The sequence below is a fragment of the Coraliomargarita parva genome, from assembly GCF_027257905.1.
Classification (GTDB): Bacteria; Verrucomicrobiota; Verrucomicrobiia; order Opitutales; family Coraliomargaritaceae; genus Coraliomargarita_A; species Coraliomargarita_A parva.
Genome location: NZ_JAPZEI010000004.1, coordinates 56,732 through 114,402, shown reverse-complemented (window position 1 = coordinate 114,402; position 57,671 = coordinate 56,732). Strand labels below are relative to the sequence as shown.

General features: G+C 55.9%; 47 protein-coding genes (2 of these 47 running past the window's edge). 27 read left to right on the top strand and 20 right to left on the bottom strand.

Features of this window, described 5'->3' with window-relative positions; genetic code table 11:
* From O2597_RS06985 to O2597_RS06965, 5 genes are all read right to left on the bottom strand, one after another.
* Positions 1-62, bottom strand: the beginning of a protein-coding gene (locus tag O2597_RS06985; protein ID WP_269523570.1) for a cold-shock protein. The gene continues 142 nt to the left of window position 1, outside the view; 62 of the gene's 204 nt are visible here — the first part of the coding sequence; it begins with the start codon at positions 60-62; its stop codon lies beyond the left edge, outside the window.
* Positions 63-532: 470 nt separating this feature from the next.
* The gene (locus tag O2597_RS06980; protein ID WP_269523569.1) at positions 533-1,447 is read right to left on the bottom strand and encodes a transposase; all 915 of its coding nucleotides are present in this window, start codon (positions 1,445-1,447) and stop codon (positions 533-535) included.
* A gap of 46 nt (positions 1,448-1,493) precedes the next feature.
* Complete coding sequence (locus O2597_RS06975) at positions 1,494-1,658, bottom strand: hypothetical protein (protein ID WP_269523567.1); 165 nt, start codon at positions 1,656-1,658, stop codon at positions 1,494-1,496.
* Positions 1,659-1,702: 44 nt separating this feature from the next.
* Positions 1,703-1,891 (bottom strand): hypothetical protein, encoded by a 189-nt coding sequence (locus O2597_RS06970; RefSeq protein WP_269523566.1) that lies wholly within the window; start codon positions 1,889-1,891, stop codon positions 1,703-1,705.
* An 87-nt stretch (positions 1,892-1,978) separates the two neighbouring features.
* Positions 1,979-2,497, bottom strand: coding sequence for a hypothetical protein (locus O2597_RS06965; protein WP_269523565.1), 519 nt, complete (start codon positions 2,495-2,497; stop codon positions 1,979-1,981).
* 433 nt (positions 2,498-2,930) lie between these two features.
* On the opposite strand from O2597_RS06965, the gene O2597_RS06960 reads away from it, so the two are divergent.
* Positions 2,931-3,572, top strand: a complete 642-nt coding sequence (locus tag O2597_RS06960; RefSeq protein ID WP_269523563.1) for a hypothetical protein — start codon at positions 2,931-2,933, stop codon at positions 3,570-3,572.
* 486 nt (positions 3,573-4,058) lie between these two features.
* Here the strand turns inward: O2597_RS06960 and O2597_RS06955 are convergent, their stop codons facing one another.
* From O2597_RS06955 to O2597_RS06935, 5 genes are all read right to left on the bottom strand, one after another.
* Entirely contained in the window at positions 4,059-6,968 is a 2,910-nt protein-coding gene (locus O2597_RS06955; protein ID WP_269523562.1) for a vitamin B12-dependent ribonucleotide reductase, read from the bottom strand.
* 1,135 nt (positions 6,969-8,103) lie between these two features.
* Positions 8,104-8,913, bottom strand: coding sequence for a TerC family protein (locus O2597_RS06950; RefSeq protein WP_269523561.1), 810 nt, complete (start codon positions 8,911-8,913; stop codon positions 8,104-8,106).
* Positions 8,914-9,714: 801 nt separating this feature from the next.
* The gene (lpdA, locus tag O2597_RS06945; protein WP_269523560.1) at positions 9,715-11,118 is read right to left on the bottom strand and encodes a dihydrolipoyl dehydrogenase; all 1,404 of its coding nucleotides are present in this window, start codon (positions 11,116-11,118) and stop codon (positions 9,715-9,717) included.
* A gap of 108 nt (positions 11,119-11,226) precedes the next feature.
* Positions 11,227-12,468, bottom strand: a complete 1,242-nt coding sequence (odhB, locus tag O2597_RS06940) for a 2-oxoglutarate dehydrogenase complex dihydrolipoyllysine-residue succinyltransferase (RefSeq protein ID WP_269523559.1) — start codon at positions 12,466-12,468, stop codon at positions 11,227-11,229.
* Between the two features lie 98 nt (positions 12,469-12,566).
* Positions 12,567-15,305 carry a 2-oxoglutarate dehydrogenase E1 component gene (locus tag O2597_RS06935; RefSeq protein WP_269523558.1) on the bottom strand — a complete coding sequence of 913 codons (2,739 nt, stop codon included), beginning with the start codon at positions 15,303-15,305 and terminating at the stop codon, positions 12,567-12,569.
* A gap of 162 nt (positions 15,306-15,467) precedes the next feature.
* On the opposite strand from O2597_RS06935, the gene O2597_RS06930 reads away from it, so the two are divergent.
* Together O2597_RS06930 and O2597_RS06925 are read left to right on the top strand one after the other, a co-directional pair.
* The gene (locus tag O2597_RS06930; RefSeq protein WP_269523557.1) at positions 15,468-15,680 is read left to right on the top strand and encodes a hypothetical protein; all 213 of its coding nucleotides are present in this window, start codon (positions 15,468-15,470) and stop codon (positions 15,678-15,680) included.
* Complete coding sequence (locus O2597_RS06925) at positions 15,677-16,075, top strand: translation initiation factor (protein ID WP_269523556.1); 399 nt, start codon at positions 15,677-15,679, stop codon at positions 16,073-16,075. Before O2597_RS06930 ends, O2597_RS06925 begins: the two co-directional genes overlap by 4 nt.
* 468 nt (positions 16,076-16,543) lie before the next feature.
* Here O2597_RS06925 and O2597_RS06920 read toward each other — a convergent pair whose 3' ends face one another.
* The 3 genes from O2597_RS06920 to O2597_RS06910 form a co-directional block, all read right to left on the bottom strand.
* Positions 16,544-17,032: an anti-sigma factor family protein gene (locus O2597_RS06920; RefSeq protein WP_269523554.1), complete on the bottom strand. Its 489-nt coding sequence runs from the start codon at positions 17,030-17,032 to the stop codon at positions 16,544-16,546.
* 79 nt (positions 17,033-17,111) lie between these two features.
* Positions 17,112-17,615 carry a hypothetical protein gene (locus O2597_RS06915; RefSeq protein ID WP_269523553.1) on the bottom strand — a complete coding sequence of 168 codons (504 nt, stop codon included), beginning with the start codon at positions 17,613-17,615 and terminating at the stop codon, positions 17,112-17,114.
* An 88-nt stretch (positions 17,616-17,703) separates the two neighbouring features.
* Positions 17,704-18,093 carry a hypothetical protein gene (locus O2597_RS06910; RefSeq protein ID WP_269523551.1) on the bottom strand — a complete coding sequence of 130 codons (390 nt, stop codon included), beginning with the start codon at positions 18,091-18,093 and terminating at the stop codon, positions 17,704-17,706.
* A 352-nt stretch (positions 18,094-18,445) separates the two neighbouring features.
* Between O2597_RS06910 and O2597_RS06905 the strand changes: the two genes are divergently transcribed.
* Positions 18,446-18,796 carry a YceH family protein gene (locus tag O2597_RS06905; protein WP_269523550.1) on the top strand — a complete coding sequence of 117 codons (351 nt, stop codon included), beginning with the start codon at positions 18,446-18,448 and terminating at the stop codon, positions 18,794-18,796.
* Positions 18,797-18,805: 9 nt separating this feature from the next.
* Here the strand turns inward: O2597_RS06905 and O2597_RS06900 are convergent, their stop codons facing one another.
* Complete coding sequence (locus O2597_RS06900; protein ID WP_269523548.1) at positions 18,806-19,297, bottom strand: hypothetical protein; 492 nt, start codon at positions 19,295-19,297, stop codon at positions 18,806-18,808.
* 100 nt (positions 19,298-19,397) lie between these two features.
* Between O2597_RS06900 and O2597_RS06895 the strand changes: the two genes are divergently transcribed.
* Complete coding sequence (locus O2597_RS06895; RefSeq protein ID WP_269523547.1) at positions 19,398-20,057, top strand: type II secretion system protein; 660 nt, start codon at positions 19,398-19,400, stop codon at positions 20,055-20,057.
* A gap of 22 nt (positions 20,058-20,079) precedes the next feature.
* Here the strand turns inward: O2597_RS06895 and O2597_RS06890 are convergent, their stop codons facing one another.
* Positions 20,080-22,053 carry a polysaccharide deacetylase family protein gene (locus O2597_RS06890; protein ID WP_269523546.1) on the bottom strand — a complete coding sequence of 658 codons (1,974 nt, stop codon included), beginning with the start codon at positions 22,051-22,053 and terminating at the stop codon, positions 20,080-20,082.
* A gap of 153 nt (positions 22,054-22,206) precedes the next feature.
* A complete protein-coding gene (locus O2597_RS06885) occupies positions 22,207-23,730 on the bottom strand; it encodes a sulfatase family protein (RefSeq protein WP_269523897.1) in 1,524 nt (507 codons plus the stop codon).
* Between the two features lie 333 nt (positions 23,731-24,063).
* On the opposite strand from O2597_RS06885, the gene O2597_RS06880 reads away from it, so the two are divergent.
* Together O2597_RS06880 and O2597_RS06875 are read left to right on the top strand one after the other, a co-directional pair.
* Entirely contained in the window at positions 24,064-24,909 is an 846-nt protein-coding gene (locus tag O2597_RS06880) for a hypothetical protein (RefSeq protein WP_269523545.1), read from the top strand.
* A gap of 137 nt (positions 24,910-25,046) precedes the next feature.
* Positions 25,047-27,407, top strand: coding sequence for an endo-1,4-beta-xylanase (locus tag O2597_RS06875; RefSeq protein WP_269523544.1), 2,361 nt, complete (start codon positions 25,047-25,049; stop codon positions 27,405-27,407).
* On the opposite strand, the gene O2597_RS06870 is transcribed toward O2597_RS06875, so the two are convergent.
* Entirely contained in the window at positions 27,404-28,564 is a 1,161-nt protein-coding gene (locus tag O2597_RS06870) for a GntR family transcriptional regulator (protein ID WP_269523543.1), read from the bottom strand. The two genes, O2597_RS06875 and O2597_RS06870, sit on opposite strands and share 4 nt — an antisense overlap.
* 5 nt (positions 28,565-28,569) lie before the next feature.
* On the opposite strand from O2597_RS06870, the gene O2597_RS06865 reads away from it, so the two are divergent.
* The 19 genes from O2597_RS06865 to O2597_RS06775 all read left to right on the top strand — a co-directional run bounded on the left by O2597_RS06865 (position 28,570) and on the right by O2597_RS06775 (position 51,341).
* Positions 28,570-29,457: an alpha/beta hydrolase gene (locus O2597_RS06865; RefSeq protein ID WP_269523542.1), complete on the top strand. Its 888-nt coding sequence runs from the start codon at positions 28,570-28,572 to the stop codon at positions 29,455-29,457.
* A complete protein-coding gene (locus tag O2597_RS06860; RefSeq protein ID WP_269523541.1) occupies positions 29,441-30,886 on the top strand; it encodes a sulfatase family protein in 1,446 nt (481 codons plus the stop codon). Before O2597_RS06865 ends, O2597_RS06860 begins: the two co-directional genes overlap by 17 nt.
* Before the next feature lie 89 nt (positions 30,887-30,975).
* Positions 30,976-32,985, top strand: coding sequence for a heavy metal translocating P-type ATPase (locus O2597_RS06855; protein WP_269523540.1), 2,010 nt, complete (start codon positions 30,976-30,978; stop codon positions 32,983-32,985).
* A 479-nt stretch (positions 32,986-33,464) separates the two neighbouring features.
* Positions 33,465-34,118, top strand: coding sequence for a cytochrome c3 family protein (locus O2597_RS06850; protein WP_269523539.1), 654 nt, complete (start codon positions 33,465-33,467; stop codon positions 34,116-34,118).
* 18 nt (positions 34,119-34,136) lie between these two features.
* Positions 34,137-37,571 carry a TAT-variant-translocated molybdopterin oxidoreductase gene (locus O2597_RS06845; protein ID WP_269523537.1) on the top strand — a complete coding sequence of 1,145 codons (3,435 nt, stop codon included), beginning with the start codon at positions 34,137-34,139 and terminating at the stop codon, positions 37,569-37,571.
* A gap of 24 nt (positions 37,572-37,595) precedes the next feature.
* Positions 37,596-39,107, top strand: coding sequence for an NrfD/PsrC family molybdoenzyme membrane anchor subunit (gene nrfD / locus O2597_RS06840; RefSeq protein WP_269523535.1), 1,512 nt, complete (start codon positions 37,596-37,598; stop codon positions 39,105-39,107).
* Complete coding sequence (locus tag O2597_RS06835) at positions 39,107-39,637, top strand: DUF3341 domain-containing protein (RefSeq protein ID WP_269523533.1); 531 nt, start codon at positions 39,107-39,109, stop codon at positions 39,635-39,637. The genes nrfD and O2597_RS06835 overlap by 1 nt, the downstream gene beginning before the upstream one ends.
* Positions 39,638-39,643: 6 nt before the next feature.
* Positions 39,644-40,297 carry a c-type cytochrome gene (locus O2597_RS06830; protein ID WP_269523531.1) on the top strand — a complete coding sequence of 218 codons (654 nt, stop codon included), beginning with the start codon at positions 39,644-39,646 and terminating at the stop codon, positions 40,295-40,297.
* 2 nt (positions 40,298-40,299) lie between these two features.
* Positions 40,300-41,571, top strand: a complete 1,272-nt coding sequence (locus O2597_RS06825) for a hypothetical protein (RefSeq protein WP_269523529.1) — start codon at positions 40,300-40,302, stop codon at positions 41,569-41,571.
* Positions 41,572-41,575: 4 nt separating this feature from the next.
* Positions 41,576-41,869: a hypothetical protein gene (locus O2597_RS06820; protein WP_269523527.1), complete on the top strand. Its 294-nt coding sequence runs from the start codon at positions 41,576-41,578 to the stop codon at positions 41,867-41,869.
* A 6-nt stretch (positions 41,870-41,875) separates the two neighbouring features.
* Entirely contained in the window at positions 41,876-42,067 is a 192-nt protein-coding gene (locus O2597_RS06815) for a hypothetical protein (protein ID WP_269523525.1), read from the top strand.
* A 111-nt stretch (positions 42,068-42,178) separates the two neighbouring features.
* Positions 42,179-43,663, top strand: coding sequence for a cbb3-type cytochrome c oxidase subunit I (locus O2597_RS06810; RefSeq protein WP_269523524.1), 1,485 nt, complete (start codon positions 42,179-42,181; stop codon positions 43,661-43,663).
* A complete protein-coding gene (locus O2597_RS06805) occupies positions 43,663-44,337 on the top strand; it encodes a cbb3-type cytochrome c oxidase subunit II (RefSeq protein ID WP_269523522.1) in 675 nt (224 codons plus the stop codon). Before O2597_RS06810 ends, O2597_RS06805 begins: the two co-directional genes overlap by 1 nt.
* Entirely contained in the window at positions 44,337-45,101 is a 765-nt protein-coding gene (locus O2597_RS06800; RefSeq protein WP_269523520.1) for a c-type cytochrome, read from the top strand. The genes O2597_RS06805 and O2597_RS06800 overlap by 1 nt, the downstream gene beginning before the upstream one ends.
* A 104-nt stretch (positions 45,102-45,205) precedes the next feature.
* Positions 45,206-46,396: an aldose 1-epimerase family protein gene (locus tag O2597_RS06795; RefSeq protein WP_269523518.1), complete on the top strand. Its 1,191-nt coding sequence runs from the start codon at positions 45,206-45,208 to the stop codon at positions 46,394-46,396.
* Between the two features lie 165 nt (positions 46,397-46,561).
* Complete coding sequence (locus tag O2597_RS06790; protein ID WP_269523516.1) at positions 46,562-47,026, top strand: superoxide dismutase, Ni; 465 nt, start codon at positions 46,562-46,564, stop codon at positions 47,024-47,026.
* A gap of 93 nt (positions 47,027-47,119) precedes the next feature.
* Complete coding sequence (locus tag O2597_RS06785) at positions 47,120-49,264, top strand: carbohydrate binding family 9 domain-containing protein (RefSeq protein ID WP_269523514.1); 2,145 nt, start codon at positions 47,120-47,122, stop codon at positions 49,262-49,264.
* Between the two features lie 35 nt (positions 49,265-49,299).
* Positions 49,300-50,181 carry a polysaccharide pyruvyl transferase family protein gene (locus O2597_RS06780; RefSeq protein WP_269523512.1) on the top strand — a complete coding sequence of 294 codons (882 nt, stop codon included), beginning with the start codon at positions 49,300-49,302 and terminating at the stop codon, positions 50,179-50,181.
* A gap of 14 nt (positions 50,182-50,195) precedes the next feature.
* Positions 50,196-51,341, top strand: coding sequence for a glycosyltransferase family protein (locus O2597_RS06775; RefSeq protein WP_269523510.1), 1,146 nt, complete (start codon positions 50,196-50,198; stop codon positions 51,339-51,341).
* Here O2597_RS06775 and O2597_RS06770 read toward each other — a convergent pair.
* The 3 genes from O2597_RS06770 to O2597_RS06760 all read right to left on the bottom strand — a co-directional run bounded on the left by O2597_RS06770 (position 51,333) and on the right by O2597_RS06760 (position 57,078).
* Positions 51,333-52,574 carry a hypothetical protein gene (locus tag O2597_RS06770; RefSeq protein WP_269523508.1) on the bottom strand — a complete coding sequence of 414 codons (1,242 nt, stop codon included), beginning with the start codon at positions 52,572-52,574 and terminating at the stop codon, positions 51,333-51,335. The genes O2597_RS06775 and O2597_RS06770 overlap by 9 nt on opposite strands.
* Before the next feature lie 71 nt (positions 52,575-52,645).
* On the bottom strand, positions 52,646-54,403 hold the full coding sequence (locus O2597_RS06765) for an ABC transporter ATP-binding protein (RefSeq protein ID WP_269523506.1): 1,758 nt from the start codon (positions 54,401-54,403) through the stop codon (positions 52,646-52,648).
* 38 nt (positions 54,404-54,441) lie between these two features.
* Positions 54,442-57,078: a glycosyltransferase gene (locus tag O2597_RS06760; RefSeq protein ID WP_269523504.1), complete on the bottom strand. Its 2,637-nt coding sequence runs from the start codon at positions 57,076-57,078 to the stop codon at positions 54,442-54,444.
* Positions 57,079-57,364: 286 nt separating this feature from the next.
* Here O2597_RS06760 and O2597_RS06755 point away from each other — a divergent pair, with 286 nt between their 5' ends.
* A protein-coding gene (locus O2597_RS06755) for a glycosyltransferase (protein WP_269523502.1) crosses the window boundary here: on the top strand, positions 57,365-57,671 show its beginning. The gene runs 818 nt beyond the window's last position; 307 of the gene's 1,125 nt are visible here — the first part of the coding sequence; the start codon lies at positions 57,365-57,367; the stop codon falls past the right edge of the window.

Below are 57,671 nucleotides of genomic sequence, written 5' to 3'. Positions count from 1 at the left end.
TCCGGCTGGATGAATCCGAAGCCTTTCCCGGCGTCGAACCATTTTACTGTTCCTGTGCTCATATATGTATTTCTTATCTTGTATTACTGCAAAGGCCCGCCGTTTGCGGGCATTGCGGGAAGGGTTCTATCGAAGAAACCGCCACCTGTCGCTATAAATCGGCGACTGGGAGAATGCGCTAGCGATAGCTCCGCTTTTTCGGGCGCTTTAGCTTGTGGCCACGTAGCTCTGCACAATCAAAGGAGCAGAATTTCATGCCTGCGGATTCTACGATCAAATCCTTGTTCAGGACTTTAAGGTTTTTACCGCAATTGCAGCAGATGCGTGCGCCGGCGTCACTATTGGCTTCGTTCATTCGATTTGACCCTCTCTGGCATTGGTCGCAGGTTGCGCCTGAGATCGGATAGGAAATCGAGGTGTGCGTTGGGAATACCACTTGCGATCCCTAGGGGCTTCCGGGGTATCTGCAAGCCTTATACGACCGTGGGACGAGATCAGGGGGCAAACGTAGAATCTAGAATTCTACTCTACTTCAACTTTTCCGAATCAAGTTAGTGATACGAGAGGGGTGTCCCATATTCAGCTGTTTTGCGATCCAAGGGTTGCTGGCTGTCGTGGTCGCTCGAAGCGTTTTGGCGATTTGGACTTTCCACTCGGCACCTTTGACGTCCTTTGAGATGTCGCTAGAGCCCTTTTTCAGTCTTTGTAGTTCGCTGACTAGAACCGCTCCCCATTGCGCCTGTTTGAGTTCTTTGAGCTCGCAGCCTTCCCAGACGACGTCCGGATGTTTGGCATTCAGGTCCTTTGCCAAGGCTTTCTTGGCCTCTTTGTCTCCGATAAACCAACCGCGACAATATCGCTTCGTGAGTGCTTCCTTCTTCTCCGGGTCCTGCGCTTCGCTGAGCTCCAGATGCGTTGCGTAGCGCCGTATCCCCGATAAACTGTCAGGTAGGTCCAGAATGCCAAGGAAGTCGGTCCGGCAAAGTCCTTCGCGTGGCTTCTGCTTGAAATACTTAGGATAGCTGGAGAGGGTATAATCCTTGAGAGACTGGACCTGACACAAACCGGCCCGCACCGGATTCAGGTGAATATAGTCTACTAAACCCAGCAGTGAACGGTCCTCCCCGATGAGGATCGATTTGTAGCGCCCCTGGAAAACGTGGCCGCGTTCCTTGCGCAGGCGGTTGAATCGCGTCGCAAAGGTGCTCTGCAGCCACTTCATGCCATCCACCAGGTTCGGCTCGGGCGTTTCGACCGCTAGGTGGTAGTGATTGCTCATGATGACATAGGCGTGGAGTTTCCATCCACAACGCTCTGTTGCCTCAAAGATCGTGCGCTCAAAGGCCTTGCCTGTGTTTTCGGAGCGGAAAAGTTCCTTCCGGTAATTGCCGCGGCTGATTATGTGGTAAACTGCTCCCGGATACTCGATGCGCTGTTTGCGTGGCATGTCTGCACGTTAGGTGAGGCGGGGATTTGCTGGCAATGTTTAAATTCTACGTTTGACCCCTTTTAGCCCCCCAACGCTCTGCTGCCTCAAAGATCGTGCGCTCGAAGGCCTTGCCTGTATTTTCGGAGAGGAAAAGCTCCTTCCGGTAATTGCCGCGGCTGATGACGTGGTAAACCGCCCCCGGATACTCGATGCGCTGCTTGCGTGGCATAGAGACACGCTAGGAGGAGGGGATTTGCTGGCAATGTTTGAATTCTACGTTTGACCCCTATTGTCTGCCCCGTTGATCACGTTGGCCTGCCAGTGGGTCTCGAGGTAGTCCGGGGCTAGCACGCCGGTCGGTGCGTCCTCGAAATCATCGCTGAGAATCACCTCCACCCGCACGACGGAACAGAGAGCCAGGCTTACAAGTGCCAATGAGGTTAGGTGGTGTCGCGGAGGCATGTCGGGTGGGGTGTCGATTCACTAGTGTTGGTGAAAGCGGCCTGACTCCAATCTTTAAATTTTGCGTTCGATCCCTTTTAGTCCGCACTAAAGCCACGCCTCGTAACACGACGGGTGAGCTACTAGATACTCCAAGAGCTCAACAAATGTTTTACCGGTCTCCTCTACCGTGCAATTATCCACACATGCGTGAATGGGCGAATGTATCGTGCCACTGTGTTCAAAAAAATAAACCGGATCGTTAAAATTAGCGGCCTGATCCATAACAAAATTATTCCCATCATTTGAGTCGACTACGGCAAAAACACCATCCCTATAGAAATCCTGCATGCCATATTCTATCAACTCATAGATCAGATCAGGACCTAGCAAATAGCATTCGTTGGCATCATATACAAGTGGGCACTCGAATAATAAACCACTGATATCATACTCGCACGTAAGCTCTCGATACCACAGCGGGCAGTAAGCAGGTAAAACCTTATCGATGAGTTCCCAATATGCTCGAGCATGCTTAACGCCTTTTAATCGCGCATGTCTTGGTTTAGGCACTTGCTCAAGTTCATGACAAGCTGCCCTTAATCGCTCCATAGGATCTATACTCATAACTCAACTTATCAAAGCTAACTATATGAATAAAAGCAAAAAAAAATGGGCGAGGCTAAAAGGGTAGAACGCAAAATATTAATATTTTGCTGTCGGAGGAATAAAAAGATCACATGGGGAATAACAAAGGGTTAAACGTAGAATGTAGAATTGAGCCCGACTGTCCTGAATTCGAATCAAGTTGTTGATACGAGAGTGGGGGCATATTAAGCTGCTTCGCAATTCATAGCATTGAACACGTTTGGAGAAGGGGATTTCCAGACAATGTTTAAATTCTACGTTCGACCCCGTTTGAGCCCTTCCAAAGTTTAATGGAAACTTAACGATTGATTTTGACTATACTAGAGATTTCATCGGCCCACGGGTAAAACGATTGGGGTTCTCCTTGGGGAATCCTCTGAATACAATTGTCGGAAGCGGATTCTTCTAACTCATGAAAGTTTTTTTGAGAAAAATATTTTTGTGCCTGTTTGCTCTGTCATGCATTCAAATGACAGCATGCTCTCAAGCTATTGACTTCGATATTGGTTTTTTATACCGGCTGAAGTTAGGGGATTCTATTCGCGTGTATAAGGATGTCTTGGGTGCCCCTTATGAAAAGGCACAGCATCCTGGCTTTTATGCCTACGCCTGGGAGAATAAAAAATTATTCATACAGGCAATTGTTCGATCAAATCGAGTAGATGAAGTTCTCGTTCTGAAAGTTGATGGAAATCAATATCACCGTGAGTCATCGCGGGACATCCCGCCTTGGTTTACTTCCATACTGGCTGCAACGACATCTCTCGCAGGATCAGTATCAGGTTCCAGTTTTTCTGAAGCGTGGGAGGAATTAGTTTATTCTGAATATGGCATGGATGAACTCCCGTGGAGGGATGGGTATATTTCGGCTAAGTACAACTGCGTCGCTGTATGTTATTGGTTTAGCGATGTGAATACTAAAGAAAACTTGTATCTTGGTTTTATTTCTAAAATACCTGAAGATGTTGATGAAGACCAATTTGTTGAATCCTGGTTGAGGAGACTAGAAGTTTCTGTTGAATTGATGAAGGTGCGTCACAATACATCTTCTTAGATGGGGATTAGTCTTGGGATATAAAAGGAGGCGAACGCAAAATATAAAGATTTGATTGTCGGTTAGGCAAAAAAAGGGGCTCCGAATTGGAGCCCCTTTTGAAATGGCTTGGATATGGCGGCTGGGACTCCCGCCGCTACCTTTTAACTGAAACCGAGTGAGGTTCCACAGTTCAAGCAGCACGCACAGGTTCCAGTCACCTTCACCTTACCCGAACCACACTCGGGGCAGGTCAGGTTGCCTTCGCTCTGTGTGAGCAGCTCTAACTGCTGTTCATCGAGCTTGGGGACTTCCTTTTCGATGGTGGTGGCGTTGAGGTTCTTTTCCTCGAAGGAGTTCCCGCTGGTGCGGGACTTCGCGTTGCTCAGCGTCTAAAATGGGTTCGGGGTTCAGGCTTTGCTGTGCATTCATCAAAAAGGGGCTCCAGAGGGAGCCCCTTGTGAAATAGATTAGGCAATGGCGGCTGAGGACAGCCGCCGCTACCTTTTAACTGCAACCAAGTGAGGTTCCACAGTTCAAGCAGCACGCGCAAGTTCCCGTAACTTTAACTTTGCCGCTTCCACACTCCGGGCAGGTTAGGTTTCCTTCGCTCTGGGTGAGCAGCTCAAGCTGTTGCTCGTCGAGCTTAGGCACTTCCTTTTCGATGGTGGTGGCGTTGAGGTTCTTTTCCTCGAAGCTGTCATCCATCTGGGCGAGGGGGGACATCTTTTCCTTGTAGCCGGGGATGAACTCCATGCCGAGCTCGCGGGCGACGTAGTCGATGACGGACTTGGCGAAGGGAATGTGCGGGTTCTTGGTCATGCCTTCCGGTTCGAAGCGGACGTGGCTGAACTTCTTGACCAGGGTCTCGAGCGGCACGCCGTATTGGAGGCAGAGCGAGACGAGGGTGCCGACGCAGTCCATGAGGCCGTTGATGGTGGAGCCGGCCTTGGACATCTGGATGAAGACTTCGCCGGGTGTGCCGTCCTCGAACTTGCCGATGGTGATGTAGCCTTCGGAACCGCCGATGGAGAACTTGTGGGTGAGGGATTCACGGGTATCGGGCAGCTTGCGGCGGTAAGGCTCGGTCACGATCTGGACTTCCGGTGCGCCTTTCTTCTTGGGCTCATCCTTGGTGGTCTTGACCGGGGCGGAGCGCTTGGAGCCGTCGCGGTAGATGGCGATGCCCTTGATGCCTTTCTTCCAGGCGTGGATGTAGGTCTCGCGGATTTCCTTGACGGTGGCTTCCTCGGGCATGTTGACCGTCTTCGAGATGGCGCCGGAGAGGAAGGGTTGGACGGCCGACATCATGTCGATGTGAGCGGTGTAGGGCAGGTAGCGCTTGCCCATGCCGGACTTGAAGGCGGAGTCGAAGACGGGGATGTGCTCGTCCTTGATGCCGGACTCGCGGATCTTGTCACCCATCTTGATGTTTTCGACGGTGCCGTATTCCTTCACGTGGGCGCAGATCTTGTCGATCGTCGGCTGGTCGTAGCCGAGGGTCTCAAGTGCGAGCGGGATGGACTTGATCGGCAGGGTCATGAGGCCGCCGCCGGCGAGGGTCTTGTAGGCCACGAGTCCGATGGCGGGCTCGACGCCGGTGGTGTCGCAGTCCATGAGGAAACCGATGGTGCCGGTGGGGGCGAGCACGGTGACCTGGGCGTTACGGTAGCCGTAGCGCTTGCCGAGATCGGCAGCTTCCTTCCATGCTTGTTGAGCGAAACGCGCCAGGGGTTCGGCAGGCTCACCCCGGTTCACTTCCGTTGTCAGTGAATCCGCATGCGACTTGTGAAGGTCGATGACCTTCAGCATAGAATTGACGTTGTCGGCTTCCGGCGGGTTTTCCACGCCGAAGTGGCGAGCGTCACGGTAGCCGGGGAAGGGGCCCTTTAGGGCGGAAAGCTCGGCCGAGGTCTTGTAGGCGACACCGGTCATGGCGGCGGTGATGGCCTTGGCCAGACCGAGACCTTCGTCGGAGGCGTAGGCATAGCCGTAGGACATGAGCAGGGCGCCGAGGTTGGCGTAGCCCAGGCCGAGGGTGCGGAACCAGTGACTGTTGTAAGTGATGGCCTCGGTCGGATAGGAGGAACGGTCGACCACGATTTCCTGGGCGATGATGAGGATCTTGGCCGCAGCGGCGAAGCGCTCGATATCGAGGCCGTCCGGGGTGCGGAACTTCATCAGGTTGAGGGAGGCGAGGTTGCAGGCCGTGTTGTCGAGGAAGAGGTATTCGCTGCAGGGGTTGGTGCAGTTCTGGCGGCCGGATCCCTTACAGGTGTGCCATTTGTGGATGGTGTCGTCGAACTGCATGCCGGGGTCGCCGCAGACGTGGGTGCCTTCGGCGATCTTGTCGAGCAGGTAGGAGGCGTCCTTCTCCTCGCAGGGCTCGCCGTCGGTCACGCGGCGGGTGAAGAACTTCTGTCCGGTGGTGGCGGACTGCATGAAGTCGTCGGTCGCGCGGACGGAAAGGTTCTCGTTCTGGTATTTGATCGAGCCGTAGGCGTCGCCGTTGAAGGAGGGGTCGTAGCCTTCCTCGATCAGGGCCCAGGCCTTGCGCTCTTCGACCTGCTTGGCGTTGATGAATTCCTCGATGTCCGGGTGCCAGGCCTTGAGGGTGTTCATCTTGGCCGCGCGACGGGTCTTGCCGCCGCTCTTGACCACGCCGGCCACGGCGTCGTAAACGGAGAGGAAGGAGAGCGGGCCGGAGGGCTTGCCGCCGCCGGAGAGCTTTTCGCGGGTGGAGCGGATGCTGGACAGGTCGGTGCCGGAACCGGAGCCGAACTTGAAGAGCATGGCTTCGGCGCGGGCGAGCTCCATGATGGAGTCCATGTTGTCGTCCACATGCTGGATGAAGCAGGCGGAGCACTGCGGGTATTCATACTGGCTCTCGGCGCGCATCACGACCTCATGCTGCTGGTCCCAGAAGAAGTTGCCCTTGCAGGAGTCCTTGCCGACCTCGTATTTGTGAAAGAGGCCGAGGTTGAACCAGACGGGGGAATTGAAGGCGGCGTGTTGGTTCACCAGCAGCCATTTCAACTCTTCGTTGAAGACCTTGGCCTGGGCGGCATCGACAAAGTAGCCGTCCTCCAGGCCCCAGTCGGTGATGGTGTCGGCCACGCGGTCGACGAGCTGTTTGAAAGAAGATTCACGGCCTCCGGTGAAGGGGTCGTTGCCGTTGTCGATATCGCCGTAGAAATACTTCGAGGCGAGGATCTTGGTGGCGAGGTCGGACATGACGGCCGGGACCTCGATGTTTTCCTGTTTGAAGATCGCTTTGCCTTTCTCGTCAGTGATCTCAGCGGTACGGTATTCCCAGGTGATTTGGTCGTAGGGATGGACGTCGGCATCGGAAAAGCAACGGTCGATAGAGAGCGTATACTTGGGGGTTTTGTCGGTATTGGAGGAGTTATCTTTCATTGTGTATAAGATGTTAATAACTACTACATGTAGCTATATGTTTGGGGTGGGGGACTAGATGTAGGGTGTCGAGTAAAAGGGATCCGCACGAAAGTGCACGGAGAAAGTTTTTGGACGGATCCTTTTGAGGGGTGGTTTTTGTTGTTATTAGGAGGCCTAATGTGTCTTTCGGCGGAGATAAAAAAGGCCCGGAAAATTAGTCCTTGTGAGTGAATCTGTTACGCAGCTCTACGTGGTAGGCGGGGGTTCGAATCGGGCAAAGCGGGGAGCGGAAACTGGGGGGATTACGGGGGGGATTGAGAGCAGGGTGATTATGAACAGGATGATTCTTACAGCGCAGCTTTTTTGAACCGTTAATTCACGTTAATTTACGTGAATGGCTTACAACTGCGTGTTTGGAACAGGATGATTTTTGACAGGATGATTCTTGCTGCGGAGTGGTTTTCTTTGGGGGCGTACAACGCGGTATGTGGGAACCACGAATTAACACGGATGGGCACGGATGGCTTACAGCGTCGTGTTAGGAACAGAATGATTACGGACAGGATAATTCTTACAACGACGTGGATTTTTTAGGGGGCTTACAACGCTGCTTTGGGGAACCACGAATTAACACGAATGGGCACGAATGGCTGACAACGCTGCTTTTGAGAACAGGATGATTTTTGACAGGATAATACCTACAACGACGTGGATGTTTTAGGGGGCTTACAACGCTGTTTTTTTGAACCGTGAATTTACGTGAATGGCTTACAATGGCGTGTTTTTAACCGCAGAGAACGCGGAGGCTTACAACGCTGCTTTTTTGAACCGTTAATGGACGTTAATTTACGTGAATGGCTTACAGCGACGTGTTTTTTTAGGGGGCTTACAACGCTGCTCTTTTTGAACCGTGAATTTACGTGAATGGTGGTGGCTTATTCAGGCTTGAGCGAACCACCTCCCGGCTTTGCCGGACTCCTCCTTAAGCAAGGAGGAGAACATTGATGTGAGTGAGATTTTATCACACAGAGGCACAAAGCTTTGCAGCCCTCCAAAAAATTAATGTCAATTCACGTACATTAACGGTTCAAAAACCTCACGTTGTAAGCATTCCCAAAAAATCACGTTGTTGTAAGAATTATGCTGTCAAAAATTATTCTGTTTCTCTTGCCGGTGGTGCGGCTTTGAGGCGCTTGTTGCGGCTGTATCGCATTTGCAGGAGTTCGACGGCGAGGGCGAAGCCCATGGGCAGGTAGATGTAGGCCTTGGGGACATGTTTGTGGAAGGCTTCCATCATGATGGTGATGCCGATGGTGAGCAGAAAGCTGAGGGCGAGGATCTTGATCGCGGGGTGGGCGAGGATGAAGTCGCCGATCGGTTTGGCGAAGATGAGGACCACGACGAAGGCGAGGGTGACGGAGGTGATGATGACCCAGAGCACGTCGATCATGCCGACCGCTGTGATGACGGAGTCGAGGCTGAAGACGATGTCGAGCAGCACGATCTGGGTGACGATGGCGGTGAAGGTGTGTCCCTTGCCATGCGGGCCTTCGTGCTCGTCTTCCAGCTCGACCACGTGGTGGATTTCCTTGACCGCTTTGTAGATGAGGAAGAGTCCACCGGCGAGAAGCACAAGATCCTTGAGCGAGAGCGTGCTGAGTAGGGGAATCGCTTCGAGGGCAGGGACGGCTTCACCGATCGGGGTGGAGAGCCGGAGCAGCCAGGTGACGCCGAGGAGCAGGAAGATGCGGGCGACCAGCGCGAGGGCGAGACCGACGATACGGGCGGTGTTTTGCTGATCTTTGGGTAGACGGGCAACGAGGATGGAAATGACGAGGATATTATCGACCCCGAGGACCAGCTCGAGACCGAGTAGGAGCAGGAGCACGCCGACGATGTTGCCGATGCCCGACTGGGCGCCGGTGGTGAGTTCGGTAGCGGCGGAGGCGAGTAGGTCGAACATGCCGGAACGTTAACGTGGTGAGGCTTGAGGACGCCAGCATGGAATTGTTTGGAGGCTTGCAGCTTCGTGGTTCTTAACCGCCGAGAGCGCTGAGGACGTGGAGGCTTACAACGCTGATGGTAAACAGAATGATTAATGACAGGATAATTCTTACAGCGACGTGATTTTTGGGGGCTTACAACGCTGCTTTGGGAACCACGAATTAACACGAATGGGCACGAATGGCTTACAACGGCGTTTTTTTACCGCGGAGAACAGCGGAGGCTTACAACGCTTGATGTTTTGAACCGTTAATGGACGTTAATTTACGTGAATGGCTTACAGCGTTGTGTTTTTAACCGCAGAGAACGCTGAGGACGGGGAGGCTTACAACGTTGTGTTGGTTCACACGGAGGCACAAAGGCACAAAGCTTTGCAGCCCTCCCAAAAATTAACGTCAATTTACGTAAATTAACGGTTCAAAACCTCACGTTGTAAGTATCCCCAAGAAATCAACGGTGTTGTCAGAATTATGGTCCGGTCTTTCGCTTAGCGAAATCCGGTCTTGTCGTCGCATCCGCTCCTCGGAATTGTCAAAAATCATTCTGTTTACCACCAGCGTTGTATGGCCCTTTGTGCCTTCGTGCCTTTGTGTGAGTCTCCTGATGGCACTAGCGCCGTGTTGAGATTTTGGATACAGAAAAGCCGCAGCTTTCGCTGCGGCTTTGGAAATGGTTTCGATTATAGAGTGCTGGCAACGAATGCCTGCTGAACTCTCCGGCTGGTCGAAATCGCTGTCGCGCTTTCGCTACAGAGATTGGGTTAGACGCTGTGGATCGCGTTCTTGTCGACCGCGAGGGCGGCTTCTTTCATGGCTTCGCTTAGGGTCGGGTGGGCGTGGACGGTGCGGCCTAGGTCTTCGGCGCTGCCGCCGTACTCGATATGGGTGACCGCGGCGGCGATGAGCTCGGAAGCGTTCTTGCCGATGATCTGCACACCGAGGAGCTTGTCGGTTTCCTTGTCGGCGATGACCTTGACAAAGCCGTCGGTCGCGTCGGAGGCGATGGCCCGTCCGTTGGCGATGAAGTTGAACTTGCCGGTCTTGACCGCGATGCCCTTGTCCTTGGCGATGGTCTCGGTGATGCCGACACCGGCGATTTCCGGCTCGGTGTAGATCACGTTCGGAATGGCGTCGTAGTTGACGTGTCCGGCCTGGCCGACGATGCGCTCGACGCAGGCGACGCCTTCCTCTTCGGCCTTGTGCGCGAGCATGGGGCCGGGGATGACGTCACCGATGGCGTAGATGCCGGGGACGGCAGTCTTGAAATGTGCGTCGACTTCGATCTGGCCCTTCTGGTTCGGCGTGATGCCGACCTTGTCGAGGCCGAGGCCTTCGGTGAAAGGCTTGCGTCCGACGGCGACGAGTATCTTGTCGGCTTCGATCTCGATCGGATCTTCGCCCTTTTCGGCAGTGAGGAAGGTCTTGCCCTTTTCCTTTTTCACACCGGTGACCTTGGTGCCGAGGTAGAACTCGAGGCCCTGCTTCTTGAAGAGGCGCTCGGCCATCTTGGAAACATCCTTGTCGTAGTTCGGTGCGACGGCCGGAAGGAACTCGACCACGGTGACCTTGGAGCCGAGGCGGGCCCAGACGGAGCCGAGCTCGAGGCCGATGGCACCGGCGCCCACGACGGCGAGTTTTTCCGGCACCTTGTCGAAGGCGATGGCTTCGGTGCTGCCGACGACGGTTTCGCCGTCAAACTTGAGAAAGGGCAGCTCGATGACCGAAGAACCGGTGGCGATGATGATGTGCTTGGCTTCGAGGAGCTCGTCCTGTTCGCCGCTGACCCGGACCTTGCCTTCGCCTTCAAGCTGGCCGCTGCCGGCGAAGACCTTCACCTTGTTGGCCTTCATCAGGGCCTGGACGCCGCCACAGAGCTGGCTCACGGTCTTGTCCTTCTTGGCCATCATTTTTTCGACGCTGAAGGAGAGATTGGTCAGGTCGATGCCGTTCTCGGCCGCGCCGTGTCCGGCGAAGTGATACATCTCGGTCGAGTGGAGCAGTGCCTTGCTCGGGATGCAGCCGACGTTCAGGCAGGTGCCGCCGAGGGTCTTGCTCTTTTCGATGAGAGCGGTCTTGAGCCCGAGCTGCGCGCCGCGGATGGCCGCGACATAGCCGCCGGGCCCGGAGCCGATGACGATGAGATCGAAGGTGTTTTCTGGAGACATTTTTAAAATCAGTTATTCGGTTTTCAGTTTACCGGTTTTCAGTTTAAATGTGTTGTAACCGATAACTGGTAAACTGGTCACTGGTGAACTGCTCGTTTGTTGTGCGGCTTAGATGCCGAACAACAAACGGGCCGGATCTTCGATGGCTTCCTTGACTTTGACCAGGAAGGTAACCGCTTCCTTGCCGTCGATGAGACGGTGGTCGTAGCTGAGGGCGAGATACATCATCGGGCGGGCCACCACTTCACCGTTCACCACCATGGCGCGCTGCTGGATATTGTGCAGGCCGAGGATGGCGGGTTGCGGGTAGTTGATGATGGGCGTGCTGAGCATGGAGCCGTAGATGCCGCCGTTGGAGATGGTGAAGACACCGCCTTCGAGGTCGCTCATCTGGATCTTGCCGTCGCGGGCCGCCTTGGCGTAGGCGGCGATGTCCTGTTCGATCTCGGCGAAATTCTTCTGGTCGCAGTCACGGATGACCGGGACCATGAGTCCCTTGTCCGTGCCGACGGCCACGCCGACGTCGTAGTAGTGCTGGGTGACGATCTCGTTGCCCTCGATGCGGGCATTGACTTCCGGCACGGCCTGCAGGGCGTGGGTCACGGCCTTGGTAAAGAAGGACATGAAGCCCAGCTTGATCCCGTAGCGCGCGACGAAGGCGTCCTGGTGCTGCTTGCGCAGTTTCATGACCGCGCTCATGTCGACCTCGTTGAAAGTGGTGAGCAGGGCGGCTTCCTGGGTCGCGGCGACGAGGCGCTCGGCGATCTTGCGGCGCAGCGGGCTCATCTTCTTGCGGGTCTCGCGCTCACCGGCGGCGCGCGGAGCCGGTGCTGCCGGAGCCGGGGCGGGTGCAGCAGGCTTTGCTGCGGGGGCCGGTGCCTTGGCGGCTTCGAGAATGTCACCCTTGGTCACACGACCATCCTTGCCGGAACCATCGACCGCGTTGACGTCGACGCCGGTTTCTTCGGCGGCCTTGCGGGCGGCCGGGGAAAGTGTGGCCGCGGGATCGACCTTGGCTGTGGCGGGTTCCGGAGCCGTCGCGGCGGGCGCTTCTGCGGCCGGGGCTTCAGCCGGCGCGCTTTCCGTTTTCGCTGCGGCCGGTGCGCCGCCGCTGGCGGACTCGTCGATCGTGGCCACAACCTGGCCGATATCGACTTCCTCGTCCGCCTGGACGAGGATCTGGATCACGCCGGATACTTCCGCGTTCGCCTCGGAGGTGATCTTATCCGTCTCAAGCTCGTAGATCGCCTGATCTTTTTCGACGTAGTCGCCGTCTTTGACGTGCCAGGCAGCGAGGATACCGCTGCTGATGGATTCACCCATCGCGGGAACTTTTACTTCAGTAGCCATAAATTCTAAGAATTGGAAATGTTGTTCGGGATGCGGGATGCGGGATGCGGGATGCGGGATGCGGGATACGGGATGCGGGATACGGGATGCGGGATTGCTTACTCGACGCCGAAGGCGCGCTTGATGAGCTTGGCCTGTTCGTGCTTGTGGCGGGCGAGGGCACCGGTGGCCGGGCTGGCGGAGTCCTTGCGGCCGGCGTAGCGCGGCATCTTGCCGAGATTCTCCATCAGGCGCGGGGCCATGAAGGTCCAGCCGCCCATGTTCTTCGGTTCTTCCTGGCACCAGACGATCTCGGCATCCTTCGGGAACTTGTCCACGATGCGCTTCATCAGGTCGTGGTTCATCGGGTAGAACTGCTCGATGCGGACGATGGCGGCGTCCTTGACCTTGTTCTCTTCGCGGTAGGCCTTGAGGTCGTAGTACACCTTGCCGGAGCAGAAGATGATGCGCTTGACCGACTTTTTCGTCACCGTTGTGTCGTCGAGGATGGACCAGAATTCATTGTCGGTGAACTCCTCGATCTTGGAGACGCAGTCCTTGTGGCGGAGCAGGCTCTTCGGCGACATGATGATGAGCGGCTTCTTGAACTCGCGCTTCATCTGGCGTCGCAGCACGTGGAAGAGCTGGGCCGGGGTGGTCAGGTTACAGACCTGGATATTGTTTTCCGCGCAGGCCTGGAGGAAGCGTTCGAGGCGTGCCGAGGAATGCTCGGGGCCCTGGCCTTCGTAGCCGTGCGGCAGGAGCATGACGAGGCCGCTGAGGCGTCCCCACTTGGACTCGCTGCTGGTGATGAACTGGTCGATGATGACTTGGGCGCCGTTGACGAAGTCGCCGAACTGGGCCTCCCAGATGCAGAGCATTTGCGGGTAGTCGAGCGAGTAGCCGTAGTCGAAGCCGAGGACGGCCGCTTCGGAAAGCAGGGAGTTGTGCACGCAGAACTGGGCCTGCTCGTCGCTCAGGTTGAGCAGCGGTGAGTGACGCTCGCGGGTCTCAATGTCGTAGATGACCGCGTGGCGGTGGCTGAAGGTGCCGCGCTTGGAGTCCTGGCCGCTGATCCGGACGGGGGTGCCTTCCATCAGCAGGCTGCCGAAGGCGAGGGCCTCGCCGGTGCCCCAGTCCAGCCCGCTGTCTTCCTCGAAGGCCTTGAGCCGGGCGTCGAACTGACGCTTGATCTTGCGGTTCACGTTGAAGCCTTCCGGATATTCGGTGTAGGTCTTCGAGATGTGGTGTAGGGTTTCCTTGGATACGCGGGTATCGAAGCCCCTGAAATTGTAGGGCGGCTGCTTGATCGCGGTGGACTCCTCGAAAATGTCCGGTGACTCGTTTTCCTGGTCCTTGGCCTTGGCGGTCTCGAAGGCCTTTTCCAGCCGTGCGAGGTAGTCGTCCTTGATGGACTGGATCTCCTCCTGGGTGAACTCGCCGCTGGCGACGAGGCGTTCGGCAAAGGATTCGCCGACCGGCTTCATGCTGGAGATGGTCTTGTACAGGACCGGTTGGGTGAAGGCCGGCTCGTCGGACTCGTTGTGGCCGTGCTTACGCCAGCAGTACATGTCGATGACGACGTCGCTGCCGAAGGTCTGGCGGTAGTCGAAGGCTACCTCCATGGCCGCGATCACGGCCTGCGGGTCGTTGCCGTTGACATGGAAAATGGGCGCCTCGACGATCTTGGCGACGTCGGTGCAGTAGCGGCTGGAGCGGGCGTCGTCCGGGCTGGTGGTGAACCCGATCTGGTTGTTGATCACGATGTGGATCGTGCCGCCGGTGCGGTAGCCCTTGAGCTGGGAGAAATTGAAGACTTCGGCCACGATGCCCTGGCCGGCGATGGCGGCGTCTCCGTGGATCAGGATCGGCAGCACACGCTTGCGCTCGCTGTCCTCGATGATGCGCTGGCGGGCGCGGGCCTTGCCCTCGACGACCGGGTTGACCGCTTCGAGGTGGCTCGGGTTGGCGGCGAGGCGGATCTCGACCTCATGCCCGTCGACGGTCTTGCGCTTGGTCTCGTAGCCGAGGTGGTACTTCACGTCGCCGTCGCCGTAGATGGAGTCGGGCACGTAGTTCTCGGAGAATTCACGCAGGATATAGTCGAAGGACTTGCCGAGGAAATTGGCCAGCACGTTGAGGCGGCCGCGGTGGGCCATGCCCATGACGAGCTCGTCGACATCGTTCTTCTTGCAACGCTGCAGGATGCTGTCGAGCGCCGCGATGAGGGTCTCGCCGCCCTCGAGGGAGAAGCGCTTCTGGCCGACGTAACGGGTCTGCAGGAAGTTTTCGAAATGTTCGGCTTCGAGGATGTTTTGCACGATGCGCTTCTTCTCCTCCTTGCTGAAGCGGGGGATGAAGCACTCCGGCTCGATGCGTGCCTGGATCCAGCGGCGGCGGGGGGTCTCCTGGATGTGGAGGTACTCCGAACCGATGGTGTGGCAGTAGGTCTTTTCCATCCGGTCGATCAGCTCGCGGACGGTCATCTTGGTGCCGCCGAGGTAGTTGCCGGTGTCGAAAGCCTTGTCCATGTCTGCCTCGCTGAAGCCGAGGCGGTCCATCGTGAGCCGCGGGTTTACCGGCGGTTCCTTGATCAGCGGGTTGAACTTGGCGACGGTGTGGCCGATCGAGCGGTAGGCATAGATCAGGCCGATAAAGCGTGATTGTTTGGTGGTCTCGTCACTGGCGACCGGGGCGCCGCCGTTGGACGACGGGGTGTCCGGGCTGAGGGCCAGTTCAAAGCCTTCGAAGAAGGCGCGCCATTCGGGGTCCAGATTCTCGGGCTGGGAGATCCAGGTTTGGTAGTTCTGGTCGATCAAGTCCGCGTTCCAGCGACTCGCAATACTGAGGTGCTTCATGAGTTGTTTTTGGTCTACTCGATAAAGTAAAACACTACTATGCAGATGCTATTAGGTGTTCAAATCTTTAAGCAAAGATAATGATGATATTTGAAATGCTAATACTGGCAAAGGAGCTAAGGGCTTGCCTGAATGGCCGCGGCTCGCTTCAAAAGGGTGCTAATGAATAGGGAACAACTCAAAGCCGATTTGCAATTCATCGCGCAAGTTTCACCGCTGCCGGCGGGCGAAAGCATGATAAGCGTGCTGCAGCGACTGGACGCGGTCGCGGCGGAGCCGGGCATTCCCGAACGTTTGGAACACTACTTGAGCAAGCGCAGCTACCTGAAGGCGCTGGCCTGGTTGGATAACCCCGAACTGCCCCACGAAGTATGAGCCGGAAGCAAGACAAGAAGATCTCGACGGACGGCGGTTCTGAACTGGGAAGCAATCCCTTCGGCGGGCTCGATCTGGGCGGCTTGCCCAGTGGACCGGCGCAAAGCGAAGCGCAGCCATCGAAGCCGGCGGCGAAGGCGCCGCGCAAGCTGGGCCGGGTGGAAGTGCGTCGTGAAAAAGCGGGCCGCGGGGGCAAGACGGTCACGACGCTGAGCGCTTTTGCCACACACCTGCCGCTGGGGCAACTGGACGCGCTCTGTTTCGATTTGAAGAAGTCCTGCGCCTGCGGGGGCACCTTGAAGGGCCGCGTGATCGAGTTGCAGGGGGATGTCGTGCAACGGGTTCTGCCGCAACTGGAGGCCAAGGGCTACCAGCCTGTCCGGGCCGGCGGCTGAGGCTTTACAAGGGCGTGTGTGGAACCACGAATTCACACGAATGGGCACGAATGGCTGGCAGCGACGTGGACTTGTGAGGGGCTTACAGCGCTGCTTTGGGTGAACCGTTAATCCGTCTTCGTGCGACTACGCCGGGACAAGTGGACGTTAATGAACGTGAATGACCTACAAGGGCGAGTGTGGAACCACGAATTCACACGGATGTGCACGAATGGCTGGCAGCGACGTGGATTTGTGAGGGGCTTACAACGCTGTTTTTTTTTTTGAACCGTTAATTCACATTAATGAACGTGAATGACTGACAACGGCGAGTGTGGAACCACGAATTCACACGAATGGGCACGAATGGCTGGCAGCGTCGTGCGGGAACAGAATCATTCTGCCTAAATTTGCGGTGTTGTAGGAATCATCCTGTCCGTAATCATTCTGTTCTCACAACGCCACTGCCTTTTATCCCGGATCCCGCTCTCAAATCGCGGGGAGCTCGTCTTCGATTTCTTCGACCCAGACGACGGTCCAGCCGGACTCGTCGTCGACATAGACGATGGGGGCATAGGCGTGCTCCATGCTGGTATCGATGATCTCGATTTCGCCCGCGTAGCCGTTGGCTTGAGCGGTCTGGGGGATCGGGGCATGCTTGGAGAAGGCTAGCCAGGTTATGAGGCCGACGGCGAATGCGGCGGCGAGGCCGCCTGCGGCCATGAGCGGAAAGGGAATGAGCACTTTACGGGGATGCCCGTCGTCTTCCAGGCGTTGGGCCACCGCGTCCCATTCAGGGTCGAGCTCGGGGGCGGCCGATTCGGAGCCCTCGAGGAGCGTGCGCATCTGCTTGAGCAGCTCGAGGTAGGCACGGGCGGAGGGATCCTCTTCCAGGAGTGCTTCCACCGCCGCGACTTCGTCTTCGGGCAGCTGGCCGTCGTGGTAGGCGGCGATACGCATCTCTTGTTCCGTGTTCATGTCGTACAGTATGGTGGTAAAGGGACGGGTCGTCGAGACCCGTCCCTGATTATTTTCAACGCGGTGCTGGGTGGATCAACTAGTGGCGACCGTCGTAGGCATACTGTTCATGCCTGTCGTGACGATCCGAACCGTGGGAGACCCACACGCGCTTTTTCTCATATTCGTAGTAGCCGGGTTCCCAGCGCTTGATGCGGTTGCCGCAGCGGTCGCGCTCGTAGGTCCAGCATCCGGGGATCCAGACTTTGACCGTGACGACCTTGTAGTAGCCGCTGGGGCCGTATTCCGGGCAGCGGCGGTCGCAGTCGTGTTTCTTATGGCCGTGCCTGAAATATTTGTCGCGTCCCTTGTTGCAGCTCTTTTCGTGGTAACCATGTCCGCCGCAACAACTGTTGGTTTCGATGATGACGACCTCGTGGCTGCGGTGATGGTCCTTGTGATGATCGAAGACCTTGGTGGCGATGATGCCGCCGATGAAGCCGCCGATCGCGGCGACGGCCTCGTCGTCTCCGGCAGAGGCGCGGCCGGTGCCCAATGCGAGGCAGAGGGCGGGCAGGAGGATTAGTTTCTTGCTATGTTTCATGGCTGATGTGGGTGGATTTCAGTGGGTTGAACGTCGGCCACGCGCCGTTTATTCAATTTATTTTGGATTTATTTCCGGGGAGCGGGAATTAGTGCCGGCAGCTCGCGTAACGATTCCAGTGCTTCCAGTCCGGATACTGCTTGTGGGGGTGCTTCTTCGGCTTGTACTTGCCGTAGGCGTGCTTGCCGTGCTTGTGCTGCGGCTGCTTGTAGGCGTGCTTGTCGGGCGCATGCCGGTACTTGCCGTGGGCTTCCAGGGCGCAGCAGTCGCGCTTGCTGTGCGGGTCGTGACGGACTACCACATATTTGCGGTCTCGTCCCTGGTCGTGGTCATCGCGGTGCTTGACCGTGACGTTGTGGTCCCCCCGGCTGTGGCCGCGTTGGAAGTCGAAAGCCTTGTAGCTTTGGGCGGAGGCGAAACCCGCGCCAAGGACGAGGCAAAGGGCGGGGAGGAGTATGTGTTTCTTGGTTTGTATCATGGTATCTATGGGTTGGTTTTCGTCCGTTGAACGACCGCCCCCGGAGGTTTATTCGAATTTTCTGAATTTTTTTTCGGGGGTGGGGACCCCTCCGTCTGCGGCAAGCGCAGACACCTCCCCTGCTACCTGCAGAGGAGGAGCTATTTTATTTGAGTTGGGGACTGATTGGTTATTAGAGGCGTCTGCCTCTCTCAGTCTTACTCGTACTCCTACTCTTAATCTTACTCTGTTCGCTGGCTTTGGGGATTAAGATTAAGAGTAGGAGTAAGAGTAGGAAGGGGGGGGGCAGGCCGGTCATTTGGGTATTCCCGGATTGAATCGACGCGGCGGGCGCGCTTAGATGGTGCTTCCGATGAAACCGTCTTACCGCATCTTCGCACTGTGTCTCATGCCGCTTGCCCTGTGGGCCAACCCGGAGGTGACGCTTGTACTGGATGCGGGATCCGCCGACGCTGGGACGGCCGCGTCACGTAGCGCACCGGCCAACCTGGACAGTCTGACGCAGGCCCTGGATGAAGCGGTGAAAAAGGAAATCGAGGTCGGGGACGCGGAATATGTGACTCCGGTGGACCCCGGTTCGGCCTTTAATCCGGTCCCCGGCGAAGGGGATTTGGAGGCTCGAGTCAAAGCGCTGGAAGCGGAGAACGCCCGTCTGAAGGCGCGCTTGGATGCGCTTGAGCAGCGGGTCTTCCCGGTCGACTGAGTCGGGAAGCTACCAGCTGACGACCACTTCCTGGGCGAGCTCGGTACTGGTGGCTTCCACCGGTTCGAGGCGTGCGCCGATCATGTTGTAGGCCGCATGGCTGCCTTTGGGGAAGGGGATGCCCTTGGCCGGATTGAGCATGCGCCCTTCGACGACCACCTGGAGGTCGACACTGGAGTACCCGGGGGCGCTCACGCGTGCGGTATAGGTGCCGGAGGGTAGGTTTTCGGGCTCAATCGGCACGAGATTTCGGCCGATCCGGAGCGGTTCGAAGGCATACACGGTGCGTCCGTAGGTGTCGATAAACTCGATGCGTGCGCCGGGGCCGGACTTGTCGTAGCGGGCAAAGGAAAGGGTGAATTCGTCGGCGTAGCGGATGCCGACATGGAGCACGCCGGGGCTTTTCGCGGTCGCCCTGGGGCCGAGATAAATGAAGAGCGCGCCCACGATACCGGTCAGCAAAAGGAGGGCCAGCGCGACGTATTTGCCTTTGAGTTCCACGAATCGAAGTTCTTCTCATTTTGCTCTATTTTGTAATCATTGTCCAGTCGAAGATGATTCCTCTTGACTGTATCCATCTGTCTGTATTGATAATAATACAATGAGACCCCAATGTCGTATTTCTGGTTGCTCTGGCTTTACCCTAATCGAGTTACTGGCAGTATTTGCCGTTCTGGCAATTGTTGCAGCGATGATGTTTGGAGTTGTCGATAAGGTGCGTCAGAAGGCTTATACCAGTCGCTGTGTTTCAAATCTACGCCAGCTAGTTGCGGCGGGGAAGTTGTATTCCAATGACAATGGAGGTAGTTATCCGCCTTTATCTGTAGGGGATGGCGCTACGAAGAAGACCGGGCTTACCCTTTTGCGTTCCTATGTGGAGCAGGGGGCGAGCGGCCTTGATAACAGTCAGGCCTTTGAAGACATTATGATCTGTCCGCAGGCATGGCTGAATGAATCGGACAAGGTCATCCCGGATGTTGTCACGACGTATGGGCTGAATAATCAGCTATCGCGTGCGATTTTTAGTGAGCACTTGAATCGACCTGTTCGCATTGGTAATCCCTCTTCATTGATTTGGATGGGGGATGGTCGCTATAGTGAAAAGGGATTTTGGGCGCGTGATATCAACTATACGACAATTGATTTGGGTGCTCTGGTGCATCCGGAGGGCCATGCCGGCAATTATGCCTTCTTTGACGGGCATGTAGAGACTTTGAGTCGTGATGAGCTGCTGAACGAATCTCTGTGGTGGCCGCAGTAGCCTAGGGCATTCTAAGTGTAGTTTAAATTGATTCGTGTGGGAGTTGCTTTGTGAGGAGGTAATCCACAGGCTCTTCATGAACCGTTAACTTCAGGTATGTTGGCATGACTTTATGATATGCCCCTCTGATGTTTTTCTCAAAAAACAAAATCAATCGATGGCTTCCGGCGCTAATGTCAGCTGTCATTCCATCTTTGAGTGGAGTATCATGGCCGTCGATTCCGATACTGGCCAGTGTTAGGCCTGATTTGATTTTCAACGGGCCGGATTGCAGTAGTGAAATGTCACAAACAACTACTACGAACGCTGATTTACCTTCGTAGCTTCTAGCTGCTTTGCGCCATTCGAGATCCTGGTTGTAGACAACGAAGCGATTCGTCGCAAAGTCGGCCCGGATGTCGTCGTTGACGGTTCTCCACTGATCCAGTGGAGAATTTGTAAGAGGTGAGAGGGGGGCATCTGGTATCGAGAAAGGTAGAAGTTTCTGAATGGTCTCAATGTTGTGTGGTAGTGGACCAATGGCAACGCTGGCGTCGCGCACATCTTCGCTGAGGCGGATGACGGGGGCCCCTAGATACGTTGCGTAAATTCGGCCCGGTTGATTTCTGTAGAGAAAGTCCACTTCGGCGGCAGCAAAAATTGCGCCGTCGCGGTAGATTGGATTGTCCTGCACCGGGCCCTGTTCGAAGCGAAGGTTTTGTTTTTCTCCTTTCTGTAGCTTCGGAACCTCGATCAAGCGGACTCCGTCCTGGTAGTATGCTGGTAATCGTAGGATCACCTGTATGTTGCGGATGGTTTCGTCGCTATTGTTAATGAGTGACAATGACCAGCCAGAGTCGGTAGTGAGCTCCAGTAGAAAGTTCAGGCCGGGAAAATCACTGTCGGGAGTCGGGTGTTTTTCTCCCGGACCATTTTGTAGCCATGTAATTTTTTCAGGGGCGCACTGTTTGGGCGAATATGGCAAATTAACCAGCCAATTTCCGTCGTTTGGCTGTATCTTGAGCTCTTTGCCGTCTAGTATTACCTTCTGGGGTTTGGGGCCGGTCAAGCGTAGCGTCAGTGAAATGTCATTGCCCGCGTAACTTGCTCGTGGGCGAACGATATGATAGGTCCCCTGAGTTTTAGTATCGGGAGTCAATGTGGTGTGCTTGGATTGAAAGCGATATGAGGCTACTTCAGTTTCGTTGGCGTTCCAGAAATCGTCCCGCTTTGTGTAGTTGGCGATGAGCGCTTCGAACTTCTCCATCTCTTCAGTTGATTGGCGAGCGTGGGCTCCCAGGCTGATAACAGCGTCTTGCTGTTGGTATTTTTGTGGATTGTCCAATATGCGACTGATCTGCTTTTCGAAGTTTTGCGCATCTATCTTGAAGTCACCCGGCTTTACTTGATGCCCGGAAGATGCGTAGCCGGCAGGCATGAAAGGGTTGTTGTAAACGAAGTTGTGATAGACGTTATGGTGATAGCCACTACGTAGCCAAGCGTCTGTGACGCGCTCCATGGCCTCCGGTTCTTCCGGGGCTGCATAATGGCCGAATGGAAAGGCAAACGAGGTGATTGGTGTATCAATTTCAGCCTCCCGTTCGATGCGGTTGAGCAATATTTCGCGAAAAAGAGCATTGGGATTTAATGTGGGCAGGGAGTAGTGCTCCGACGTATGGCCGCCAATGCTGCAACCCTCTTGAGTTAAGGCCAGGGCGTATTCGGTTCCTGCTCCGGATTCCGCCTCGGATCGATTCAGGTAAAACGTTCCACGCATGCCGATTCTGGCCATGGCATCGCGCATCTCCGGATTGATTTTGTGGTTATCGTCCCAACGCGCGGTAAAGGCCCACGCTTTGTCATTGTGGATGGGGGCAATCTCCACTTCGACTGCATCGCCAACGATCACCAGTTCTTGTTCGCACATGGGAATGACGGGTGCATCAACGGCTTGGAGATCAGTGATGGACAACGTCAGCAGGAGGATGGCGTGAATTGGAATGAGCTTCTTTTTCATGGGGAAGTGTGTATGTCTCAGAGTTTTTATTGTTAGATGAGATGGCCTTGGTCTTGCGCAGAGGAGAGGCGTAAAATTTCTCAGTAGCTTTCTGTCGACTGCCGTCAGTTGGTGGTTTGTTTGACGCTACTTTGATTCCGCGATGGGCTGTCGCTAAACTTTCGGTTTCCAACTGGGTTGCCCTTGAAATCCATCCTGAAACGAGACTGGAACCCAGTCGGTGTATTGTTTTTGGAGCTCGCGGCCTAGATTGGTATCCAGCGGGTCTTCGGTCAGTGCATTCCATTCGAGTAGTCTTAATTTTAGTTTCTGCTTGATCGATGCGTATGGATGAAGCTTGGCCAGGTTGCAGTGCTCATTTGGGTCTGACTGGTGGTTGTAGAGTTCTTCTTCGCCGGTGGCATACCAAACGTAGCGCCAATCCCGGGTCCGAATGGATTTGCAGAAATCGCCGGGGATGTTGAAGGGAGTTTTGCCGTTCTTTTCGTGGTCCTTTTCGAACGATGGGAAATCCGAATAGCCGCAACGGAGGTAGGGAGGGCTGATTTCAGCGTAAACCGCCTCCTTGTGATTTTTTGTGGTTCCTTTGAGGACGGACGCAAACGACACTCCCTGGATTCCGAAGGGAATTTTAACGCCGAGTAGGTCGAGGATTGTCGGAAGTATGTCCACTTCTTCGACCAGGCAGTCTTCCGGGCGTGTCTGCGGCACGATTTGATTGTGTTGTGAGAAGATGCATGGCACATGCAAAAGGCTGTCGGCTAAAATAAGGTCTTTCTTGGCGAGTCCGTGCTCGAAGTTGAAATCACCATGATCGGAGGTGAAGACAATCAAGGTATTCTCTCTTAGTTGGAGGCTTTCGAGCGTGTCGAGGACTCGGCCTATCTGGGTGTCGATCCAGCTGATCATGGCACGGTAGGTGGCGATATAGCGTTTCTTGTCCTGTGTGCTTGCCTCGCTTGCTTTTTGGGCTGCCTTCTTGATCAGCCAGCGTCTCGCTTTACTTGATAGGCCGATGTCGCCTTCGTCTGGATAGAGTTCGATCTCATCAAGCGGATACTTAACCGCGTCCGCGGCTCGTGCAATGTGGGGAACATGGGGATCTTCAAAGGATACGCACAAAGCAAATGGTTGGGCCGAGCCCGCCTGAGAGTTGAGGAAGTCGATGGCACTTTCGGCCGTCTGGTAGCTTCGGGTGCTTGTGTCTGCTTGGGTGTGAGTGAAGCCTGCGCGCCAGGCGGCGTCGCTTTGGCCTTCTTTCAGTCCGTGTTGCTGCAGGTGCTCGTTGTATGCTCTATCGAGCACCTGCTCGTCTGGTGAGCTTAGCTCATGGCTGCCGGCGAGGCTGAAGCAGTCGAAGTTTTGTTTTTCCGCTTCATCCAGCAGGTGGTTCTTGCCGACATATCCCAGCTTATACTTTGCCTGTTTCAGGATGCGGAAGAGGTGGAACTCTCGACCCGCCTCCAAGAGAGTATAGTTTTCGCGGACCTTATGGCTGTGCGGGTAGCGTCCTGTGAATAAAGTGCAGCGACTGGGCACACAGACGGGGCTATTTGTGAAATAGCCGTGAAGGTTCGTTCCGGAGCCTGCCAGTGCGTCAAGCACTGGCGTATGCATGGAGGGATTTCCGTTTGCGACCAAAGTGTCAAAGCGCTGCTGGTCGGTTATTAAAAACAGCAGATTCGGTTGCCGGGTGAGGGGGGGGCGTTTGTGTTGTTACTGCTTGTCTCATCATGTTTAAATATCTTCCCAATGCGTTTTGGTGGTGGGCGCTATTTCTCGGAATTGAAAGCGGGTTCAGCGGGGGAATTACTAAGAGCAAAATGGCTCAGTGGGAGGTGCTGACTGCATATTCAATTTCTATGAATCAGAATATTGGATGCTTTTAGTATTGTTATTGGATTTGTTGAAAAATACAAAACATATGTCTAGTTTATGGCTATATATAAGGGATTGAGGTCAAATAAAATCCTTGACACATGCCTCTGTATTGTAAAGAACACATTTGCTATGATACAAAAAACACCCTTAAAAAATACCCTGTATGTTTTGTTGCTGGCTCTGGTTGGGGCTGCGCCACTCAATGCCCAGGTCTTAACTGATACGTTCACATCGCTGGATACGACTAATACCTGGGAGGTTTACAGTTCGGCGGGCGCAAATGACCCCCTGGTCGGTTCTGGAATATTGACCGAAGCTGCCACTGTGACGAGTGCGGCTCAGCGGTCGCTTTTGATCTCTCAAGGCACGGGATTTAATCCCTTTGCCACTGCCTTGGATATTCAGCTGGCTGGTTTGACGCTTAACTCAGGGGGCTTGACGACGACAGGCAGCAATCAGTTTTATGTGTTGGTCGGGTTGCAGGAATCGGATCCGGCTAACCTCACTCCGTCCGGGACATATAATTCAGGGAATTACATAGTAAACCCGACTTTCTATAATGCTGCCGGGGGAGGCGCATTTGCTATTTCGATCTTGGCGAATACGACAGGTGTGAGCTTGTCGATTGCCGATTATGGTAGCTCAAACTCAACGACTTCTTATGATTTGAATGGCTTGCCTACGGATCTAAGCATTACGCTCGATGGTGCAGGTGGGACTTATTCTGTAAGTGTTGAGGGGACGACTTTCACGGACGGAGGCAGTAGCACGATAACGGGGTCGATCTCTAACTTTGCGTTGAGTGCATCCAGTGCTTCCAAGCTTGTTCTTGGTGCCATCAATGTGGGCACGGTTACAAGTGCGACTGTTGCGACTTTAGACTCCATTTCGATTATTCCGGAGTCTAATGCCGCAGGGGCAGTTTCTTTAGTCTGTTTGCTGTTGCTTTGTGTGCGTTGTCGTAAGCGGCGGTAGTTCATCCCGTCTTCATCTAGTTTGGTTGCGCACCGTTGCGCAAAGTCTCTTGGTTGCATCGGCCTAAGCCGGTGTTATGGTCGCGTTCGCTCCGGTGCTTCGGGGGGGATGCATGGGCTCTTACGTTTTATCATCTTATGCAGTCGATTCATATGTTTCTCCGGACTAGTGTCTTCTCTTTGATTGTCCGTTTCGCTCTGTTTTTGTATCTTGGCCTGCCGGCATCTTCGCTTCCGGCTGTGGCGCAGCTCGGGGGCATTGAATTGCCTCGTGAGACGGATTATACCGTTCGTTGGGATGGTAATATATTGGGGCGGTTGAATTGTAGCTTTGAAGCCGGCATGCGTAACGGTTCGTCGGTTGTGCGTTCGGCGGATACCGTGACCCACTTCGCGGATGATGCGACGGATGGGCGACAGTCTTTGGAACTGAGGGATGGGCAACGTTTTATCTCTGAAATGCTGCCAATTCGGCCGGGTCGATACACGCTGAGTTTTGATGCGAAAGTGTTGGCTGGCATGCCTGCCGTGCAGGCGACTGTGATGACTTCGTATGTTAAACCGGGCTCTAATAAGGTTTCACGTCCAAACTATGGGCATCGCCGCTTTGTGGGGCTTGGTGAGGGCTGGCAGCGATGTTCGTTGAGTTTTCAGGTGCCGGAGGATGGTCCGGGGTATGTGGTGATTATGATTTCTCCAGGCAATTCGCCTGTGGATGTTCAAGGGGCTCCGCCTGTGGTCCACGGGGCGGAAGAGAGTAGCGTGTTCCGTTTGGATGCGCTCAATCTAAGCAAGGGTGAGAGTTCAGATTTTGTCCCCTCTGCGCCGCTTGAGATTTCGCTGCGATCGGACGGCTCGCATGCCTGGTGTGGGGCGGGGCAAATGCTGCCGTTGACTGTGCAGCTTTTTAATAGTGAGGAATCCGAGTTGCAACCTAAGCTTAGCCTTGAGATTTATGATGTCCTTCATGGCGGAAAGCAGGTGCCTGAGTTTTCGAGCCCGGTGACGCCGCTGCCTCTTGGATTGAGCAGCTATCGTTTTAGTCTGGAGCTGGAAGCCGGGCAGTATCTGGCGATCTTGCGTGTGGAAGTCGGAGGTGAGGTTGTCACTGACAGTCTGGTGCTTTCAGTGAAGGCCACTCATGATGACTTTGTCGCGAATCCGGATTCCTTGTTCTTGGGCCGAATTGATGACGATCCGGAAGCGAAAATGATCGCGCAAGACCTGGGCTGGGGGACCTCGCGGTTGCATGGCGGTGAGTATGGGATTTGGTGGGATCAGGTCGAAAAACAGGAGGGCCAGTTTGATTTCTCTGAAGCGGATCACGCGATCGGGTTTCTCGAGGAAGAGTATATTGATATGCTAGGCTTACTGAATTATTCCATGCGCCATGGGCCTCCTGATTGGGTCGAAACGGTTTTGCCCGGGCCGGGGGCTTGGGGCCGTCAAAAACCTTTAGCTAAAGACCCTCAGCTGTGGCGCAGGTATGTTGCCGAGATGGTTCGTCATTTTCAGGGGAAGGTCATTGCTTGGGAGGTCCACAACGAGCCAAACGGAGTGATGGATGCTGATAGCTATTTGGAGCAATTGAAGCATGCCTATGAAGCGGCCAAGGCGGTGGATCCTGATGTTCTTATTTTGGGTATATGCTCCACGTTGGACCGGCGTGATCGGATTGAAGGGGATATGGTGCCTTTCGTTCGAACGATATTGGAAAAAGGTGGAGCCGACTATTTGGATGTCATTTCATTTCATCCTTATGTTTGGCCGCTCTCTCCTGAACGTGGTGGTTTGTTGCGTGCCGTTCGGCAGTTGCAGGAGTTAATGGCTGATTTTGCGCCAGAGACCCCTTTATGGAATACTGAATATGGTTGGTGTGAAGTTGCGCTGCGCCCGGATCGTCCTAGGACAGAGCGTGGCGCAAACAACAACTATGATCCGGGGGTGGATTACAAGCCCATGACTGTGGCGAATTACTGCGTGCGCTCACATCTGATTCAGATGGCCGCGGGAGTTGATCGCATACAATTCTTCAATGCCGCTCGTCCGCACTCGGTTCTGCCTTACCGTGGAGCGGCGATCTCCCTTTTTGATTATGATGGCACTCCCTTGCCCGTGTATCTGGCGTATCGGGAACTGATCCAACGGATGGAGTCGGCAAAATTCGAGTGCGAGTTTCTGCCTCAGGATGAAGTGTTTGTTCAGGTTTACCAGGGGCGGAGCGATTGTTCTATTGGCGTCGTTTGGAAGACGGAAGAGTGTGATCCTTCGATTTATGATGAAGGTGTCGAGCTTGGTAGGTTTCCAGGTCGAGAGGTCAAAGTTTATGACATCTTCGGGCGTCAGGTTGACGTATTTGATGGCGATCAGGAGGTGTGCGTGCCAGTCGGCGAGTCACCGCATTATTTTGTGGTCGATAAACTAAAGGCGTCTTCGGTTGTTGATGTCGTCGGGGCTGCTCTGGGAGAAGACTCAATTAATAGGAAGCCGGCACTTTAGAGGACGAAGGCATCGGTTTCATCAAGTTCATGCGAATATCGGTCCCCATCATTCCGGTTGTCTCCATTCCGGCTGTCCCTGTCGACTTCATTGTCGTAGAGGGCGGGGATCAGGGTTTCCGCTTCAATCTGATGCTTCAGCCTTTGCTCTTCGATGAGTTTGACGCTGGCTCGGATGAAGTCGTGGGCGTGGAAACCGAGGCGTCGGACTGGCAGCAGATATTGAGAGGTTTTAGGCCAATTGCAGTGGGCTACGATGTCTATGTCGGAGCCAATATGCAGGCCATGTTCGGTGACTGCGTTGACTGCGATGTCGGCGAGTTGGTCATTGGCAATCAGCAGTGCATCAGGCCTTTCGTCATTGGGATAATCAAGCAGCAAGTGAATCAGATTGGGAATCATGCCGTAGCCGTTGATACCTGTGGCGCAGAACCAATGGTTTTTAGTTTTCAGGCCGTATTTTTTCGCAATGGAAGGTTTCAGTTGTGGAATACTCACGGCCGTAATCGACGCGACTTTTGTGCGTTTGCGTTCGCTAAACCACGACATCGCCTTATTCAGGAATACGTTGCTGTCTGTCTTGATGACTGGAAGTGTTCCTGCGGCTTTGGGGCTCTCGTTGATCAGAATTACCGGCAGCGAGTTGTAGTCTGGAATGCTGCGAACGCGAGCGATTGCGCCCTTGTGAAGAATCAATCCAGCCAGGGTTTTCGACGCAATGTTCTGCTTCAGTCGGGCAAATTCATGATCCAGTTTGTCGCATCCTTCGAGATGGTAGCAGTCGAATTCATATGTGGTGCTTCCAAAATCCACATTCGGCAATTCTTCCAAAAAAGTGGCAAAGAACTTCGTCCAGTTCGGCGAATTCTTGGAACAGGGAAAAACGATGCCGATGCGATGGCGGTGTGGCGGGTTCGCACTGACGAAAAGCCCTTTTCTGTTTACTGTCTCAACAAACCCTTCCTCCTGCAGTTGGCGGATCGCCTGCTGCATTGTTGTGCGGCTGTAATCAAATTCCGAAACCAATTCGTCAACCGTAGGCAAGCGCGAACCGGCAGGGTAGCTGTTGCTCAGAATGCGGTTTCTCAGCGTTCGGACAACCTCTTCCTTCTTGTGTCCGTAGCTCTGCGGCACGGCGGGTTTATTTGACTTTTTCATATATTATGGTTAATAAATACAGTAAAATATTGAAATGCGCAAGTTATTGTTGCGCCTGGTTTGCTCTGCTTCTGCCGTTTGTTTCGTTGCGTGGTGAGAGCTTCGAAGCGCCGAAGAACCTTTCGGATGCAGAACGGTATATTTACAAGTCGACCGAATCGGGGGATATTCCGCTTTACGTGATTTCTCCGAAAGCCGGAGTGAAGCCATATCCGGCTGTGATTCTTTATTTTGGTGGAGGCTGGGCTAAAGGGAATCCTGGCTTTATCAACCCTCTAGCCCGGGCATTAAGCAAGGCAGGTATGCTCGTCGTTTTGCCTGATTATCGAACGGCTGAAAGAACGGGTTCGAGGCCGGTGGATTCCGTAGCGGATGCCAGAGATGCGTATGTGTGGCTCCATGGACACGTCTCGGAACTAAATATCGATCCCCGGCGCATCGCTGTCGGTGGTATGTCTGCTGGTGGTCACTTGGCCCTTTGGACACTTATCCCGATTGCGGATGGAATCCCGGAGTTGGCTCGGTTGCCGGTGCCGCCTCCCAATGCCTTGGTCTTACTCTTTCCCGTGTCGGACACGACATCTGAAAGTGGGTATGCCGGCGGGGTTCGCACGTTTGGGCAGGAGGCGGTGCGCATGAATGTCTTCGGACATTTGCCTGATCAATTTCCTCCCACGTATTTAGTTCACGGTAATCAGGACGGTGTCGTTCCGTATGAGAATTCATTGCGTCTGGCTTCGACGATTCTGCAATCAGGTGGTCTGTGTAACTTTGAAACGCTTGAAGGTCGGGGACATGGAGTCCGAGGGCGAGAGGAGTGGCAGTCAACCAGTGCTGCGGTAATTGATTTTTTGACGATGAAGGCGGGTTTTAGAAATGAGTCAGGAAAGTAATAGTGAATCATCTGCAGTTGTGGGAGGGCGTCCGAAAAGTCTTCTCTTTGTGTTTGCTGACCAACTTCGCGGCATGGACCTGGGCTGTGCGGGACACCCGAATATCCGGACCCCGAATCTAGATCGTTTTGCTTCCACTGGAGTCCGATTTACGGGTGCCTATGCAAATACTCCAGTCTGCGGTCCCAGTCGCTCATCGCTTTTGACTGGTTGTCTACCACCCAAAACAGGTGTTCTGGGCAATGATTTGGCCATGAAATTAGGTATGCAGACTTTTGGCACGGTGGCGCAGTTCAATGGTTGCCGGACGGCCTACATCGGTAAATGGCATTTGGACGGACCGGAGCGCGATTGTTTTACGCCTCCTGGAGAGCGCCGGTTTGGTTTCGATTACTGGGCGGCCTTCAATTGTTCGCATGATTATTTCAAGGCGGTTTATTATCGGGACGAACCGGAAGTTATTCATGAGCAAGGATATGAGCCGGAAATCCAGACAAGGCTTGCCTGTGAGTATCTAGAGCGGCTGGACCGCGGTGATCAGTTCTGTATGTTTTTATCATGGGGGCCTCCGCATGACCCCTACAGGCAAGTGCCCGAGGAGTATTTGGAACTATACCCTCGCGAGACTCAGCATTTACGAGCAAATGTAGAGGAGGATACTGGAAATGCGCTCGCGAAAAATTTAGACTGTCGTGGGGCAACTTCTGCATATCGGGCTGCGATTACTGCTCTAGATGATAATTTTGGGCATCTTCTAAAGAAGCTTGAACGGCTTGGTCGTCGTGATGATACGCTAGTTGTCTTTACTTCCGACCATGGTGACATGCTCTGGTCGCATGGTATGATGAAGAAGCAACTGCCCTATGAAGAGTCGATTTCGATCCCTCTGATTGCTTCCTGCCCGGGATTGCTTCCTGCGGGGGCCTGCTGTTCTGGATTGTTGGGAATCTGTGATTACCTTCCCACCTTGTCCAGATTACTCGGGTGGAGGGGGGTGTCGTATGATGCCATGGATGGCCTTGATTTGTCGGAAATGTGGAGAAGTCCAAGTTTAAAGGGGCGGAATGCGGTGTTCTTGGCTGACTATGTTATGGCAGATGAGTCCAAGCAGCAGAATGTCCTTCCTTGGCGGGGATGGCGCGATCCTCGTTATACATATGCCGTTCGTGAAGGGGGGGATCCTTGGATGCTGTTTGATAATCTCGAGGATCCTTACCAACTTCGGAATTTAATCGGGTTGCCTGAAGCTGCTGATGTCCAAGCCAGACTGCATGCGTCTTTGATTCAGTCGCTCTCGGAACGTGATGATCCGTTTGTCTATAATTTCGATCTTTTATCCTATCATGGTCTTAGTGATGCGTGGACGTCTCGTGAGCGAGTTCTGCAGGAGTATTGGGAACGCCGTAGTGCCCAAAAGGCTGTTACCTAGGAGGTGTGGAATTGTTTAATGTGCCTTGAGTAGTCGTATCCACCTCTGAAGCTTGCTGATTTTTCGGAAGGCCTCATTTTCTAATGTTGATGGGCGCTTCCCAACAGTCTCCTACCGAATCCCGTGCCGTGGTCTGCACCACGGGCGAACAAAGTTGCGATGCCCTCGACGAGCAGCTCGCACGCTCCTGGTTGCGTGTGGCGGTGGCGGCGGTCTTTGCCGGACAGGGCATGGTCTTTTCGCTGGCGGTCAATATGACCCCTCCGGACTATGGCTCGGTCGCGTACTGGGTGCTGCACGGCGGGCTCTTGTTTTCCGCCCTGATCGTGTTGACTTTCCTCGGGGGACCGCTCCTGCAGTCGACCTGGGGGATGTTGCGGGCGCGCCGGCTTTCGATTGAGGGACTCTTCACCCTGAGCCTCGTCGGGGCGCTGGGAGGTTCGATCGTGAGCACTGTGACGGGGCAGGGCGGGATCTTTTACGAGGTGGTTTCCATCGTCATCGCGATCTATACGATCGGGCGCATGCTGGGCGAGCGCTCACAGTCCCAGCTCCTGCTGCAGAGCGAGCAGCTGCGCGAACGCTTTGACCAGGCCGATTTGGTGGATTCGGGCGGTGTGGTCACCCGGATGCCGGTGTCCGAGCTCCTTCCGGGCAACCGGGTACAGGTCGCTCCCGGTCAGCCATTCACGGTGGATGGCGTGATTCTTTCGGGCTCCGGCTATGTGCGGGAGACCGCGCTCAGTGGAGAGCCTGTGCCGGTGGTGCGCCATCCCGGGGATCGTGTGCGTGCGGGCACCTGGTCGGAGGACGGACTCTTCGTGGTGAAGGCGGAAGCGGTGGCTGGGCAGCGTGAACTCGATCGCATTCTGGAGACGGTGGAAAGTACCGGTGGCCGGCCCTCCGAGTTGCAGGAGCAGGCGAACCAGCTGATCCAGTCCTTCCTGCCCCTGGTGGCGGGGGTGAGCCTGGTGACCGCGGTCTATTGGTCCTTCATGGGCAGTTGGACCGATGCAGTGCTGAACAGCATGGCGGTCCTGCTGGTGGCCTGTCCCTGTGCCCTCGGCTTGGCCACGCCGGTGGCGATCTGGCAGGGCCTTTTCCGGCTCTCGCGGATGGGGCTGGTGAGCCGGGACGGTGCTTTGCTCGACGCCCTCGCACGCACCCGGAAACTGTTTTTCGACAAGACCGGAACCCTCAGCGAGTCCGCACTTCAGGTTACGGAATTGCTGGTGCTGGATGCCTGGCGAGCGCAACGGTCCGAGCTGCTCGCGGCGGTGTCTGTGATCGAGCGCCACTTGAACCATCCGGTGGCTCAGGCGCTGGTTCGTGCCAGCGAAGGCGCCCCTCCCGCAGTGCAGGTGCATGCCTTGCGCATACTCGCGGGGGAAGGGGTGTCTGCGGAGGTGGAAAGTGCCGCTGGCGGTCATTGGCAATTAAAGATCGGCGAGGCCAGTTTGGGGGCCGATCGCGAAGCGCTCGCGGCCGGAGAGCGGCAGCTTCGCGAGCAGGGCGGCAAGCGTGTGTATGTCTTTGAGCAAGGCGTGCCAGCGGCAATCTTCGTGCTGAAGGAACAGGCGCGCGAGGGGCTTGACGCTGTTTGGCGTGAGCTTGGCAAACTGGGGGTGGACGCCGCGGTGCTGACCGGGGATCCCCGGCCCGAACTGAGCCTGCCGGAAGAATTGGAAGTCGCTGCCGGATTGAGCGCGGCGGACAAAGAGACGCGTGTTCAAGCGGCCGGTGAGGCGGGATTGTGCCCCATCCTGGTCGGGGACGGCTTGAATGACGCCAGTGCCATGAGCTGCGCCGCGGCTTCGGTCGCTATGGGCAGCGGTGTGCCGATGACGCGTACGGTGGCCACCGGACAACTGGTCAACGACCGGTTATCCGTGCTGCCGGAAGCCATCACCTTGGCCCGTCGTATCCGCCGTCGCTTGAAGGGAAATTTGATCTATGCCGCCGCTTACAACTCGTTAGGGATGTTGCTGGCCGCCTGCGGTTGGCTGCATCCGGTCTTCGCCGCACTGATCATGCTGATTTCCAGTTTTTGGGTGACCGCACGCGCGCTTGGAGCCGTTAAGAAAAATAAAGAAATTTAATCCTTAGGATTTATTTTGCTAATTCCTTGGGGGCTGCGTGGGAACGGTCTTGCATCTGCTTTAATCCGAAGGCGACTTATAGTCATGAGGTTTCGAGAGATCGTTGCCTCATCTAACCCTCTGAATAATAGACCGATAAAGTGAAGTGATTGTGAAAAAACGGTTGCCATGCTAATTAGCGGCACTTTTAACAAGCCACTTCGTTACTGATGGATACTACCACCTCTACCGCCACAGCTACCACTCGAAAAGGATTCCTGAAAAAAGCAGGGTTTCTCTGTGCCAGTGTCACAGGGATTCTCGGCGCATCCAAGTTGAGTGGTGCCAACACGAAAAACGAAGCCGCGACCCGTAGTCAGAAGAGCGGGGTAGCTTCGGCTGAGCGACGGATTCGTCCGGCGCAGCGTGCTGTGGTGCGAACTGAGGAATGCTAACCACTACCAGATAATTTACCCAGACTGATCCTTTAAATACGAGCCATGGCGAATGTATTTCCGAAGTGGGTCAATACGATCCCGATCAAAGTCATCATCGCGGTTATCCTGCTAGGTTCAGGAGTAACCCTAGGAGTGACCTATTATTTTACGCCGAAGTATACCCGGGTCGGGTATGCCCCGACACAGCCGGTGGCCTTTAGCCATGACCTGCATGCCACGCAGCTGGGAATTGACTGTCGTTTCTGTCATACCTTTGTGGACCGCTCGGAGCACTCGAATGTTCCCGGTACCAATGTGTGCATGAGCTGCCACAGCATGGTGCGTAAGGGCGACCCGATGCTGGCCGAGGTACAGAAGAGCTTTGATACCGGCGAGCCGATTCCCTGGGTACGGGTGCACAAGACGCCGGACTATGTCTTCTTCAATCACTCCATTCACGTGAACCGCGGGATCAGCTGCGTCGAGTGTCACGGTGAAATCAACAAGATGGATGTGGTGGAACATGCCAAGCCGCTGAGCATGGCCTTCTGTTTGGACTGCCACCGCAATCCGGAACAATTCATCCGCCCGCAGGAAGAAGTCTATAATCTCGACTGGGAGCGTCCGACCGATCCCGAGGAACTCGCCGAAATCGAGGGCTTTGTCCACGACTGGGGCGTCAACCCGCCACAAAGCTGCTCCGGCTGCCACCGCTAAGACCGAATTTAGAGAACCATGAACGATCCTGAACTTTCTGGACCTCGCTACTGGAAGAGCCTCGACGATCTCGCCGAGACACCCGCATTCCGCGATTGGGTAGAGCGTGAATTCCCGGCCGGGGCTTCCGAACTGGAAGGCGTGAACCGCCGCCACTTCATGAAGGTGATGGCTGCCTCCTTCGGCCTGGCCGGCCTTGGCATGGCCGGTTGCCGCCGTCCCAAGCAGCACATCCTTCCGTATGCCCAGCAGCCGGAGAACGTGATTCCCGGTGTGCCTTTCTATTACAGCTCGTCCATGCCGGGCGCCCGCGGCAACATGCCGGTGATCGTGGAAACCCACGAGGGCCGACCGACCAAGGTCGAAGGCAACCCGAGCTACAAGCCCTACGGCGGCGGCACGGATGTCTACACCCAGGCCAGCATCCTGGACTTGTATGATCCGGACCGCGCGACCAAGAGTCGTGCCGGCAGCGCTGCGATTTCGCAGGCCGCGGTGCGTGACCGTCTGGCTGCCATCACTGCCGCACATACGGCCGACGACGGCGCCGGCCTGGTTTTTCTGGCCGAGCCGAGCAGCTCCCCGAGCCGCGCCCGCCTGGTCAAGGCGCTGCAAGCCAAATTCCCTGAAGCGACCTGGGCGGAATACACCGCGATCGACGGCACCGCTTCGGTGCAAGCCGCCACTGCGGTCTTCGGGAAGCCGCTTCGCGGGCTGCCCAAGTTTGAATCGGCCAAGCGTGTCCTTTCCCTGGATGCGGACTTCCTCGGCGCGGACGAAAATGCCACCGGCATGAGCCGCGCCTTCACCAAGACCCGCAAGGTCAAGGATGCGAAGGAAGCCGAGAAAATGAGCCGCCTGTATGTGGTGGAGAGCAGCATGAGCTCGACGGGTGCGATGGCGGACCACCGCCTGCGCCTGAGCAGCAGCCAGCTGGCCGCCTTTGCCGCGCAAGTGGGTGCCGCCGTACTGAAGGCGAAGCACGCGGGTGGGGGACTGGCCGGTCAACTGGACAAGTTGGGGCACGCATTGGACGTCGACCACAAGTGGGTGGAAGAATGTGCGGCTGACCTCGTGGAAAATGCCGGCCATGCGCTGGTGGTCGCCGGCGAGCACTTGCCGAAGTCCGTACATGCGGTTGTGGCCGTGATCAACGCCGCGCTTTCCGCACCGATCGACTACATCGAAGTCCCGGCTGTTCCGGCCGGTATCGCCGAGGTGGCCCAGAAGCTTGAGGCCGGCGAAGTCAAAACGCTCATTACATTGGGCGGCAATCCGGCCTATGATGCACCGGTCGACCTCGACTGGGCCAGCCTGCAGGGCAAGGCGGAACTTTCCGTCCACTTCGGCTACAGCTACAACGAAACCTCCGCGGTTTCCGGTCTTTTCATTGCGCGTTCCCACTATCTGGAATGCTGGGGCGACGGCCGCACCTTTGACGGCACGCTGGTCCCGGTCCAGCCGATGATCGAGCCACTCTTCCAGACCTTCAACGAACTGGAAGTCCTGGCCCTGCTGGCCGGTGCCGATGTGGTCGATCCCTACGAAATCGCCGTGGCGACCTTCAAGGCCGAAGGGGGCAAGGACTACACCAAGTTCCTCAGCGACGGTCTACTCAAGGACAGCGCAGCCAAGCCGGCCAAGGCTTCGATCGACTATGCGAAGGCCGCCACTGCGCTGAGCGTGGAGGACTTTACCACCGGCTCTCTCGGAACGGACAATCTTGAAGTCCGCTTTGCGCCCAGCTCGCATGCCTATGACGGCCGCTACGCCAACAACGGTTGGTTGATGGAATGCCCGGACCCGATGACCAAGCTGACCTGGGACAACGCCATCCTGATCAGCCCGCGTCTGGCCAAGGAGCTCCAGGAGAAATGGGGCGTGCAGATTTTCCCCGACCTGGCTAAGATGAGCAAGGGCTACGCCTTCTTCAAGGGGGCCAAGGGCGAGCTGCAAAGCAACAAGGCACAGTTCAACCGCGGCAAGGAAGAAGCGGTTGTGGCGAAGTTGACCTTGAACGGCCGCACTATCGAGGCACCGATTCACGTGGTTCCCGGCATGGCGAACTACACGGTCGTCCTGCCCCTTGGCATGGGCCGCAAGCAAGTCGGCCGCGTCGGTACCGGTGTCGGGTTTGACGCCTTTGCGGTGCGTTCCTCCGACGGTCTCGGCATCGCACTTGGTGCCGCCATTGAGCTGACGGAAAAGACTTACCGCCTGGCCAACACCCAGGAGCACTGGTCCATGGAAGGCCGTGCCATCGTCCGCGAGGGGAATGCCGCCTACTACGCCGAGCATAACGACTTCGCCACCAAGATGGGGGTCGAGTCCCACGCGCCGGCCAACTACGGCAAGAACGACGACCAGTCCCTGCAGGAGAAGTCGCTCAACAACTACCGCGGCAACTCCGCCTACGAACATCCGAAGTTCGACAAGGCACCGCCCAATGTCGATGTCTGGAAGGGGCAAGAAGACAAGCTGCCGCGCATCCAGCAGTGGGGCATGGCGATCGATTTGAACAGCTGCACCGGCTGTACCGCCTGTGTGGTGGCCTGCCAGAGCGAGAACAACATTCCGATCGTGGGCAAGGACCAGGTCCTGCGCGGCCGCGAGATGCACTGGTTCCGTCTGGACCGCTACTTCTCGGCCGAGACCTACAACGCCAGCGAAGTGCCGGAAGATGTGCAGGTGTCCTTCATGGGGATGCTTTGCCAGCACTGTGAGAACGCCCCCTGTGAAAGCGTCTGCCCGGTCAATGCGACCGTCCACGACCGTCAGGGCATCAACACCATGGCTTACAACCGCTGCGTCGGCACCCGTTACTGCGCGAACAACTGTCCGTACAAGGTGCGCCGCTTCAACTTCTTTGATTGGAACAAGCGCAAGATCGGCGACTTCTACAAGGGCCCCTTCGGCGCGGTCGAAGAACCCGAACTGGAAAAGATGCGTGCCAATCCGGACGTCACCGTGCGCATGCGCGGGGTGATGGAAAAGTGCACCTTCTGTGTCCAGCGCATCGAGTCGGCCAAGATCAAGCAGAAGCGCGAAGCCGGTGCCTCCAACGACGTGCACGTCGCCGACGGCGTCATCCGCACGGCCTGCCAACAGGTCTGCCCGACCGACGCGATCAGCTTCGGCGATATTTCCGATCCGGAATCGGAAGTTTCCAAGCTGAAGGCCAGCGACCGCAACTACTCGGTGCTCGGCTACCTGAACGCCCGTCCGCGTATTACCTACCTGGCGCGTCTGCGTAATCCGAACAAGAAGATGCCGGATTACTATGCAAAGCCGTATGCCTACAAGGCCTACGACGAGCGTTACGGCCACGGTTCCGGTGCCGCCCACGGCGGTGAGCACGGGGACCCGCATGCCGCAGACAGTCACGCAATGGAAAGCCACGGTGCGGAGGACGCACACGGCGACTCCCACGAAGCAACACCTTCCGCCCACTAACCCGAACTTTTGCTAAGCGAAAAAATGGCTACGACTTCACACGAAAGCTCCATGGACCCGGCCTTGCTGGCCAAGGTGCAGCCTGCCGAGCTTGTCGAGCAACCCCTGGTCACGAACAACCGTGATTTCAACTGGGTGACCGACAAGATCTGCCGGATCGTCGAAACACCGACGCCGATCTGGTGGTGGGTATGCATGGCGGTCGCGCTCCTGACTGCCGCCTTCACCGGCCTCGGTCTGCTCTGGCTCGTCAGTACCGGTGTCGGTGTCTGGGGCCTGGCCAACCCGATCAACTGGGGCTGGGCGATTGTTAACTTCGTTTTCTGGATCGGTATCGGCCACGCCGGTACCCTGATTTCCGCGGTGCTCTGCTTGCTCAAGCAGGGCTGGCGGACCTCGATCAACCGGGCGGCGGAGGCCATGACCATTTTCGCGGTGGTCTGTGCGGGTATTTTCCCGCTCTTCCACGTGGGCCGGGTCTGGTTCGCCTGGTGGCTCTTTCCCTTGCCCAATGCCAACGGGATCTGGCCGCAGTTCCGCTCGCCGCTGGAATGGGACGTCTTCGCGGTCTCGACCTACGGTACGGTGTCGGTGCTCTTCTGGTACATGGGGATGATTCCCGACCTCGGCGTGTTGCGCGACCGTGCGGTCCAGCGCCTGAAGGCCGGTGCCTACGAAGGTGCGACCGAGTGCAAGAAGAAGCTGTCCTACGGCATGGATGTCTTCCGCAAGTATTTCTACGCGGTCTTCGCGATGGGCTGGCGCAATGCCGGTAACCACTGGCGCAACTATGAAATGGCCTATCTGATCCTGGCCGGTCTTTCCACGCCGCTGGTGCTCTCCGTGCACACGATCGTGTCCTTCGACTTCGCGGTCGCCCAGTTGCCCGGCTGGCACACCACCATCTTCCCGCCGTACTTCGTGGCCGGGGCGATTTTCTCCGGTTTCGGCATGGTGCTGACCCTGATGCTTCCGCTGCGTGCGATCTACGGCATGCACGACCTGATCACCCAGCGTCACATCGACAACATGTGCAAGATCTGCCTGGGTACCGGTTCGATCGTGGGCTACGCCTACATCATGGAGTTCTTCATCGCCTGGTACGGTGCGAACCCCTACGAAAGCTTCGCCTTTATCAACCGTGCCTTCGGCCAGTACTGGTGGGCCTACATCATGATGTTCAGCTGCAACGTCTTCACCCCGCAGCTCTTCTGGTTCAAGAAGGTCCGCCAGAACTGGACGGTCGTCTGGGTCATGTCGATCTTCATCAACGTGGGCATGTGGTTCGAGCGTTTCGTCATCACCGTGACCTCGCTGGCCAATGACTTCCTTCCCAGCAGCTGGGGCTACTACTCACCGACGATCGTGGATATCTTCACCTTCTTCGGCACCTTTGGCCTCTTCAGTACGCTATTCCTCTTATTCCTTCGCTTCCTGCCGCTCATGCCGATCGCTGAAATCAAGTTCGTCATGCCGCAGGGCGATCCGCACGGGCATACCGGCCACGGTGAAGATGCACAAGGAGGGCAACACTAATGTCTGACAAATACGGAATTATCGCTAGTTTTCCGGACACGCCGTCATTCTACCATGCGGCGGAGAAGGTACGTGACGCAGGCTACAGGAAGTGGGACACCTATTCCTCCTTCCCGGTGCACGGGATGCCGGCCGCCCAGGGGCAGCCGCGCTCCAAGGTGCCGATCTTCACATTCTGCGGCGGTCTCACCGGTTTCCTCACCGGCCTGACGATCGTCTGGTTCATGAACTACTTCAACTACCCGCTGATCGTGGGGGGGAAACCGTTCTTCAGCCCGGTCTTCCCGTTCCCGATCATGTATGAGCTGACCATTCTGCTCTCCGCTTTCGGGACGCTCGGCGGCATGTTCATCACCAACCTGCTTCCGCAGCACTACAACTCCCTTTTTAACAGTGATACATTCCTGGAAGTGGCCGGCGACCGCCTGGTCATCGCGATTGAATCCCGCGATCCGAAATTTGATCCTGTCGCCACCCGGCAGTTCCTCGAGGAAATCGGGGGCTCCGACATCGAGGAGGTCAGCGCGTAACGAGTCATGAAGATTTTTCTTACCATCTACGTATTAGCCATCGTCTGTGTGGTTTCGATTTTCGGTTTCCGGGGATCGACCAGCAAGAAGGAGCCGCTCGAGGTCTTCCCCGACATGGACCGCCAGGCCCGCTACAAGCCGCAGGCCGAGAACAGCTTCTTTGCCGACGGTCGCAACGATCGTCCGGTACCGGCCAACACCGTGGCACGCGGCAACTACCTCAACTATGACGAGGTCTTTTCCGCCGACTTCGAGGATACCGTGCTGGGCAACTCCGCCTACCTGTACGGCAAGAATCCCGATGGGTCCTTCTACCAAGGCTTCCCGGTTGAGCCGACCAACGAGCTCATGCTCAAGGGCCAGCAGAAGTTCAACATCTTCTGTGCCGCCTGCCACGGCGAGGCCGGTGACGGCAACGGCGTGACCAAGCCTTACGGGGTCTTGGCGGCCAACTACCACGACGACCGCCTGCGCGGGGTCGAGGACGGCTACCTTTATGATGTCATCTCCAACGGCAAGGGCTTGATGTTCGGTCTGAAGGACCGCCTCACCCCGGAAGAACGTTGGGCAATTGTCTTGTATGTCCGGGCATTGCAGCGCTCCCAGAATGCGGAAGCCGCTGAGCTGTCTGAAACGAAACGCACGGAGCTGGGAATTTAACTATGAGTTCGGAAGCAATAAACGCCAAAACCAAGAAGGTCGGGTTGATTGCACTCGTCGCCGGAATCGCGGGTCTCGCGGTTGCCGGAGTGGGCCTGTTCCAGGGCCTCGGAGCCGACGACGCACGTCCACTGATGAGCTGGCTGATCGGGGTGGCCTTCTGGCTCTCGATTGCCCTGGGGATGCTTTTCCTCACCCAGATCTGGTATGTGTTCCATGCCCGCTGGCCGGTGATCATCCGCCGCCAATGTGAGCACTGCTTTGCCGCTTTTCCATGGCTGCTGCTGATCTTCCTGCCGCTGGCCCTGATCCCGCTCTTTCATGAGAATCCGGGCATCCTGTGGAAATGGATGAATGGTGCGAACCCCTTGCCGGGCCACGGAACAGTGGGCGAGGACCCGCTCTATTCCTGGAAGACCCCGTACCTGAACATTCCCTTCTTCCTGATCCGCGTGTTCGGTATCTTCGGTGTGTTCATGCTGATTTCCGGACTCCTGCGCAAGTGGTCCTTCGACACGGACAAGACCGGTGACGCGAACAACACCCACAAGGCCCGCCGCCTGTCCTCCATCGGGCTCTTCCTCTGTGCGGCCGCCGCCACCCTGGGCGCGATCGACTGGTTCAAGTCGCTCGAATACCACTGGTTCTCCACCATGTACGGGGTCTGGTTCTTTGCCGCCAGCATGCGTGCGGCCCTCAGCTCGATCCTCATCCTTTGTGTGATCCTGGCCTACAAGGGCCACCTCAAGGGGATCCTGAAGCAGGCGCACCGCTACGACATCGGCTGCATGATGCTGGCCTTCACCATCTTCTGGACCTACATCAGCTTCTCCCAGTACTTCCTCGTGTACAATGCGAACATTCCGGAAGAAACCTTCTGGTACAATATCCGTGAAAAGAACTTCGACGGGACCCTGAACAGTTGGTGGTGGATCAGCATGTGCCTGGTCTTCTGCAACTTCCTCGTTCCGTTCCTGATCCTGCTCTGGTACAAGACCAAGGTCGTGGTCTGGCGCACGGTCGCGATTTCCGCCTGGATCCTGATTTTTCACATCGTCGACCTCTACTGGAATATCGTTCCGGGCAAGTTGCCGACTACGGATCATAGCGAAGGCTATCTGGTCCGGCAGTTCTCTGTCACTCCTTTCGATATCGCCGCGCTGATCGGCGTGGGCGGGGTCTGCATCTGGGCGGTGACGCGCAGCATGGTCAAGACCGAGCCGATTCCGATCCGCGACCCCAACATCGCCAAATCACTCAACTATACGGAGTAGTCCGATGTCTGAACATTCCACCAACGAAAATAGTCAATTGCTGACTTTCCTCGGAAGCCTGGGAGCCATCCTGATCTTCCTGATTATCCTCTTTATTGCCTACCTGCCGAACCGTCCGGCACCGGTTGACGCGAGCGTTCGCGCCAACCGCGTGGCCAAGTCGGAAGAGTCGCTTGCCGCCGGCCAGAAAAAGCTGGAGGGCTATGAAGTGGTCGATGCCGCCAACGGTGTGGTCCGCATTCCGATCGAGGATGCCATGAGCCTCACCCTCAAGGAATACCGCGAAGCCGCAGAATAATTGTTTATGGATGTCGAAAGCTATACGGACCTGTTGCCATTGATCGTGCTCGGAGGGCTCTTCTTCGCCTCGGCCGTCGGCGCGCTCTACTGGTCTTCCAAGCGCGGGCATTTTCGCAATTTCGATTCTCAAGCAAAAGTCATTTTCACGGACGAAGAGCCGGAAGGGGAGGTCTCCGACCGCTTCCCCGGCAAGTAGTCACCTAAATCAATCGAGTAAAAATCACGAGGAGAGATATGAATCAGCCCTTGGGGCAATAGAACGAAACGAGTCTTTCTACTTCTGATTTTTTGAGTTCAAGATCCACCCATGAGTCAGCATGCAACTATTCCGGACGCGCCGGCCAATCCGTATTCAACAACGGATGAGGACGTGCGCGCGGAGCTCAGTGAAATCGACGGTTCGATCCGGTCGGCTGCCCTGTTTTTTACCATCTCGGCCATTTTCTGGCTGTTGGCGGGCACCGTCTTCGCACTGATTACGGCATATAAGGCGCACGAGCCTGCATTCCTTACCGGCACCGAGTTCACGACCTTCGGCCGCATGCGCTCGGCACACCTCAATGCCATGGCGCTCGGGTGGGGGAACAATATCATTTTCGCAGTGGGCTTGTGGATCATGGCTCGTCTGTGCCGGGCACCGATCCGCCACGGCGGCATGCTGCAGATCGCCGGCATTATTTGGAATATCGGTCTCACGGTCGGTATCTTCGGTATCATTCGAGGAGACATCACCTCGGTCGAGTGGCTGGAAATTCCGCAGTATGCGACTCCCATGCTTGCGCTGGGCTATGCCTTGGTCGGGGTGTGGGGCATTATGACTTTCCGTTTCCGCAAAGGGGAACACGTGTATGTCTCCCAGTGGTACATTCTCGGTGCCCTGTTCTGGTTTCCATGGCTCTACATCGTGGCCCAGATCATGATCATCTGGTTCCCCGCACGCGGGGTGGTTCAGGCCGTGACCAACTGGTGGTTTGCCCACAACGTGCTCGGCCTTTGGCTCACGCCGATGGCCCTCGGTACTGCCTACTACCTCATCCCGAAGGTGCTGGGGCGCCCCATATATTCCTACTATTTGTCCATGCTCGGTTTCTGGACGCTCGCCCTGTTCTACAACTGGGCGGGGGTGCACCACTTGATTGCAGGTCCGATTCCCGTCTGGCTGATTTCCGCCGCTATTGTCGGTTCGGTCATGATGGTGATCCCCGTCGTCGTGGTGGCGATCAACCACCACATGTCGGTGGTCTGGCTGCATAAGCAGGTCTGGCGCAGTCCGACCCTCCGCTTCGTGGTCTTCGGGGCGATTTCCTACACCATGGTCAGCTTGATCGGTTCCGCCATGGCCCTGCGCTCGGTCAACGAGATCACCCACTTTACCCACTTTACGGTCGGCCACGCCCACCACGGGGTCTACGCCTTCTTCACCATGATCATGTTCGGTGCGGTTTACTACATGATGCCACGCCTACTGAAGCGTGAATGGCCGTCCGCCTCGCTCATCCGTATCCACTTCTGGGGCACGTCGATCGGTATCACTATCATGCTGGTTGCGCTGCACTATGCCGGATGGATTCAGGGCTTGGAAATGAACAACGCCGAAATCCCTTTCCTTGAAATCGTGAAACACACCGTGCCTTGGCTGAAGGCCCGTTCCGTTTCCGGTATTTTCCTGACCGTGGGGCACGTTGCCTTTGCCGTGAATTTCTTCTGGATGCTCTTTGCCGCCGGTGCGATCAAGGCGAAGGAAGGACCGACCCTTCTGCAGGACGCCGGCAAGGAAGGAGGTGTCGCGTAATGAAAAACCTTCCGCTTCTATTCTGTGGAATCTTCTTCACGCTGGCCTTCTCGTTTTCGGGCTTGGTCCTGTCGAGCAACATCCAGCTCGGATCCTTGGGGCAATCGACCGAAACGCTGGTCCCGAGCGATGACGGTACCTCCATGGTCATGCCCGAGGGCGAGCCGCTGTATCCGCGCCGGCCTTCCGGCTTGGCCGAGCAGGGCAAGGAAATCTACATCGAGATGGGCTGCATCTACTGCCACAGCCAGCAGACCCGCCGTCAGGGCTTCGGGGCTGATATCGACCGTAACTGGGGTGCCCGTGCGACGGTCGCCCGCGACTACGTGCTGCAGGACCGCGTGCTGCTCGGCACCATGCGCACGGGGCCGGATCTGGTGAACCTGGGTGGACGCTATGCCGGTCAATCCGGCAAGGATTGGAACTATGTCCACCTCTACAATCCGCAGATCGTTTCTCCCGGATCGACCATGCCGCCGTTCCCTTTCCTTTACAAGGTGCAGCCGATCGGAGACGAACCGTCTGCCAATGCCTTGAGTTTTCCCCCCGGTTCCGAATATGCTCCGGCAGCCGGTTACGAAGTCGTGCCGACCCGGCGTGCGGAAGCTCTGGTTGAATACCTCCTGAGCCTTAAGATCGATTACAGTTTGCCTGAAGCCCCCATTCTTGAGTGATGAGCGACGATTTACAGACCAACGGACCGAATCCGAACAGCAAGGCTTCGCTCGAGAAAGCGGCCATGCAAGACGAACAGGTGCAGGATGTGCACGCCCAGCTGATGCGAGAGAAGGATGAGCCGACGGAAGGTTTTTCACCGATTCCGATCGTGCTGATTTTCCTCTTTGCGGCTCTTTGCTTTTGGGGTGGGGTGTACCTGATCGAGTATGGGGGTGACTTCCGCTCCGATGTGTTCGATCCGGATTACGATCCGGCTGCCGCTGCTGCGCCGCGTCCGGAGATTTCGCTCTTTGACCGTGGCTCCAAGGTCTTCCGGAACCAGTGTGCCCAGTGCCACCAAGCGACGGGTAGCGGGATCCCGGGGGTCTATCCGCCATTGGCCGGATCCGAGTGGGTTCAGGGACATCCTGAAGTGGTTGCCCGTATCCTGATCAACGGCCTGGGCGGCCCGATCGAAGTCGAAGGGAATACCTTCAATGGCAATATGCCTTCTTTCGGTCCCAATGGCCTGAATCTCAAGCCCAAGGAAATCGCCGGGGTCATCACCTACATCCGCCAGGAGTGGGGCAATACCGCTTCCGAGGTGACTGAAGAGATGATGGATACCTATCTGGAGCAGTACGGTGCGCGAACCGCGACCTGGACCGCCGGTGAATTGAAGGAAGGGCTTTCCGAAGTGCCTGCTGCTGCGCCGGAGGAAGCTCCGGAGGCGGAATCTGAAGGTGAGTCGCCCGTCGCTGAGGCGGCTCCCGAAGCATAAGCACGCTGTTGGCAGGCTGTCTTCTCATTGCGTGGCCTTGAGGGATCGGGTGGACGAACGCTTTTGGCCTTCACTTTCCATGGCTTGGAGCCTATGGAAGTGGCATGGCTACTTTATTCCAGGAAACCCTTCTCGATTCGGAGACAAACTTATCGACCGACGAGTATATTATTGATGCCTCGGTCGTCCCTGCAGGCAGCGGTGCGGCTTGGTCCGTGCGTAAATACACCCTGAGGGGCGGACTGCAGGAGGGGGTCGATGTCGTCGAGATCGACAACGGCAAGCTGCGCTTCGCGGTGTTGCCCACCCGTGGCATGGGGATTCTCAAAGCGGGCTGCGGCGACGTCCGCTTGGGCTGGGATTCTCCGGTCAAAGATCCGGTGCACCCGTCCTTCGTGAACTTACAGGACCGTGGCGGACTCGGTTGGCTGCGAGGCTTCAATGAGTGGATCGTACGCTGCGGCTTGAGCAGTATGGGCGCACCGGGCACCGACGTGATGTTTGATAACAACGGGAATCCGTCCGAAGAATTCCTGACCCTCCACGGTAAGATTGCCAATTTGCCGGCGAGAAAACTGGCGATCGAAATTACGGACGAGGCCATCATCCTGCGCGGCGAAGTCGACGAAACCATGCTCTTCGGCCCCGCTCTCCGGCTCAACACCGAGATCCGGACCTCCTTTGCTTCCGCGGCGCTGTCGATTACCGATACGGTCACGAATATCGGCCGGAATGCGACCGAGCACCAACTCTTGTATCATATCAACCAGGGCGGGCCGATCCTGGAGAAGGGCGCGCGCGTGATGCTGCCCTACAAGCAGGTGGCACCCCGGGATGCCCGTGCCGCCGAAGGAATCGCCGGTTTTGACCGTTATGACGGACCGGTCGCCGGCTTTGTCGAACAAGCTTACTTTTTCGAGTTGGCAGGCAAGCGCGGCACTCAGGAAAGCCTCGCCATGCTGCGAAATGCCAAAGGCAACCAAGCTTCCGTGCTGCGCTATAGCTTGAAGGACTTTCCCTGCTTCACGCTTTGGAAAAATACGGCCGCCCTCGAAGACGGTTATGTGACCGGTTTGGAGCCGGCGACCGCCTATCCGTCGGCACGTAGCTTCGAGCGCAGCAAGGGCCGTGTCATTACCCTGCAAGGAGGCGAGTCCCGTACGACAAGCTTAAGCGTGGAAGCACTGGATACCCGCAAGGCGGTCCAAGCCGTGGAGAAGGAAATACAGGCGCTGCAGAAGCGTGTGCAGCCTAAGGTACACGCTCAACCGATCGCCAAATTTTCAGACGTCTAGGACTGACTCCAATTGATCCTGGCAACTTCGCCCCGGTTACAGTCGGGGCGATCTCCTCGCTCTCCGCCATATACGCAATAATGTTCAGAGAGCTCTCCGGCTGGTTTGCATCTACCAAGACTTTCATTAGCCTAGATGTCCTCGATTCAATATACGGTCAAAACTATGAAACTACTACCAACCTCCCTCTTCGCCGTGGCCGCAGTGCTGGCTCCGGCAACCTTCATTCTTCCACAACAGGCTTCGGCTCACTGCCAAATTCCCTGCGGGATCTATCACGACTCCGCACGGGTGGCCGCCATGCTGGAAGACGCCCAAACCGTAGCCAAAGCCTGCACCCTGGTCGGCGAGCTGGCCGGTAAAACCGATGCCCAGTCGCAGCAGCAACTGGTGCGCTGGGTCACCAACAAGGAAGCGCATGCCCAGAAGGTGATTGCCACGATCAGCGATTATTTTCTCACCCAGCGGGTCAAACCCAGTCAGGATGATTATGCCGAGCGTCTTCAAAAGCATCATGCCGTCATTCTGGCCGCCATGAAGGCCAAGCAAAATGCGGACGGCAGCTATGCGGAGGCCTTGACCGAAGCGATTCAAGCCCTGCGAGCATACTATCCCGAACACATGCATTAAGTCCATATTGACGCAGTCATGTCTGGTTTAAGATAAGGTGGTATTGCACTTGCTGATAGCGGTTGGCTCTGTCTATATGAGCAGCCTACCAAAATGCATCAGTTGCCACTTATCCGTGCTACGCTAATCTTCTGCTATGCCTTTGTGATTGCAGGGCCATTCGAAGTACGGGCAGCTGTTTCCAGCTCGACAGTTGAGGCGGTTTCATCTTCGCCGCAAGCTGGGCGTATCTTGGAGGTTCCGAAGGTGCAAACCGAGGCGGGCGACCGGGTTTCTTCCGGGGTGGCTGGCCTAAAGCCCACTGCTCTTGAAATTGACGGGAATCTCGACGATCCGTCATGGGCCTCGGCTGTCACGAGCGCGAATTTTTGGTGCTCGTTCGAAAATCGCGAGCCGTCGGACGCGACCGAAGTGCTCGTCATGATGGATGGAGACTACCTCTATTTCGGTTTCCGTCTGTACGACAGTGAACCTGAATCCATCCAGGCACGGAGGACTGTTCGCGATACCGGATTTGCTTACGATGATGTGATCACGGTCGAGCTGGACACCTATTTCAACCGTCGGGACATCTCCAGTTTCTCGATGAACCCCCTTGGCACGCAGTCCGATGATTTGGCCGGCGGTCGTTCCGAGAAGGTCGAGTGGAAGGGGGACTGGCTCGGGGCAGCGACGAAGACGGAATACGGATGGTCGGCAGAGTTTGCGATTCCCTTCTCCGTATTGAACTACCGGTCGCAGGATACCGTATTCGGATTAAACTTTAAGCGCTACCAGAGCCGGACCCGTGAATACAGTTGGTGGGCCGATGTCAGTCCCCTGAACCTATCGGAAATGATGGGGAGCATGACTGGGCTGGAATTGCCTGAATTGGAATCGAGGAAGGTCTGGACATTCATGCCGTTCGTCCTTGCCGGTAAAAACATTCCCAACAAGTCCGGGACGATCAAGGACACGCTCGTGACCGGCGGCATTGATATTCGCTACCAGCCGCGTCCCGATTGGACCGGGGTCATTTCACTGAACCCTGACTTCAGTCAAGTGGAAGACGCGGTCGAGGATATCAGCTTTTCCTACACGGAAAAGGCGGTTGCCGATAACCGACCTTTTTTTGCCGAGGGGGCGGATTATTTCTCGGATGGAGAAAAGTATTTCTATTCAAACCGTGTGGCTGACTTTGACTATGGCGCGAAGACCTTCGGCCGCTATGGAGCCAATCAGTTTGCTGTTCTGGCAACGGGTGCACCGGATGACCGTAATGATTTCGTGGGGCGCTGGATCCATGAAATCGACGAGCGGCATTCCGCGACAGGGACTGTTGTGGCAACACGACAGACTGCCTATGACAATATGCTGGGATTGCTTCGATTTGACGGCCGCCGCGGACAGCGGGGGCTGACCTATGCGGCCGACTTGGCAATGACGGATACCTCGGACCTCTATGAGGCGGATCCGCGATCCGGCGAGGGCACCCATTTTAATGGCAGCCTGGGATGGCAGGAAGATTACTGGAGCCTAAGCGGAACGATGGACCGGTATGATGTGAATTATTTCCCCGCCTTGGCGCTCTTAAGTGAAGACCTGCCGGGCACACGTGGCTACAGCACAAATTTAAGTTATTACCGGGAGCAATCCAACAAATTATGGCGAGTTCTTGAGGGCAATGTCGGCTATACCTTGCGTGAAACGGAATCTGGCGATGTTCAAAACCGGAAATGGTATGTGGGCGGTAGTGTCGAATTTGAGTCCCAGATTCGAACCTCACTTTACGCAGAGGAGGGGCCCTACCGTCCGGTTGGCGATGAGCGAGGGGAGTTTCGTGACTACATGTATCAGGATCGTTATTACAGCGCGACAGTCGATTTCCTGACCCGAAGTAATGTCGTTTCATTTGGTGCCCAATACGACTGGGGGCAACTTGGTAGCGGCGACTATGAGCACTACTTGATCTATGGCTGGTGGCGGCCGGTCGATACGGTGCAAATGCAAGTCTCGCATGAAATTACAGAAAGCTTCGGGCGAACCGAGCAAACCATCGCAAGTGGCTCTTGGCAGTTTACGCCAGAAGATTCCGTCGGCGGGCGTATTATTGTCTATTCGTCTGAATACGGATCCGACAATTATTACCGCCTAACCTATGGCCGCAAGGTTCGGCAAGGTATCGACCTGTATCTTGTCTATGACAATAGTCCGTATCAGGACGAGCAGTATTCCATTAAACTCGTGAAGACTTTTTGAGCACCGAAATTGAATCCAATAAAGCTTTTCCCTTTATGAGAGTTCTAGTTGCAGGTTGGTATAGTTTTGAGCTGATGGGGGCGACGGCCGGAGACTTGATCGCGCGGGATCTGGTTTGCGAATGGCTTTCACAGGCCGGGATTCCGTATGATATCGCTTTGGCAACCCCCTTCCAGGGAGGCATTGATTGGGAGTCGGTCGACCCTGCCGCTTATACCCATCTGGTATTTGTCTGTGGTCCGATTGGCAATGGCCCGCCGGTCGACCGGATGTTCGAGCGTTTCTCACACTGCCGCATGGCGGGGATTAATCTGTCGATGTTGCAGAAACTGGACGAATGGAACCCTTTCGAATTCCTTTGGGAACGCGATAGTGATTGTGCCTCGCATCCGGACGTTACTTTTATGGCGGACTATCCGCAGATTCCCGTGGTTGGCGTTCTTTTGGCGCACAAGCAACAGGAATACGGTGATCGTGCCCTGCATGATGCGGCAAATGCCGCAATCGACCGATTGCTCGCGTCGCGCGAACTTGCCGTGGTGCCGATCGATACCTGCCTGGATGTGAAAAATGCAGGTGGCTTGCGGACGCCCCATGAGATTACGACCTTGATGGCGCGGATGGATGCGGTCGTGACCACTCGACTGCATGGTATGGTCCTTGCGCTCGCCCAAGGGGTGCCGGCACTTTCGATCGATCCAATTGCCGGCGGGGCGAAGATTAAGTCGCAGCGAGATGTCATTGGTTGGCCTGTTGGCTTTGGCGCGGAAGATCTGGATGATGCGGCCTTGGTCGCGGCTTTGGATCGTTGTCTCTCGGAAGAAGGGAAGCTGCAGGCAGCTGCATGTCGAGATTGGGCGCGAAAGCTGCTGAGTGAACTGCCGACTCGATTTATCGATGCGATGCAAAAAACTTAAAAGAAAGAGTTTCCGTGGCGCGAATTCTAGTCGGCAGTTACATGATTCGTTATCCACTTGGTGGAAATCTTTCTTGGGCTCTGCAAACTCTGCTCGCGTTACATCAGCTGGGGCATGAGGTCTGGATGATTGAACGGGCGGATTATGAAAATGCCTGTTTCCGCCCGAAGCTATCTGATATGAGCGATGATCCGGCTGAAGGGATCCTTACGGTGAGTGGATTGCTGGAACGATTCGGACTCAAGGATCGATGGGTATTTCTCGGTTATACGGGAGAGTTGTACGGCGTCAGCAAGCGAAGGTTGGATGAGCTATTGGGCAGTGCAGATCTTTTTGTCGATTGTGGGACGCACGGTGCTTGGATACCATACTTAGGTGGGGACTGCCGCACAGTCCTTGTCGATGGAGAGCCCGGCATGACACAGATGCGTTGGTCGAATTTGGCGAAGGAGGGAGTGCCTGTTCCCACTTACGATTGTTACTTTACGAACGGCTCACTTCTGGGAAGCGCTGAGTGCCAAGTGCCGTCTCTCGGTATCAAATGGGAGCACGTCTTCAATCCTGTTTTGCCGAATCTCTACGAGATGACTCCATTTGCGCCGGCGAGTGCGCCGTATTCGACGGTGATGAACTGGAAGTCGCACAAGCCATTCAGTTATGCAGGGCGGGAGTATGGACAGAAGGATGTCATGTTTGAACAATTCTTTGAGTTGCCCACTCGGGTGGACGCATCTCTGGAGGTTGCGATTGCGGGTGAACCGGACCGGGAGCGTCTCGTTCGTAATCGATGGTCGATGAAAAAGGCAGCCGAAGTGACCTCAAGCTATGATGCGTATGGCGATTACATCCGTGCCTCACGTGCGGAATTCTCAGTCTGCAAGGAAGTCTTTGCCGCGGCTCGAACAGGCTGGTTTAGTGATCGAAGCGCCGCTTACCTTGCTTCCGGTCGCCCTGTTGTGGTGCAGGATACTGGAGTCAGCGAAGTGCTGCCCGTTGGCGAAGGGCTGATGACATTCAGCGATTTTGATTCGGCAGTTGCCGCGATTGAATCGATTGAGGCTGACTATGCGCGTCATGCCAAGGCGGCCCGGGAAATTGCTGTCGAATATCTGGATGGACGGAAGTTGATGAACAGGGTCGTGGAGACCGCCTTAAGATAGCGAGTCAGCGATCTTGTTCGAGTCGCTTCGCATGATGTCATCGATCATCGGTGCGATTACCTTGTCCGGGCTTAAATATTCGCGTGCGATTTCGTAGGCGAGACGTCGCTGGCGCATCGGGTCGCGCTCGATTGTTTCCATGGCCGCAATTGCTTCGTCCATTGTTGTAAAGGCAAATAATCCCGAGCCGCTGGGAACGAAGCGGGACCAGGTCGTATCCTGAACGACCGCAGGGCGCCCCGCTGCGAGGTAACAGCATGTCCGACAGGAGAACCATCCGCTCCGGCTTTGGACATAGACATTCTTGGCGATACTCCACTCGCCGTAGCTTGAAGATATAAAATCAAGGTAAGTCTCCGGGGTGATGCTCGCATGATGTGCATCGATGATACCCCAACCATGATGCTCCAAGGCCGCATGGGTCGTATCATTATTATTGCCGATTGCGAGTTTCAGCTGAGTCGAACTGTACCGGAGGGGGAGGTCGATGAACTTCTCAAATTCGACGCGCTTGTCGAAGTAATCCACACCATCGTAATGCAGCCGCTTGGGAGTTTTCTCCAGATCGAGAGTCATGACGGTCGTGTAGGCCGCATCAGCCGGAATGGGATGCTCAAGCGATTTGCTCCAGGGCTGAAGTGTGGCGATCGGTCGTGTTGTGATCCAGTCGATCCCACATTTTGGAAGCCTGCAGTCCTGGTTGTGAATATTTTCCGCGTAGGTGAGGTGGACGTTGTGCAATTCCGCGACTTCCATGTATCGCGGTGCTTGTGGGCCTTCCGAGTCTAACAGCTCTTGCAAGCCAAATTGATTATAGCCTGGATCACTGTCGAGGAACACCCGTTTGCATTGATCGGACAGGTTTGTTGGCAGTGTGCAACAGCCGGAGACATTCAGGTAGATGTCGGCAGTTTGGGCGAATTCAGCAAACGCCTCGTCCGACATGCCGAATGATTTGTCTCCCAGTAACTTATAATGCCATTTGTCGGATAATTCCGGAGCGTAGCGCTCGAAAAATGATTGGATGAATTGAGCCGCATATAAGCCATCGGAAGAGGGTTCCCGGATCGATGGATTATACGGCCATGTGTTGGTGTCCTCGTGATAGAGGACGTCGTGTCCGAGTTCGTGAAATGCGAGCACGTAATGAAAGTAATCCCATGCCACACCGCCCAGAGGAAATTGGCCGACCATGCCACCGACGATGATGCGAAGCTTCGAATGGGGGGTCATATGCTTATGCTAAAAAATGGAATACTTCTCCGGCTTGCAGTCAGTTGGAACCTAGCCTGAGGCGGTCAGAGTTACATCACGGAAGACACGGATCTTTCCCGGAGTTGACCGTCTTCCAGAGTGACCGCGATGTCACAGTTCTCCAGAGTGCTCAGTCGGTGAGCGATCATGAACGTGGTGCGTCCTTCCATGAGTCGGTTGAGGGCATCCATGATAAGTTGTTCGGTCTTCACGTCGACGGCACTGGTCGGCTCGTCCAGCACGAGGATGGGGGCGTCCATGAGAAATGCCCTTGCGAGTGAGATGCGCTGGCGCTCGCCGCCGGAGAGTCGCATGCCGCGTTCGCCGACACGGGTTTGATAACCATCCGGTAGCTTCGATACAAAGTCATGTGCGTTCGCGGCTTGGGCTGCAGCGAAGACTTCCTCGTCGGTCGCTTCGGGTTTTCCATAACGGATATTTTCAGCGATACTCTCCGCAAATAAAACCGGGTCTTGAAGCACGATGCCGAATTGGCGGCGCAGGTCGGGAATCCGGTAGTCCCTGATATCTTGACCATCCAGCTGAATTTCGCCGCTAGTGACATCGTAGAAACGCATGAGCAGGCTGATTAGGGTGGTCTTTCCTGATCCGGTTCGTCCCGCAATGCCCACTTTGGTTCCTGCCGGAATCTTGAGTGTGACGCCGGAAAATACTTCCGGACAGTCGGTGTAATGGAATGCCACCTTCTTAAATGAAATTTCACCGCGGGCTTTAGAGATCTCCTTGGCGTGGGGGCGTTCCACGACTTCGTTGGGTTCTTCCAGCAGGGCCAGAGCTCGCTCAGCACTGGCAAATTGGGTTTGCAGGACCCCGACTTGTTTACTCATTGCTTTGAGCGGGGTGTAGAGCTGCGCCGTGTAAGACATGATGAGGAGCAATTCCCCGACTTTCAAGGTGCCGTTCAGCACCTGACTTGCTCCGATAAAAAGCACAAGAGCCGTTCCCACGGCAGTGGTCATCCCCAAGGTCATCCCCATGCTGCACTCGATGGCCGTGAAGCGCATGCGCGAGGTCAGGGATTTGCGCGATTGGTTGACGAAGCGACCTTGCTCACGGTCTTCTTGGCCAAACGCTTTAACGACACGCAGTGCTCCCAGCGTCTCGGGAATGACGGAGAAGGCTTCACTTTCCAGGTTTTTCTGCCGCTTCGCATTTTCCCTTAACATGGGGCGAAATAAGTGGGTAATCCCCAAAACAAAGGGTGATACCAGCACGGAGACCAGACCGAGTCTCCAATTCAGGCTAAAGGTCACGTAAAGCATCGCAACGAGACTAAAAACTGAAGCCGCCAGCGGGATCATGCCATCGATGAGCACCCAATGCATTGCGCGCGCGTCCCATTGAATGCGATAGGTCGAGTCGGCGCTTCCTTTCCGGTCGTGGAACGAGAAAGAAAGGCGCTGGACATGCCGGAAGAGTTTGGCCCGGAAATCGAGCACGATCTTCTCTGCCAACATGGTGCGCATCATGTAATCCACGGCCCATTGCACTTGAGTCAGGAAGACGATTCCAATTACGAGAATACCCGACAAGATCAGGATGCCTGTGGGGGTCTCGGTCAGGAAATCCGGTGTGAGCAGGCCCACCCAATCCGGTAGCGGTGTCTCGCCCAGTCCCGAGTCGATCGCAATTTTCAAGGGAAGTGGCGTCAGTAGCGCGATCGGTGCGGCCAGCAGGGAAACAAAGAGAAATCCGGCGAGGCCCCAACGATAGGGCTTCACTTCCTTCAAAACCCGAAAGCAGATTTCGAGATCGCTCCTCTTTTTCTCTTTAGGTTCCGAGGTCATCTTTGATCTGTTCCTTTCTGCGAGCTCTGCGTAACCGGTTAAGCGATTGAGCTGGATTCGGTTTTAGGCTGAACGGGAGTGCCGGTCGAACTTGCGGTTTCACTCGTCGTTTGAGCCGTGGGTTCGGATACAGGTTTCGACAATCCGCAGTCCATGCTGGCCCAAGCGACGAGGCGGGAGGCGGCAGTCAAGCAACGTTTGCGGCTTTGTGTGATTCTGACCACTGCGTAGATTGCGGCAAGCACACCCAGCGCCAGGGCCCAGAGCTGCCCCGTGACGACGGCCATAAGACACCAGACGATAATGGCGAAATTGAGCGCACGCTGGAATAGGGTGGTTTGCGCCGAACAACGTGCACGCGTGAAACGCCGCGGCCAGCCGAGTTCCTCTGTCGCGACGCGAATCGTGATCGCGTGCCAGTCATCGCCCACCAGCTTCAAGTCCCATTCGGCCCAGGCATCGTCGAAGTCACCGGCCCAGTTGGACTCTTCGGCCTTGCGCACGATTTCGGGCAGCAAGACCTCGCGTCCCTTTTCTGAGCTTGAATCCCAGTAGAGGTCTAAGATCTTCGAGGAAATTGGTTTGGTTTCTGCCTCGTGGTTGAGCGCTTCGATCTCAGGATGGGTTTTGTTGCGTAACCGGTGGGTCAGTCGTGTCCAACCCCGCCAAATGGGCTGCATGAAATAGAGGTAGGCCACGAGGGGCCGGCACCAACGGGGTGCGTTGCGGGGGAGGGGCGCATTGACGGCGGAGCGGACGGCCAGCCCGATGGTGCAGGCCCACATGCCCAGGCTCGCAAAGGCCAGAGGCCAATAGAGCACAGCCAGGCCCAGTACAAAGATCGCGATCAGGTGCCATTCCAGACTCATTAACATCCACGAGGAACTGTAGTTATTGTGCCGGTAGATGACTTGAAACAGCCCGCTACCAAAGTGCCCGTGGTAGATACGCTGCGCGGTGAGAGGCAGGCCAACGGCGCCGTCGCCGTAAATCACGCCCTTCCAGCGACTATAGCCGTAGCCAAAGCGCTGCGGGTGTTTGAACTGCACCATCGATTCGCTGCGGCCGTAGCCCTTTTGTTGTTTTGCATAGGCTTTGACGGACGCGCGCCGGTGGTGCCAGACCATGGCACCGGATGCGTAGCCGATTTTGTACCCGGCATCAAGGAGACGCCAACACATGTCGACATCATCACCCGCAACCCGGTATTGAGCGTCGAAGCCTCCTAGTCCCAAAAGAATGTCACGTCGGAAAGCCATATTGCAGCCGGGAATGTGCTCGGCATAATGGTCGTCCAGCATCACATGGCTGGGATTGCCCGGACTGGCGGCGGCACAGCGTGCGGGCCAACCGTCGGAGTCCGGGGTAATGTTGGGGCCGCCGATCGCTTCAACCGCCTGGTCTTTCATTCCGAGAACGAGATAATGCAGCCAGTGCTCATCGATCACGCAGTCGTCGTCGGTATAGGCCACGATTTCGCCGGTGGCGAGTTCCGCACCTTTGTTCCGCGCCACACTCAGGCCCTTGTTGACCTGTTCGAAGTAACGGACCCGTGGAAAACGCTGGGCGATCTCTCCGGTCGAATCGGTGGAGCCATCATTGACCACGATCACTTCGTAGTCCGGATACTCCAGTTTCATGAGCGACTCGAGACAGCCTTCCAAGGTGCGGGAACCGTTGTAGGAACAGACGACAACGGACACCCGGGGAAGCTCGTGTGGGTCGTAGATGCAGTCCGGGACGGCTTTCCATATCTCCCGGAGGGCCTTGGCAGCCGGCTTTTCGCTGCGATCGGAGTGCGTCACGCCAAAAAACCAATCGGTGATCTGGTGGCCCCCGGTGAACCAGTCGTCCGTATAGGCGAAGACGACGGAACCGGAGAGTCCGTGCCGGTAGACCCGCTTGAGGTGGCGGATCAGGATTTCGGCTTGTTCCTCTTTCCCCTCGCGCGAGGAATCGATGCCATACTCACCCAGGACCAAGGGCTTGTCGCCGGCCAAATGCTGGAGCCGGTCCAGATAGCGGCCGAATTTTATCTCGTCGTGGACATACACGTTGAAGCAGGTGAAGTCGCAGCCCTGTACCTCAAGGAACTCGGTTGTCGGATAATTGACGAAGGTAACCAGACATTCCGGCGCCTCGTTCTTGGCGATGGTGAGCAATTCCTCGACAAATTTTTCGACGCGACGGCGTCCCTGATAGCGCACGGCATCGACCGGGAACTCATTGACCACACTGATCGCCAGGACCGCCGGGTGGCCACCGAGCTCGCGTGCGGTTTTGCGGATGGTGTCTCTGGCACGCTCCATGGCGTACCAATCATCCAGAAAACAACGATGCTTTTCCCAAGGCACATCAATAAAGACCATCAAGTCCTGTTTGAGCGCCTCGTCGAGGAACCAGACCGGCGGAGGGAAATACACGCGCACGGTGTTGGCACCCAATTCCCGGATCTGGGCGAAATCGCGCGCGACTTGCTCCGGTTCGGGGAGGGATTCACCCGCTTGGTTTGGAGCAAAAGGTCCGTAGGAAAAACCTTTGACGTAGAATTTTTGCTTGCCTCGGCGCAGGTATTTTCCGGCGGCTACGACGCGTATTGAGGTTTCGCGAGTCGCATCTGATGCATTGGGTTGAGCGAGTCCCGCGGCAGGTTTGGCGGTGAGAGTGGTAGTCATGATAACTCAGTTAGTATACTGCTAGCCCCGACATTCGTCTGGGTTGCATTTAGCAGTTTAAATGCCCATTTAAGTGTCATTTCGATTTCACAAATTTGCAAGACCTTACGCGCCCGATTGCTCGGATTGAGTGCTCGAGCCTTGGGCGGTCCCAGCTATCCGAGGGAGTTTTTATTCTTGATATTGAAATGATTCTAGTTTCGTTAGGAGATATAGTTCTCCGGCGATTTAGGATTCAGCATTGAACAAGTTGAATGAAGTCCCATCGATGAGTATCACTGTATGCATGTCCGCAAGTGCATGTCGCACCCATTCAGGTGGACTGGCGTGGATGTATCTATCCTGGGCACAAGGTTTGGATGCAATTGGATGCAATGTCATATGGATGGAGGCGGAGCGATTCGACCCCAGTCTCTCAGAGGACGAAATCGGTCGTGCCGTGGCGGAAATTCGAGAATTTCTCATTAGTCATGGACTGCGGTCTCCACAGGTTGCTCTTGCGTCAAATACTGGCGCAGCATTACCTTGGGATGATAGCGGGCATTATCTCACACTGGATGAGGCCGCAGCACAATCCGACCTCTTCTTTAATG

Coding starts and splice junctions, on each gene's coding strand:
- O2597_RS06980 (WP_269523569.1), bottom strand. CDS start 1,447: ATGCCACGCAAACAGCGCATCGAGTATCCGGGAGCAGTTTACCACATA.
- O2597_RS06975 (WP_269523567.1), bottom strand. CDS start 1,658: ATGCCACGCAAGCAGCGCATCGAGTATCCGGGGGCGGTTTACCACGTC.
- O2597_RS06970 (WP_269523566.1), bottom strand. CDS start 1,891: ATGCCTCCGCGACACCACCTAACCTCATTGGCACTTGTAAGCCTGGCT.
- O2597_RS06965 (WP_269523565.1), bottom strand. CDS start 2,497: ATGAGTATAGATCCTATGGAGCGATTAAGGGCAGCTTGTCATGAACTT.
- O2597_RS06960 (WP_269523563.1), top strand. CDS start 2,931: ATGAAAGTTTTTTTGAGAAAAATATTTTTGTGCCTGTTTGCTCTGTCA.
- O2597_RS06955 (WP_269523562.1), bottom strand. CDS start 6,968: ATGAAAGATAACTCCTCCAATACCGACAAAACCCCCAAGTATACGCTC.
- O2597_RS06950 (WP_269523561.1), bottom strand. CDS start 8,913: ATGTTCGACCTACTCGCCTCCGCCGCTACCGAACTCACCACCGGCGCC.
- lpdA (WP_269523560.1), bottom strand. CDS start 11,118: ATGTCTCCAGAAAACACCTTCGATCTCATCGTCATCGGCTCCGGGCCC.
- odhB (WP_269523559.1), bottom strand. CDS start 12,468: ATGGCTACTGAAGTAAAAGTTCCCGCGATGGGTGAATCCATCAGCAGC.
- O2597_RS06935 (WP_269523558.1), bottom strand. CDS start 15,305: ATGAAGCACCTCAGTATTGCGAGTCGCTGGAACGCGGACTTGATCGAC.
- O2597_RS06930 (WP_269523557.1), top strand. CDS start 15,468: ATGAATAGGGAACAACTCAAAGCCGATTTGCAATTCATCGCGCAAGTT.
- O2597_RS06925 (WP_269523556.1), top strand. CDS start 15,677: ATGAGCCGGAAGCAAGACAAGAAGATCTCGACGGACGGCGGTTCTGAA.
- O2597_RS06920 (WP_269523554.1), bottom strand. CDS start 17,032: ATGAACACGGAACAAGAGATGCGTATCGCCGCCTACCACGACGGCCAG.
- O2597_RS06915 (WP_269523553.1), bottom strand. CDS start 17,615: ATGAAACATAGCAAGAAACTAATCCTCCTGCCCGCCCTCTGCCTCGCA.
- O2597_RS06910 (WP_269523551.1), bottom strand. CDS start 18,093: ATGATACAAACCAAGAAACACATACTCCTCCCCGCCCTTTGCCTCGTC.
- O2597_RS06905 (WP_269523550.1), top strand. CDS start 18,446: ATGAAACCGTCTTACCGCATCTTCGCACTGTGTCTCATGCCGCTTGCC.
- O2597_RS06895 (WP_269523547.1), top strand. CDS start 19,398: ATGAGACCCCAATGTCGTATTTCTGGTTGCTCTGGCTTTACCCTAATC.
- O2597_RS06890 (WP_269523546.1), bottom strand. CDS start 22,053: ATGAAAAAGAAGCTCATTCCAATTCACGCCATCCTCCTGCTGACGTTG.
- O2597_RS06880 (WP_269523545.1), top strand. CDS start 24,064: ATGATACAAAAAACACCCTTAAAAAATACCCTGTATGTTTTGTTGCTG.
- O2597_RS06875 (WP_269523544.1), top strand. CDS start 25,047: ATGCAGTCGATTCATATGTTTCTCCGGACTAGTGTCTTCTCTTTGATT.
- O2597_RS06870 (WP_269523543.1), bottom strand. CDS start 28,564: ATGAAAAAGTCAAATAAACCCGCCGTGCCGCAGAGCTACGGACACAAG.
- O2597_RS06865 (WP_269523542.1), top strand. CDS start 28,570: ATGGTTAATAAATACAGTAAAATATTGAAATGCGCAAGTTATTGTTGC.
- O2597_RS06860 (WP_269523541.1), top strand. CDS start 29,441: ATGAGTCAGGAAAGTAATAGTGAATCATCTGCAGTTGTGGGAGGGCGT.
- O2597_RS06855 (WP_269523540.1), top strand. CDS start 30,976: ATGGGCGCTTCCCAACAGTCTCCTACCGAATCCCGTGCCGTGGTCTGC.
- O2597_RS06850 (WP_269523539.1), top strand. CDS start 33,465: ATGGCGAATGTATTTCCGAAGTGGGTCAATACGATCCCGATCAAAGTC.
- O2597_RS06845 (WP_269523537.1), top strand. CDS start 34,137: ATGAACGATCCTGAACTTTCTGGACCTCGCTACTGGAAGAGCCTCGAC.
- nrfD (WP_269523535.1), top strand. CDS start 37,596: ATGGCTACGACTTCACACGAAAGCTCCATGGACCCGGCCTTGCTGGCC.
- O2597_RS06835 (WP_269523533.1), top strand. CDS start 39,107: ATGTCTGACAAATACGGAATTATCGCTAGTTTTCCGGACACGCCGTCA.
- O2597_RS06830 (WP_269523531.1), top strand. CDS start 39,644: ATGAAGATTTTTCTTACCATCTACGTATTAGCCATCGTCTGTGTGGTT.
- O2597_RS06825 (WP_269523529.1), top strand. CDS start 40,300: ATGAGTTCGGAAGCAATAAACGCCAAAACCAAGAAGGTCGGGTTGATT.
- O2597_RS06820 (WP_269523527.1), top strand. CDS start 41,576: ATGTCTGAACATTCCACCAACGAAAATAGTCAATTGCTGACTTTCCTC.
- O2597_RS06815 (WP_269523525.1), top strand. CDS start 41,876: ATGGATGTCGAAAGCTATACGGACCTGTTGCCATTGATCGTGCTCGGA.
- O2597_RS06810 (WP_269523524.1), top strand. CDS start 42,179: ATGAGTCAGCATGCAACTATTCCGGACGCGCCGGCCAATCCGTATTCA.
- O2597_RS06805 (WP_269523522.1), top strand. CDS start 43,663: ATGAAAAACCTTCCGCTTCTATTCTGTGGAATCTTCTTCACGCTGGCC.
- O2597_RS06800 (WP_269523520.1), top strand. CDS start 44,337: ATGAGCGACGATTTACAGACCAACGGACCGAATCCGAACAGCAAGGCT.
- O2597_RS06795 (WP_269523518.1), top strand. CDS start 45,206: ATGGCTACTTTATTCCAGGAAACCCTTCTCGATTCGGAGACAAACTTA.
- O2597_RS06790 (WP_269523516.1), top strand. CDS start 46,562: ATGAAACTACTACCAACCTCCCTCTTCGCCGTGGCCGCAGTGCTGGCT.
- O2597_RS06785 (WP_269523514.1), top strand. CDS start 47,120: ATGCATCAGTTGCCACTTATCCGTGCTACGCTAATCTTCTGCTATGCC.
- O2597_RS06780 (WP_269523512.1), top strand. CDS start 49,300: ATGAGAGTTCTAGTTGCAGGTTGGTATAGTTTTGAGCTGATGGGGGCG.
- O2597_RS06770 (WP_269523508.1), bottom strand. CDS start 52,574: ATGACCCCCCATTCGAAGCTTCGCATCATCGTCGGTGGCATGGTCGGC.
- O2597_RS06765 (WP_269523506.1), bottom strand. CDS start 54,403: ATGACCTCGGAACCTAAAGAGAAAAAGAGGAGCGATCTCGAAATCTGC.
- O2597_RS06760 (WP_269523504.1), bottom strand. CDS start 57,078: ATGACTACCACTCTCACCGCCAAACCTGCCGCGGGACTCGCTCAACCC.